This window comes from Actinoplanes sp. NPDC026670, assembly GCF_040638175.1.
In the GTDB taxonomy this organism is placed as follows: Bacteria; Actinomycetota; Actinomycetes; order Mycobacteriales; family Micromonosporaceae; genus Actinoplanes.
The window spans coordinates 1-57,671 of record NZ_JBEZXU010000045.1 but is presented as its reverse complement, the minus strand read 5'-3'; the positions used below and the strand labels follow the sequence as shown (position 1 = coordinate 57,671).

Annotated in this window: 48 protein-coding genes and 1 pseudogene (1 of these 49 running past the window's edge); 17 read left to right on the top strand and 32 right to left on the bottom strand. The window is 71.5% G+C overall.

Annotated elements, in window-relative coordinates; translation table 11 throughout:
- Both AB0E94_RS34840 and AB0E94_RS34835 read left to right on the top strand, forming a co-directional pair.
- Positions 1-1,123: the final stretch of a glycoside hydrolase family 3 C-terminal domain-containing protein gene (locus AB0E94_RS34840; RefSeq protein ID WP_360335324.1), read on the top strand. 1,283 nt of this gene lie to the left of the window's left edge; the window shows 1,123 of its 2,406 coding nt (coding positions 1,284-2,406); the start codon falls outside the window, past its left edge; its stop codon occupies positions 1,121-1,123.
- Between the two features lie 51 nt (positions 1,124-1,174).
- Positions 1,175-1,960, top strand: coding sequence for a class I SAM-dependent methyltransferase (locus AB0E94_RS34835; RefSeq protein WP_360335322.1), 786 nt, complete (start codon positions 1,175-1,177; stop codon positions 1,958-1,960).
- Between the two features lie 13 nt (positions 1,961-1,973).
- On the opposite strand, the gene AB0E94_RS34830 is transcribed toward AB0E94_RS34835, so the two are convergent.
- Complete coding sequence (locus AB0E94_RS34830) at positions 1,974-2,708, bottom strand: 16S rRNA (uracil(1498)-N(3))-methyltransferase (protein WP_360335320.1); 735 nt, start codon at positions 2,706-2,708, stop codon at positions 1,974-1,976.
- 151 nt (positions 2,709-2,859) lie between these two features.
- On the opposite strand from AB0E94_RS34830, the gene AB0E94_RS34825 reads away from it, so the two are divergent.
- On the top strand, positions 2,860-3,420 hold the full coding sequence (locus AB0E94_RS34825; protein WP_360335318.1) for a PASTA domain-containing protein: 561 nt from the start codon (positions 2,860-2,862) through the stop codon (positions 3,418-3,420).
- 54 nt (positions 3,421-3,474) lie between these two features.
- On the opposite strand, the gene dnaJ is transcribed toward AB0E94_RS34825, so the two are convergent.
- The 3 genes from dnaJ to hemW all read right to left on the bottom strand — a co-directional run bounded on the left by dnaJ (position 3,475) and on the right by hemW (position 6,994).
- Positions 3,475-4,611 carry a molecular chaperone DnaJ gene (gene dnaJ, locus AB0E94_RS34820; protein ID WP_360290941.1) on the bottom strand — a complete coding sequence of 379 codons (1,137 nt, stop codon included), beginning with the start codon at positions 4,609-4,611 and terminating at the stop codon, positions 3,475-3,477.
- Positions 4,612-4,645: 34 nt separating this feature from the next.
- Positions 4,646-5,668 (bottom strand): heat-inducible transcriptional repressor HrcA, encoded by a 1,023-nt coding sequence (gene hrcA, locus AB0E94_RS34815; RefSeq protein ID WP_360335316.1) that lies wholly within the window; start codon positions 5,666-5,668, stop codon positions 4,646-4,648.
- 126 nt (positions 5,669-5,794) lie between these two features.
- Positions 5,795-6,994: a radical SAM family heme chaperone HemW gene (hemW, locus tag AB0E94_RS34810; RefSeq protein ID WP_360335314.1), complete on the bottom strand. Its 1,200-nt coding sequence runs from the start codon at positions 6,992-6,994 to the stop codon at positions 5,795-5,797.
- Between the two features lie 31 nt (positions 6,995-7,025).
- On the opposite strand from hemW, the gene AB0E94_RS34805 reads away from it, so the two are divergent.
- The 3 genes from AB0E94_RS34805 (at position 7,026) to AB0E94_RS34795 (ending at position 10,636) form a co-directional block, all read left to right on the top strand.
- Positions 7,026-7,790 carry an enoyl-CoA hydratase-related protein gene (locus AB0E94_RS34805; protein WP_360335312.1) on the top strand — a complete coding sequence of 255 codons (765 nt, stop codon included), beginning with the start codon at positions 7,026-7,028 and terminating at the stop codon, positions 7,788-7,790.
- A gap of 84 nt (positions 7,791-7,874) precedes the next feature.
- The gene (locus AB0E94_RS34800) at positions 7,875-8,741 is read left to right on the top strand and encodes a hypothetical protein (RefSeq protein ID WP_360335310.1); all 867 of its coding nucleotides are present in this window, start codon (positions 7,875-7,877) and stop codon (positions 8,739-8,741) included.
- 113 nt (positions 8,742-8,854) lie between these two features.
- Positions 8,855-10,636 carry a PAS domain-containing protein gene (locus tag AB0E94_RS34795; RefSeq protein ID WP_360335308.1) on the top strand — a complete coding sequence of 594 codons (1,782 nt, stop codon included), beginning with the start codon at positions 8,855-8,857 and terminating at the stop codon, positions 10,634-10,636.
- 318 nt (positions 10,637-10,954) lie between these two features.
- Here AB0E94_RS34795 and AB0E94_RS34790 read toward each other — a convergent pair whose 3' ends face one another.
- The 3 genes from AB0E94_RS34790 to AB0E94_RS34780 form a co-directional block, all read right to left on the bottom strand.
- The gene (locus tag AB0E94_RS34790) at positions 10,955-11,236 is read right to left on the bottom strand and encodes a GlsB/YeaQ/YmgE family stress response membrane protein (RefSeq protein WP_360335306.1); all 282 of its coding nucleotides are present in this window, start codon (positions 11,234-11,236) and stop codon (positions 10,955-10,957) included.
- A gap of 81 nt (positions 11,237-11,317) precedes the next feature.
- Positions 11,318-13,198: a translation elongation factor 4 gene (gene lepA, locus AB0E94_RS34785; RefSeq protein WP_360335304.1), complete on the bottom strand. Its 1,881-nt coding sequence runs from the start codon at positions 13,196-13,198 to the stop codon at positions 11,318-11,320.
- Between the two features lie 245 nt (positions 13,199-13,443).
- Positions 13,444-13,977 (bottom strand): DUF4240 domain-containing protein, encoded by a 534-nt coding sequence (locus AB0E94_RS34780; RefSeq protein WP_360335302.1) that lies wholly within the window; start codon positions 13,975-13,977, stop codon positions 13,444-13,446.
- A gap of 53 nt (positions 13,978-14,030) precedes the next feature.
- Between AB0E94_RS34780 and AB0E94_RS34775 the strand changes: the two genes are divergently transcribed.
- Positions 14,031-15,035, top strand: coding sequence for a phosphotransferase (locus AB0E94_RS34775; RefSeq protein ID WP_360335299.1), 1,005 nt, complete (start codon positions 14,031-14,033; stop codon positions 15,033-15,035).
- A 194-nt stretch (positions 15,036-15,229) separates the two neighbouring features.
- A complete protein-coding gene (gene rpsT, locus AB0E94_RS34770) occupies positions 15,230-15,496 on the top strand; it encodes a 30S ribosomal protein S20 (RefSeq protein WP_093621541.1) in 267 nt (88 codons plus the stop codon).
- Between the two features lie 1,339 nt (positions 15,497-16,835).
- On the opposite strand, the pseudogene AB0E94_RS34765 reads toward rpsT, so the two are convergent.
- The 4 genes and pseudogenes from AB0E94_RS34765 to AB0E94_RS34750 all read right to left on the bottom strand — a co-directional run.
- Positions 16,836-17,039: pseudogene (locus tag AB0E94_RS34765) on the bottom strand (hypothetical protein); the annotation flags it as partial.
- Complete coding sequence (gene holA / locus AB0E94_RS34760) at positions 17,036-18,019, bottom strand: DNA polymerase III subunit delta (protein ID WP_360335297.1); 984 nt, start codon at positions 18,017-18,019, stop codon at positions 17,036-17,038. The pseudogene AB0E94_RS34765 and the gene holA, both read right to left, overlap by 4 nt.
- A gap of 261 nt (positions 18,020-18,280) precedes the next feature.
- Positions 18,281-20,791 (bottom strand): ComEC/Rec2 family competence protein, encoded by a 2,511-nt coding sequence (locus AB0E94_RS34755; protein WP_360335295.1) that lies wholly within the window; start codon positions 20,789-20,791, stop codon positions 18,281-18,283.
- Positions 20,791-21,630 (bottom strand): ComEA family DNA-binding protein, encoded by an 840-nt coding sequence (locus tag AB0E94_RS34750; RefSeq protein ID WP_360335293.1) that lies wholly within the window; start codon positions 21,628-21,630, stop codon positions 20,791-20,793. Before AB0E94_RS34750 ends, AB0E94_RS34755 begins: the two co-directional genes overlap by 1 nt.
- A 115-nt stretch (positions 21,631-21,745) precedes the next feature.
- Between AB0E94_RS34750 and AB0E94_RS34745 the strand changes: the two genes are divergently transcribed.
- Together AB0E94_RS34745 and AB0E94_RS34740 are read left to right on the top strand one after the other, a co-directional pair.
- Positions 21,746-22,507, top strand: a complete 762-nt coding sequence (locus AB0E94_RS34745) for a putative protein N(5)-glutamine methyltransferase (RefSeq protein WP_360335291.1) — start codon at positions 21,746-21,748, stop codon at positions 22,505-22,507.
- 27 nt (positions 22,508-22,534) lie between these two features.
- Complete coding sequence (locus AB0E94_RS34740; protein ID WP_360335289.1) at positions 22,535-23,566, top strand: hypothetical protein; 1,032 nt, start codon at positions 22,535-22,537, stop codon at positions 23,564-23,566.
- A 280-nt stretch (positions 23,567-23,846) separates the two neighbouring features.
- Here AB0E94_RS34740 and AB0E94_RS34735 read toward each other — a convergent pair whose 3' ends face one another.
- From AB0E94_RS34735 to pepN, 7 genes are all read right to left on the bottom strand, one after another.
- Entirely contained in the window at positions 23,847-24,692 is an 846-nt protein-coding gene (locus tag AB0E94_RS34735) for a DegV family protein (protein WP_360335287.1), read from the bottom strand.
- 29 nt (positions 24,693-24,721) lie between these two features.
- Positions 24,722-25,114 (bottom strand): hypothetical protein, encoded by a 393-nt coding sequence (locus AB0E94_RS34730; RefSeq protein ID WP_360335285.1) that lies wholly within the window; start codon positions 25,112-25,114, stop codon positions 24,722-24,724.
- Between the two features lie 34 nt (positions 25,115-25,148).
- Positions 25,149-25,781 carry a histidine phosphatase family protein gene (locus AB0E94_RS34725; protein ID WP_360335283.1) on the bottom strand — a complete coding sequence of 211 codons (633 nt, stop codon included), beginning with the start codon at positions 25,779-25,781 and terminating at the stop codon, positions 25,149-25,151.
- Positions 25,778-26,173, bottom strand: a complete 396-nt coding sequence (gene rsfS / locus AB0E94_RS34720; protein WP_360335281.1) for a ribosome silencing factor — start codon at positions 26,171-26,173, stop codon at positions 25,778-25,780. Before rsfS ends, AB0E94_RS34725 begins: the two co-directional genes overlap by 4 nt.
- 40 nt (positions 26,174-26,213) lie before the next feature.
- Positions 26,214-26,819: a nicotinate-nucleotide adenylyltransferase gene (gene nadD / locus AB0E94_RS34715; RefSeq protein ID WP_360335279.1), complete on the bottom strand. Its 606-nt coding sequence runs from the start codon at positions 26,817-26,819 to the stop codon at positions 26,214-26,216.
- Positions 26,820-26,844: 25 nt separating this feature from the next.
- A complete protein-coding gene (locus AB0E94_RS34710; protein ID WP_360335277.1) occupies positions 26,845-28,347 on the bottom strand; it encodes an ATP-binding protein in 1,503 nt (500 codons plus the stop codon).
- A gap of 68 nt (positions 28,348-28,415) precedes the next feature.
- The gene (gene pepN, locus AB0E94_RS34705) at positions 28,416-30,911 is read right to left on the bottom strand and encodes an aminopeptidase N (RefSeq protein WP_360335275.1); all 2,496 of its coding nucleotides are present in this window, start codon (positions 30,909-30,911) and stop codon (positions 28,416-28,418) included.
- Positions 30,912-31,127: 216 nt separating this feature from the next.
- Between pepN and trpS the strand changes: the two genes are divergently transcribed.
- The gene (trpS, locus tag AB0E94_RS34700) at positions 31,128-32,093 is read left to right on the top strand and encodes a tryptophan--tRNA ligase (RefSeq protein WP_360335273.1); all 966 of its coding nucleotides are present in this window, start codon (positions 31,128-31,130) and stop codon (positions 32,091-32,093) included.
- On the opposite strand, the gene AB0E94_RS34695 is transcribed toward trpS, so the two are convergent.
- The 11 genes from AB0E94_RS34695 to AB0E94_RS34645 all read right to left on the bottom strand — a co-directional run bounded on the left by AB0E94_RS34695 (position 32,082) and on the right by AB0E94_RS34645 (position 45,452).
- Complete coding sequence (locus AB0E94_RS34695) at positions 32,082-32,516, bottom strand: GNAT family N-acetyltransferase (protein ID WP_360335271.1); 435 nt, start codon at positions 32,514-32,516, stop codon at positions 32,082-32,084. The two genes, trpS and AB0E94_RS34695, sit on opposite strands and share 12 nt — an antisense overlap.
- Positions 32,517-32,573: 57 nt before the next feature.
- Positions 32,574-34,082, bottom strand: a complete 1,509-nt coding sequence (gene obgE, locus AB0E94_RS34690; protein ID WP_360335269.1) for a GTPase ObgE — start codon at positions 34,080-34,082, stop codon at positions 32,574-32,576.
- A gap of 77 nt (positions 34,083-34,159) precedes the next feature.
- A complete protein-coding gene (rpmA, locus tag AB0E94_RS34685) occupies positions 34,160-34,417 on the bottom strand; it encodes a 50S ribosomal protein L27 (RefSeq protein ID WP_109591577.1) in 258 nt (85 codons plus the stop codon).
- An 8-nt stretch (positions 34,418-34,425) separates the two neighbouring features.
- On the bottom strand, positions 34,426-34,740 hold the full coding sequence (gene rplU / locus AB0E94_RS34680; protein WP_106316506.1) for a 50S ribosomal protein L21: 315 nt from the start codon (positions 34,738-34,740) through the stop codon (positions 34,426-34,428).
- 176 nt (positions 34,741-34,916) lie between these two features.
- Complete coding sequence (locus AB0E94_RS34675) at positions 34,917-35,399, bottom strand: hypothetical protein (protein ID WP_360335266.1); 483 nt, start codon at positions 35,397-35,399, stop codon at positions 34,917-34,919.
- Between the two features lie 110 nt (positions 35,400-35,509).
- Positions 35,510-38,860, bottom strand: a complete 3,351-nt coding sequence (locus AB0E94_RS34670) for an Rne/Rng family ribonuclease (RefSeq protein WP_360335264.1) — start codon at positions 38,858-38,860, stop codon at positions 35,510-35,512.
- 229 nt (positions 38,861-39,089) lie between these two features.
- Positions 39,090-39,815: a TIGR03936 family radical SAM-associated protein gene (locus AB0E94_RS34665; RefSeq protein WP_360335395.1), complete on the bottom strand. Its 726-nt coding sequence runs from the start codon at positions 39,813-39,815 to the stop codon at positions 39,090-39,092.
- Between the two features lie 60 nt (positions 39,816-39,875).
- Positions 39,876-41,819, bottom strand: coding sequence for a TIGR03960 family B12-binding radical SAM protein (locus tag AB0E94_RS34660; RefSeq protein WP_360335262.1), 1,944 nt, complete (start codon positions 41,817-41,819; stop codon positions 39,876-39,878).
- Positions 41,820-41,839: 20 nt separating this feature from the next.
- Positions 41,840-42,184: an STAS domain-containing protein gene (locus AB0E94_RS34655; RefSeq protein ID WP_317788106.1), complete on the bottom strand. Its 345-nt coding sequence runs from the start codon at positions 42,182-42,184 to the stop codon at positions 41,840-41,842.
- Positions 42,181-44,682 carry a SpoIIE family protein phosphatase gene (locus tag AB0E94_RS34650; RefSeq protein ID WP_360335259.1) on the bottom strand — a complete coding sequence of 834 codons (2,502 nt, stop codon included), beginning with the start codon at positions 44,680-44,682 and terminating at the stop codon, positions 42,181-42,183. Before AB0E94_RS34650 ends, AB0E94_RS34655 begins: the two co-directional genes overlap by 4 nt.
- A gap of 29 nt (positions 44,683-44,711) precedes the next feature.
- On the bottom strand, positions 44,712-45,452 hold the full coding sequence (locus AB0E94_RS34645) for an alpha/beta hydrolase (RefSeq protein ID WP_360335257.1): 741 nt from the start codon (positions 45,450-45,452) through the stop codon (positions 44,712-44,714).
- Between the two features lie 332 nt (positions 45,453-45,784).
- Between AB0E94_RS34645 and AB0E94_RS34640 the strand changes: the two genes are divergently transcribed.
- Positions 45,785-47,116 (top strand): hypothetical protein, encoded by a 1,332-nt coding sequence (locus tag AB0E94_RS34640; RefSeq protein WP_360335255.1) that lies wholly within the window; start codon positions 45,785-45,787, stop codon positions 47,114-47,116.
- Between the two features lie 455 nt (positions 47,117-47,571).
- On the opposite strand, the gene AB0E94_RS34635 is transcribed toward AB0E94_RS34640, so the two are convergent.
- A complete protein-coding gene (locus tag AB0E94_RS34635; RefSeq protein WP_360335253.1) occupies positions 47,572-48,246 on the bottom strand; it encodes a lysophospholipid acyltransferase family protein in 675 nt (224 codons plus the stop codon).
- Positions 48,247-48,381: 135 nt separating this feature from the next.
- Positions 48,382-51,495, bottom strand: a complete 3,114-nt coding sequence (gene ileS / locus AB0E94_RS34630) for an isoleucine--tRNA ligase (RefSeq protein WP_360335251.1) — start codon at positions 51,493-51,495, stop codon at positions 48,382-48,384.
- A gap of 282 nt (positions 51,496-51,777) precedes the next feature.
- Between ileS and AB0E94_RS34625 the strand changes: the two genes are divergently transcribed.
- From AB0E94_RS34625 to AB0E94_RS34610, 4 genes are all read left to right on the top strand, one after another.
- Positions 51,778-52,776, top strand: coding sequence for an ArsR family transcriptional regulator (locus AB0E94_RS34625; RefSeq protein ID WP_360335249.1), 999 nt, complete (start codon positions 51,778-51,780; stop codon positions 52,774-52,776).
- A 28-nt stretch (positions 52,777-52,804) separates the two neighbouring features.
- A complete protein-coding gene (locus tag AB0E94_RS34620) occupies positions 52,805-53,782 on the top strand; it encodes an ABC transporter ATP-binding protein (protein WP_360335247.1) in 978 nt (325 codons plus the stop codon).
- Positions 53,779-54,549 (top strand): ABC transporter permease, encoded by a 771-nt coding sequence (locus tag AB0E94_RS34615; protein ID WP_360335245.1) that lies wholly within the window; start codon positions 53,779-53,781, stop codon positions 54,547-54,549. The genes AB0E94_RS34620 and AB0E94_RS34615 overlap by 4 nt, the downstream gene beginning before the upstream one ends.
- Before the next feature lie 73 nt (positions 54,550-54,622).
- Entirely contained in the window at positions 54,623-55,408 is a 786-nt protein-coding gene (locus AB0E94_RS34610; RefSeq protein WP_360335243.1) for an ABC transporter permease, read from the top strand.
- Between the two features lie 16 nt (positions 55,409-55,424).
- Here the strand turns inward: AB0E94_RS34610 and ndk are convergent, their stop codons facing one another.
- Positions 55,425-55,841 carry a nucleoside-diphosphate kinase gene (gene ndk / locus AB0E94_RS34605; RefSeq protein WP_360335241.1) on the bottom strand — a complete coding sequence of 139 codons (417 nt, stop codon included), beginning with the start codon at positions 55,839-55,841 and terminating at the stop codon, positions 55,425-55,427.
- A 145-nt stretch (positions 55,842-55,986) separates the two neighbouring features.
- Here ndk and AB0E94_RS34600 point away from each other — a divergent pair.
- A partial coding sequence (locus AB0E94_RS34600) for a hypothetical protein (protein WP_360335239.1) occupies positions 55,987-57,671 on the top strand: 1,685 nt, incomplete at its 3' end.

The window sequence follows — 57,671 nt, the reverse complement described above, 5'->3', positions numbered from 1 at the left end:
GTTGCACGCCGAGCTCACCCCCGAGACCGGCGGCGAGCACGTCCTGGCGGTCTCCGGGTTCGGCGCGTTCGAGCTGTTTGTCGGCGGGGAGAAGCTCTACGAGGGCTCGCTGCACCCGCCCGGCACCGGCCGCGCCGACCTGCTGCTGCACCCGAAGGAGCAGCGATTCGCGGTCACGCTGGAAGCTGGGACGCCGGTTCCGGTGCTGCTCCGGCAGACCTTCGTGCCCGGGGCCGCGCACTCGGTCTCGACCACGCTCGGTCACCGGGCGCCGGGCCCGGACGAGGAGGGGCTGATCGCCGAGGCGGTCGAGCTGGCCGCCCGGTCGGATGTCGCGGTGATCGTGGTCGGCACCACCGAGCAGGTCGAGTCGGAGGGCTTCGACCGCACCTCGCTGGCCCTCCCCGGCCGCCAGGACGAGCTGGTGTCCCGGGTCGCGGCGGCCAATCCGCGGACGATCGTCGTGGTCAACGCCGGTTCGCCGGTGCTGCTGCCGTGGTCCGGGGAGGTGGCGGCGGTGCTGCTCACCTGGTTCCCCGGGCAGGAGGCGGGCGCCGCGCTGGCCGACGTCCTGCTCGGGGTCGCCGAGCCCGGCGGCCGGCTGCCGACCACCTGGCCGCGCAGCGAGAAGGACTGCCCGGTGCTCGACGTCAAGCCGTCGGACGGCACGCTCGGTTACGACGAGGGGATCTTCATCGGCTACCGCGGATGGTTGCGGCAGGCGACCGAGCCACTGTTCGCTTTCGGTCACGGCCTGGGATACACCGATTGGTCGTACGACCACATGGCGCACTCCGGATCGGAGGTCCGGGTGACGGTCACCAACACCGGCTGGCGCGCCGGCCGTGAGGTCGTGCAGGTGTACCTGTCCCCCGGCGCCGACACCCTGGTCACCACCCCCGTCCCGGACAGCGGCTCGCCGGTGGAACGGCCGGAACGCTGGCTGGCCGGATTCGCGACGGCGGACGCCGAGCCCGGCGAGTCGGTCACCGTCACGATCCAGCTTCCCGAACGGGCCTTCCAGGTGTGGAACGACGGCTGGCAGACGGTCCCCGGCACCTACACGGTGATCGCCGCGCACGCCCTCGACGATCCGCGCCGGTCGGTCGAGATCGCCGTCTGACCGTGTCTCCGGGGCGGGCCGGCCGGTCCCGCCCCGGATAGGTTGACGGTCATGACGACGCGCGAACGTGGACAGGTCTTCGGCGAACTGGCCGAGGAGTACGACCGGATCCGCCCGAGCTACCCGGCCGGCCTGGTGACCGACGTCCTGGAGCTGGCCGGCCCCGGCCCGGTGCTGGAGGTGGGCGCCGGCACCGGCAAGGCGACCGCCCTGTTCGCCGCCCACGACATCGATCTGACCTGCCTGGAACCGGACCCCCGGATGGCCGCCGTGCTGCGCCGTGCCGTCCCCGGCGTGCCGGTGATCGAGTCCACGTTCGAGGGCTGGGCGCCGGATCGCGGTTACGGTCTGGTGATCAGCGCCCAGGCCTGGCACTGGGTCGACCGGGACCGCCGCAACACGCTGGCCTTCGAGGCGCTCGCCCCGGGCGGTCTGCTCGCCCCGTTCTGGAACGTCTTCCTGGTCCCGGACCGCGAGCTGCACACCGCCCTGGCCGAGGTGGACGCCCGGCACGGCCTGGACGGTGACCACTCCCCGCACTCACTGCACCCCCGCGACGTGCCGGACGTCCCCCGCCCGTTCGCCGAGGACTGGCCGGACCTGGCCGGCATCGAGAGCCTCTTCACCGACCTGCGGACCCTGCGCTACCGGGCCACCCGCTCATACACCCCCGCCGAGTACCGGGCCCACCTGCACTCGATCTCGCTGTACCGGATGCTCGACGAGTCCCGCCGGGAGACCGTCATCGACGACACCATCGCGGTGATCGAGGCCCACGGCGACCGGATCGACTTCGCCGTACACACGCTGGTAGCCCTGGCCCGCCGCCCAGCCTGAACCCGGCCGGCTGTCACCAGCGGCCCAGCCGGGTGGAGAGGACGGCGAGCGACGCGACGCCGGCGGTCGAGGTGCGCAGCACCTCGGACCCGAGGCGCACCGGCACCGCGCCGGCTTCGCGGAAGACCTCCAGCTCCGGGTCGCTGATGCCCCCCTCGGGGCCGACCACCAGCACCACCTCACCGGAGTCCGGCAGCTTCGCCGCGGTCAGCCGCTCGGTGGCCTCCTCGTGCAGCACGAACGCCGCGGCGGCCGCCGTCAGCCGGGCCGCGACCTGTTTCGTCGAGCAGTCCGGCTCACCGCCGACGACCGGAAGCCACGACCGTCGCGCCTGCTTGGCGGCCTCCCGCGCGGTCGCCGCCCACTTGTCGCGCGCCTTGAACCCGCGGTCGCCCCGCCACTGCGCCACCGACCGGGACGCCGCCCACGGCAGAATCTCGTCCACGCCGACCTCGGTCATCGCCTGCACGGCCAGCTCGCCCCGGTCGCCCTTGGCGACGCCCTGCACGACGACCAGGCGCGGGTCGGCGGCCGGCTCCGCGGCGACACTGAGGATCGTCAGGTCGACGCTGCCCCGGCCGACGCCGGTGACCTCGGCGCGGGCGGTGCCGCCGCGTCCGTCGGCGAGGATCAGGGACTCACCGGCGCGCAGCCGCTGCACGGTGGCGGCATGGTGCCCTTCCGGCCCGTCCAGGGTGAACGACGATCCGGCGGGCAGGCTCTCGACCAGGAACAGCGGCGCGGACATGCCCGAACGCTACCGAACGCCGTCCGGCCGGCGGCTGCGGGGAGATGCCGGCTTCGACGCCGTTTCAGCGCCGCATCAGCGCCCGGTGACAGCGTAGGCGCGACCCGCGGCCGAGAGATGAGCCGCGAAGCCTTCGTCACGAAAGGGCGCCATGAGGACCACCCTGCTCAAGAGAATCGGCGTGCTCAGCGCCGTGCTGGCGTTCGCCGGTTCGATGCTGTTCGCCAGTCCCGCCGCCGCGGCGATCACCACGATCTTCGATCTGAACGGCGCCTACTACTACTCCGACACGGTCAAACCGGTGATCACCCGGACCGGTGACCTGCTCAGCATCGACATGTCATCGCAGGGACGACCGCCGGCGCAGGGAACCGTCATCGACGCCGACACCATCATGGTCACCTTCGCGAACCCGGCCGAGACGGTGTACGGCCAGTTGTACCGGCCCGGCAAGATCATCTGGTCGAACGGATCCAGCTGGGTGAAGATGACGGCGGTGCCGAACGTGCGGTGGATCACCCCGGAGGAGGCCACCACCGTGCTGGTCCGTGCGGGTTTCACTCGCGGCACGGTGACCACGTTCCCCGACCTCAGCTGCGACTTCATCGGCCTCGTCGGATTCCAGAATCCGCGCGCCGGGACGCTGGCGGCCCCGGGCAGCCGTGTGAACCTCACGATCGGGGCGGTTCCGCCGCAGCAGCCCTGCCCCTGATCCGGGCACGGAAGACGCCGGGTGCGCAAGGGGGCACACCCGGCGTTTCGGCCGTCAGTGGCCGTTGAACGCGTCCCGCATCCGGCTGAAGAAGCCACCCTGCTTGCTCAGCTCGGCGACGTCCTCCCCGCGGGTCTTGGCGAAGTCGCGGAGCATCCGCTCCTGGTCGGCGGTGAGCTTGGTCGGCGTCTTGACGTCGAGGTGCACGAACAACTCGCCACGGCCCTGACCACGCAGGTGCGGCACGCCCTTGCCGCGGATACGCAACGTGCTGGCCGGCTGGGTGCCCGGCTTGACCTCGATGTTCTCCTCGCCGTCGAGGGTCTTGATGGTCATCCGGGTGCCGAGGGCGGCCGCCGTCATCGGCAGGGTGACCCGGCAGTGCAGGTCGTCGCCCTTGCGGGAGTAGACGTCGTGCGGCCGCTCGTGGATCTCCACATACAGGTCGCCGGCGGTGCCGCCGCCGGGGCCGACCTCGCCCTGCTGGGCCAGCCGGATCCGCATGCCGTCCTCGACGCCCGCCGGGATCTTGACGGTGAGCGAGCGGCGTGTCCTTATCCGGCCGTCGCCCGCGCAGGTCGGGCAGGGGCTGGGGATGACCGTGCCGTGGCCCTGGCAGTTCTGGCAGGGGCGGGACGAGACGACCTGGCCGAGGAAGGTGCGCTGCACCGACTGGACCTCGCCGCGGCCGGAGCAGACCTCGCACGTCGACAGGTGGGTGCCGGGCGCGGTGCCGGCGCCGGAGCACTGGGTGCAGAGGACCGCGGTGTCGACGGTGATCGGGGCTTCCACGCCGAAGGCGGTCTCGACCAGGTCGAGCTCGAGCCGGAGGATCGCGTCGGCGCCGGGCCGGGTGCGCGGGCGCGGGCCACGGGAGCCACCACCGGCGGCCGTGCCGAAGAACGCGTCCATGATGTCCTGGAAACCGACGAACGGGCCGGCGCCACCGGCTCCGCCGGGCATGCCTCCACCCGGCGCCAGCGGGTCGCCACCGAGGTCGACGATCTGCCGCTTCTGGTCGTCGGAGAGAACCTCGTACGCCGCGTTGATCTCTTTGAACTTGTCGTGCGCCTCCGGATCCGGATTGACGTCCGGGTGGTACTGCCGTGCCAGTTTGCGGTAGGCGCGCTTGATCTCGTCGTCGGTTGCCTCCCGGCTCACACCGAGAATTCCGTAATAGTCCTTGGCCACGGGGTTTGGAGTCCTCAATGTCTGCGCGAATCCGTCAATTCTGTGCCAACAGGTCGCCAACGTAGCGTGCCACTGCACGAACGGTAGCGATAGTGCCGGGGTAGTCCATCCGGGTGGGCCCCAGCACGCCGAGCCCACCAACGATCGTGGTACCCGGTCCGTAACCACTGCTCACCACGGACGCCGACCGGAGGTTGTCGATCTGGTTCTCGTCGCCGATCAGGACCCGGGTGGTCCGGGGCTCCAGATCGCCGATGAGCTTCAGAAGGATCACCTCCTCCTCGAGAGCCTCGAGGACGGGCCGCAGCGTGCCCTGGAAGTCCAGCACACCCCCGCGTGTCAAGTTGGCCGTACCCGCGAGCGCGAGGCGCTCCTCACTCCGCTCGACCAGAGTCTCCAGCAGGATCGACGCCAGGCACGTCATCGACGCGCGGCGCTCGATGGCGCACTCCTCGACGAGTTTCTGCACCAGGGGCGGGGTGTCGGCGAGCCGCTGCCCGGCCAGTTTCTCGTTTACCCGGAGCCGCAGCTCCCACACCTCGCCGTCGGCGAGCGGGCCGGGCATCTCCACGAGCCGCTGCTCGACCCGGCCGGTGTCGGTGATCATCACCAGCATCAGGCGGGTGGTGGAGATCGGCACCAGCTCCAGGTGGCGGACCGCGGAGCGGGACAGGCTGGGATACTGCACGACGGCGACCTGGCGGGTGAGCTGGGCCAGGAGCCGGACGGTGCGGTGCACCACGTCGTCGAGGTCGACGGCGCCGACCATGAACCGCTCGATGGCGCGGCGCTCGGCCGGGCTGAGCGGCTTGATCTTGGTGAGCCGGTCGACGAAGAGCCGGTAACCGGCGTCGGTGGGCACCCGGCCGGCACTGGTGTGCGGCTGCCGGATGTAACCCTCCTCCTCCAGCACGGCCATGTCGTTGCGGACGGTGGCCGGGGAGACGCCGAGCTTGTGCCGGTCGACCAGTGCCTTGCTGCCCACCGGCTCCTGAGTCTCGACGTAGTCCTCGACGATCGCCCGGAGCACCTCGAGCTTGCGGTCATCAAGACTCATATGACCCCTCCCCCTGTTGGCACTCCCGCTAATAGAGTGCCAGTCTACGTCGCGGGCGGTCACAACGCGATGATCGAAAGTACGTACCGGGCTCGGATTTCGGGGCCGGACGGGTCAGAACGGTCTTTACAGCACGTCGCGGACGACCGCGTCGGCCAGCAGCCGGCCCCGCAGGGTGAGCGCGAGCCTCCCCTGTTCGTAGGCGCCCGGGTCGAGCAGGCCGTCGGCCAGGGCCTGCGCGGCGCCGGCGGCGTCGACCCGGTCGAGCGGGATGCCCTCGCGCAGCCGCACCCGGAGCATCACGTCCTCCATGTGCCGGTCGGCGTCGGTCAGCAGCTCCCGCGCGTGTCCCGGCGAAACCCCCTCGGCCAGGCGTTTCGCGTACGCCGACGGGTGTTTGACGTTCCACCAGCGCACCCCGCCGACGTGGCTGTGCGCGCCCGGCCCCAGACCCCACCAGTCGGCGCCGGTCCAGTAGAGCAGGTTGTGCCGGCACTCCCCGCCGGTCCGGGCCCAGTTGGACACCTCGTACCACTGGAATCCGGCCGCGCTCAGCGCCGCCTCGGCGGCCAGGTAGCGGTCGGCCGCCACATCGTCCGACGGGTACGGCAGCTCGCCCCGCCGCATCCGCCCGGCCATCCGGGTGCCGTCCTCGACGATCAGCGCGTAGGCGCTCACATGATCCACACCGGCGTCGACGACGGTCTGGAGGGAACGCGCGAAGTCGTCCGGGCTCTCTCCCGGCGTCCCGTAGATCAGATCCAGGTTGACGTGCTCGAAGCCGGCCTCGCGGGCCTCGATCGCGGCCTGCGGGGCGCGCCCGGCGGTGTGTCTGCGGTCGAGCACCCGCAGCACGTTCGTGGCCGCGGACTGCATGCCGAGCGAGATCCGGGTGAAACCGGCCCCACGCAGCTGCCGCAGATAGGCCGGGTCCACCGACTCCGGGTTGGCCTCGGTGGTCACCTCGGCGCCGGGGGCCAGCCCCCAGGTCCGGTCGATGCCCTCCAGGATCCGGCCCAGGTCACCGGCGCTGAGCAGGGTGGGAGTGCCGCCGCCGACGAAGACCGTGCCGACCGGGCCGGGCTCGATCACCCGGGCCGCGAGGGCCAGCTCGGCCAGGACGGTCTCCGCGTACTCGTCGCGGCTCGCCCCGCCGCCCAGCTCGCTCGCCGTGTAGGTGTTGAAGTCGCAGTACCCGCAGCGGCTGGCGCAGAACGGGACGTGCACGTAGACGGCGAACCCGTTCTTGCCCACCTCACGGGTGGCTTCGTCGGGGAGCGACCCGTCGGAGGGTACGGGTTCGCCATCGGGGAGTGCGCCGGCCATCCGTCAAGTGTGCACGTCTTACAGTTCCGGGATGGATCTGGTCCGTACCGTCACCGCCGCCGGCGTGACCACGATGACAATCGACAACCCGGCCAACCGCAACGCGCTCTCCACCGCGCTGCTCGGGCAGCTGCTGGACGCGCTCGCCGCGTCGGCCGCCGACCCGGACAGCCGTGTGGTGGTTCTCACCCACGAGGGCCCGGTCTTCTCCTCCGGCGTCGACCTGAAGGAGACCGCCGCGGCCGGCCCCGGCGACCGGCTGCCCGCCGAGATGCTGGCCGACGTGCTGGCGGTGCTCTGGGAGTTCGGAAAGCCGGTGATCGCCCGGATCGCCGGTCCGGCCCGCGCCGGCGGCCTCGGCCTGATCGGCGCGGCCGACATCGCGGTCTGCGTCCGCTCGGCCACCTTCGCCTTCACCGAGGTCCGGCTCGGCGTGATCCCCGCGGTGATCAGCTCGACCGTGCTGCCCCGGCTGTCGCCGCGGGCCGCCGCCGACCTCTATCTGACCGGCGACGTCTTCGACGGCGCCCGGGCGGCCGAGATCGGCCTGGTCACCGCGGCCGTCGCGGAGGACGACCTGGACGACGCGGTGCGGCGTTACTGCTCCTCACTCGTCCGCGGCGGTCCGCTCGCCCTGGCCGGCACCAAACAACTTCTGCGCCGTACGAGAGCCGACTCGATCCGGGCCGACCTGGCCGATCTCGCGCACCGCTCAGCCGGATACTTCAAGTCGGCCGAGGGCCGGGAGGGGGTGGCCGCCGCACGCGAGAAACGCGACCCGGACTGGATCCGCTGACCGCCCCGGTCGGGTGCCGCGGGCCACAGTGACGCCGGGCCGCAAGCGCTCGTTGTCTAGGCTTGGCGTCCGGCGTCAGAGGAGGTGTGGGTGCGCGCGAAACCGATCGTGGGCGTGATCGCCCTGCTGTCCGTCGCCGTGGTGGCCGGTGTGGTCGTCCTGATCAACAACCTGGCCGGCACCATCAAGCTGCCACAGCTCGGTCCCGAGTGCACGGTTCGCGCCGACGGTCAGGTCACTCTCGACACCGCCCAGATGGCCAACGCGGCGACCATCGCCGCGATCGGGGTCCGGCGCAACATGCCGGAGCAGGCGATCGTGGTCGCGCTGGCCACCGCCTTCCAGGAGTCGAAACTGGAGAATCTGGAGAGTGGCGACCGCGACTCGGTCGGCCTCTTCCAGCAGCGGCCCAGCCAGGGGTGGGGCACGGTCGAGCAGATCAGCGACCCCCGCTATTCGGCCGGCAAGTTCTACGCCGCCCTCAAGAAGGTCAAGGGCTGGGAGGAGATGCGGGTCACCGACGCCGCGCAGCGGGTGCAGCGGTCGGCGTATCCGGAGGCCTACGAGAAGTGGGCCGACGAGTCGAAGGTGCTGGCCGCCGCGCTGACCGGCCGGGCCACCGGCGCCGTCGAGTGTGTCGTGCCGGACATCCCGGCGGTGCGCGGCGCGGAGGCGGCCGCCGCGCTGCTGAGCAGTCTCCAGCTGGACTGGGGCAAGAAACTGGCCGGTCAGGCCCGCAGCGCCGAGGCGGCCGGTCTCACGGTCGCGGTGACCGACCCGAGTGTCGGCTGGCGGTTCGCGCACTGGCTGGTCTCGCACGCCTCGGCCACCGGCCTCGAACGGGTACGTTTCGGCGATCTGGAGTGGCACGCGCCGGAGGGAAAGTGGCAGCCGGTAACCGGCGACGGCGGGGCCGGTACGGCTCAGGTGGTAGCGGAGGTCTTCCATTGAGGGACCTCCGGAATTATCGGTGACTAGTCGTAATGTCTCGCTTGCCCAAGACTGGTAGCGCTGCGTATACATCCACATGGACAGTGCGCAACCACCCTGGTACTAAGTAGGTCGTGCTGAGGGCGATCGAGTGGATCCTGCTGGGAGCGGGCAGCGCCGGCGCCATTCTCTGGGGCGTTCACCGGCACCGCCCGGCCCGTCGTGCGCCGTGGCTGCTGCTGGCCGGCGCGGTGGCCACCCTCGCGATCGGGGACATCTTCTACGCGTACGACCGGATGGCCTTCGCCGACACCTCGTACCTGCTGATGTTCGTCCTGGTGGCGCTGAGCCTGCTCCAGTTCACCCGGGGCGGCGCGCTGCTGGTCGACCGGGCCCGCCTCATCGACCTGGTGGCGTTCGCCTGCTCCGGCATGCTCGTGGTCTGGGTGTTCGTGATCAGCGTGGACGGCCGGTTCGGCACGGTCTCCCCGGCCGACGTGATCGGTGACCTGCTGCTGATCGGTGTCGCCGTGCGCCTGGTGATCGCCGACCATCGCAACGTCGCCGCGATCCTGCTGGTCACCGGGTCGACCGGCATGCTCACCGGCGACATCTTCTATCCGCTGACCGGCGAGAGCCCGGCCGCCGAGTCCGCCTACGTGCTGCTATACCTCGCGTGGGGACTGTCCGCGCTGCACCCGTCGATGACCCGGCTCACCGAGCCACGGCCCGCGCGGATGGCGCCGTGGCGGTTCCGCGACACCATCCTGCTCGCCATGTCGGCCGCCACCCCGCCCATCGTGCTGATCATCGAGTCCGTCTCCGGACCGGTCCGCAACGGGGTGGTGATCGCGGTCACCGGGGCGATCACCCTGCTGCTCATGATCACCCGGCTCGCCGACGCCGTGCACCAGCACAGCCAGGCCCTGACCCGGGAACGCGGCCTGCGCTCGGCGAACACCGCCCTGGTCGCGGCGGCCGACGTCCCCGCCGTCGAGGAGGCGGTCCGCGTCGCCGTCAGCCGCCTGCTGCCACCCGGCAGCGTCCGCCGCGTGATCCTCGCCACCGACGGCGAGCGCCTGCCCCGGCCTCTCCCCACCGACGGCAAGCGCCTGCCCCGGCCTCTCCCCACCGACGGCAAGCGCCTGCCCCAGCCTCGTCCCAGCGCCGACGCGCGGCAGCCTCGAGAGGGCCGGTCGGTCGAGCCCGCCGACGCGCGGCAGTCCCGGGAGAGCCAGTCGGTCGAGCCCGCCGACGCCGGTTCCCACAGCTGGTGGACCAGTGCCGCCGATCCGGACGAGCGCACCCTGATCTGCCCGCTGCGCCTGGAGCCGCTGGCGGTGGCCCGGCCCAGCGGCGGCGCCCTGATCATCACCGGGCGCCGGGATGCGCTGGTCGCCGGCCGCGACGCGCTCGAGGTGCTGGCCGGGGAGACCGCGCTGGCCCTGGACCGGATCACGCTCGTCGAGGCGATCGGCCGCCGGGACAGCGATCTCTACCTGCGGGCCGTCACCGGCAACACCGCGGAGATCATGGCGGTCGTCGATTCCGACCACCGGATCCGCTACGCGAGTCCGGGCCTGCGACGTCTGACCGGCGGCGGCGACCTGCCGCCACTCACCGTCCTCGACGATCTGGTTCATGCCGACGACCGCGAGACGGTACGCCGTGCGCTGCGCGCCGAGGGCGACGGCACGGTGTACTGCGCCCTGAACCAGACGGACGGCACCCAGGTGCTGGTCGCCATGGCGTACCGCGATCTGCGCCACGACCGCCTCGTCCAGGGCCTGGTCGTCACGCTCCGGCCGGTCGGCAACACCGGCGACGTGGCCGACCCCGCCCCGCACCACGAGCACCAGGGCGAACTCCCGGCCTGGGTGAACCGTCGCAGCGCTCGCCACAAGTTCCGCTACTGATCCCGGCGCCCGCTCAGTCCGGCCCCTTCCACGACCCGCCTCGCGGTCACCTGCACCACCGCCGCCGGCTCTGATCCACCGCTGGCCCCGCTCTGCCGCCCGCCCTGCTCTGCCGCCCGCCCTGCTCTGCCGCCCGCCCTGCTCTGCCGCCCGCCCTGCTCTGCCGCCCGCCCTGCTCTGCCGCCTGCCCCGCTCTGCCGCCTGCCCCGCTTCGCCGCCCGCCCCCGCTTCGCCGCCCGCCCCGCTTCGCCGCCGGAGACGCGAGAAGCCGGCCCCAACGGTGGGGCCGGCTTCTCGCGTCTGGTTTCGGACCGTGCGTCAGCGGGTCAGGCCACGACGGCCACTCGTGCCGGCGACCAGGGCGACACCGATGGCGGCCAGGACGACCTGGAAGAAGAACTCGATCCAGTCGAAGCCGCGGGTGTCCGCCACACCGAGCGCCCGCGCCAGCACGGTGCCCAGCAGAGCGGCGACGACACCGACGACCATGGTCAGCCAGATCGGGATGTTCTGCTTGCCCGGCACCACGAGCCGGCCAAGCGCACCAATGATCAGACCGACGATCAGGGCGACGATGATGCCGATGAGCGTGAATTCCATCGGGTCCTCCTCGGGGGTGGAGCTTGTTGGTTGCGTCCGTCGAGCCCCTGTGTTCCCGACCCCCCGAGGAATCAAACCGCCCTATTTTTTAGCCGTCCCCTTGGTGTCAGTGCTGTCGGATGTGGACAGCGCGGCGATGAAGGCCTCCTGCGGAACCTCCACCCGACCGACCATCTTCATCCGCTTCTTGCCTTCCTTCTGCTTCTCCAGCAGCTTCCGCTTCCGGCTGATGTCACCGCCGTAGCACTTCGCGAGCACGTCCTTGCGGATGGCGCGAATCGTCTCGCGGGCGATGATCCGGCTGCCGATGGCCGCCTGGATCGGCACCTCGAACTGCTGCCGCGGAATGAGTTTCTGCAGCTTGGCGGCGATCGTCGTGCCATAGGTGTACGCCTTGTCCTTGTGCACGATCGCACTGAAGGCGTCGACCGGCTCGCCGTGCAGCAGGATGTCGACCTTCACCAGGTCGGCCACCTGCTCGCCGGAGGGCTCGTAGTCGAGTGACGCGTACCCCTTGGTCTTGCTCTTGAGCTGGTCGAAGAAGTCGAAGATGATCTCCGCGAGGGGGAGCGTGTAACGCAGCTCCACCCGTTCGGAGGACAGGTACTCCATGCCGAGCAGGCTGCCCCGGCGGCTCTGGCACAGCTCCATGACGGCGCCCACGTACTCGTTCGGCACCAGCACCGTCGCGCGGACCACCGGCTCGTGGATCTCGGCGATCTTCCCGTTCGGGAACTCGCTCGGGTTGGTGACCACCGAGTCCTTACCGTCCTCGGTGAACACCTGGTAGACCACGTTCGGCGCGGTGGAGATCAGGTCCAGGCCGAACTCGCGCTCCAGCCGCTCACCGATGATCTCCAGGTGCAGCAGGCCCAGGTAGCCGACGCGGAACCCGAACCCGAGCGCCGCCGACGTCTCCGGCTCGTAGGTGAGCGCCGCGTCGTTCAGCTTCAGCTTGTCGAGCGCGTCGCGCAGCGCCGGATAGTCCGAGCCGTCGATCGGGTAGAGGCCCGAGTAGACCATCGGCTTCGGGTCCTTGTAGCCGCCGAGCGCCTCCTTGGCCGGCCGGTTGTTGCCGGTGACGGTGTCGCCGACCTTCGACTGGCGGACGTCCTTCACACCGGTGATCAGGTAGCCGACCTCGCCGACACCGAGCGCCGTCGCCTTCTCCATCTCGGGCGAGACGACACCGATCTCCAGCAGCTCGTGCACCGCGCCGGTGGACATCATCTTGATCTTGTCGCGCGCCTCGATGCGGCCGTCGATCACCCGGACGTAGGTGACCACGCCGCGATACACGTCATACACCGAGTCGAAGATCATCGCGCGGGCCGGCGCCACCGCGTCGCCCACCGGCGCCACGAACTGGCGAACGATCTCGTCCAGCAGATGGTCCACACCGACACCGGTCTTGCCGGACACCCGCAGCACGTCCGACGGCTCGCAGCCGATCAGCTTCGCGAGCTCCTCGGCATACTTCTCCGGCTGTGCGGCCGGCAGGTCGATCTTGTTGAGCACCGGGATGATGTGGAGGTCGTTCTCCATCGCCAGATACAGGTTGGCGAGGGTCTGCGCCTCGATGCCCTGCGCCGCGTCGACCAGCAGAACCGCGCCCTCACAGGCGGCCAGGCTCCGCGACACCTCATAGGTGAAGTCGACGTGCCCCGGGGTGTCGATCATGTTGAGGACGACCGACTCGCCCTGCCTGTCACCCTCCCGGACCGTCCAGGGCATGCGCACGGCCTGCGACTTGATGGTGATGCCGCGCTCGCGTTCGATGTCCATCCGGTCGAGGTACTGCGCGCGCATCTGGCGCGGGTCGACCACCCCGGTGATCTGCAACATCCGGTCGGCCAGCGTCGACTTGCCGTGGTCGATGTGGGCGATGATGCAGAAGTTGCGGATGCGGCTGGGATCGGTCGATCCGATCACGTTAACGCCGGGGTCGAGCGGTCCAGGCACGGTCTTCCGTTCTTCTCGGGCTTGGCTGCGGGCGCCGGCTCAATCCACCGGCGCTCCCTATCGTCCCACGCCCGGAAGGGCAGGTCCGATCACACCCGTTCCACCGGCCCACCCGAACCTGCCGGCCGTCGAACACCAACCGGATCCCCCGGACGAATCCCCACGCCCGCACCCGGCATCACCCACGTCGGCGGGACCGCCCGAGGCGCCCGCGTCTCCCGCCCTCTCGGTGGGCCGCCGAGGGATCAGTCCGGGGGTTCCAGGAACAGGGCGGCCAGCCGGGGCAGGCGGCGGCGCATCTCGTCCTCGTTGTCGAAATCCCACAGGTCGGCCACCTTGGGACGGGTACGTGGCCGCTCCTCGGCGGGCAGCGGGCCGCCTGTCGCCTCCTCGTAGGCGCGGGCCGCGATGCCGAGCACCTCCTCCGCCTCGAACACCGCGCCGGTGTCCGCCGCCTCCTTGATCACCACCACATTGGCCAGGACATCCGGTTTCTGAACAGCGGCCGCCACGGCCTTGCGCCCGTGCGCGATGAGCCAGCCCCGGAACGCGTCGAACCCGGCCTCGTCGGCGCCGCTGTTGATCAGATAGGCCGCCGCCCACAGATCCTCGGTGCCGGAGGCGGCCATCACCTTGTCGAGATGGCGGCCCCACGCGACGATCTCCTCCGGATCGCGCGCGGCCAGGTCGGCGACGGCACGCTCGGCCACCTGGGCGGGCGAGGCCGGCCGGTCGGCGGTGGCACGGTCGATGACCGCCCAGAAATCGTCGGTTCGCATGCCGCGATCCTGCCAGTGCGGTACGACATTTCCGCGGGCGGCAGGATGAGGTCATGCGGCCGATCACTCTGCCCGACGTTCCTTACGACGCGACCGCCGTACGGCCGCAGTGGTCTGACCTGCCGGACGACCTGCGGAAAGCGATCAGCCGGCGTCTCGGATCGCCGGTGTCCGCCGCGCGTAGCGCAGGTGGCGGTTTCACCAGGGCCCTCGCCAGTGTGCTCGACACCGAGACCGGGACCAGCGTGTTCGTGAAGGCCGCGCCGTTGAGCGACCCGGTGTCCCAGTGGTACGCCCGGGAAGCCGCCCTGACCGCGGCCCTCCCGCCGGAGGTGACCGCCGCCCGCCCGCTCTGGACCATGACCGATTCCGATTGGTACGTCCTGTGCCTGCCGGCGATCGACGGCCGGATCCCGGAGTTGCCCTGGTCACAGCCGGACCTGGACACCACCCTGCGCACCTGGTCGGCCGCCGCGACCGCGCTCGCTTACCCGTCGCCGCAACTCGCCGGGATCGGCCTGCCGGCGCTCCCGGAGATCCTGCGCGACGAGATGTCCTGGTGGTCGCTGATCGCCGCCCGCCGTGCGCCGATGCCCGAACCGGCCCTCGCCACGATCGCCCCGCACCGGCTGGCCGAGCTGGCGAAACTCGAGCGCGCGCTGCCCGCTCTGGCGGCCGGCGACGGGATGTGCCACGGCGATCTGCGGATCGACAACGTGCTGATCGACCGGGACGGCCGGGCCTGGCTGTGCGACTGGACCTGGCCGTGCCTCGGCGCGCCCTGGTTCGACACGGTGACGTTGCTGGTCAGCGCGTACGCCAGCGGCCTGGACACGGACACCGTGCTGCGCGCGTGGGGCGCTCCCGACGAGGGGGTGGACGGGGCGCTGGCCGCGCTCGCCGGATACTGGCTGACGCGAGCCGGGGACGGTCCGAGCAGCGCGTCGCCGCACAGCCGGCAGCACCAGCGGTTCAGCGGCGAGCAGGCGCTCGCCTGGCTGGCCGAGCGCCGAGGGTGGGACGCGGAGCCCAGCCGACGCCGCTGGTTCCGCCGGTGAGAGCCGGTGGGAGACGGTGAAAGCCGCCGAATCCGGAGCCGTTTTGGCGGCCCGTTGGCGTGCTGGTAACCTGGTACCTCGCGTGTGGTGACACGCTGTTGTTTCCTGCACCGGCCTCGCCGGATCGAGACGGCCGCGCGGTGAACACTCGTTTTAGACCATTGTTTCCGAACTAGTCAGGACAAGGCTGTCGCGTGGCGAACATCAAGTCCCAGATCAAGCGCAACCGGCAGAACGAGAAGGCCCGTCTGCGCAACAAGTCGGTCAAGTCTTCGCTGAAGACCGTGATCCGCAAGCTGCACGAGGCGAGTGACTCGGGCAACGTCGAGTCGGCCACCGCGCTGCTGCGTGACGCTTCGCGCCAGCTGGACAAGGCCGTCAGCAAGGGCGTCATTCACAAGAACCAGGCGGCCAACCGCAAGTCGGCCATCGCCAAGAAGATCGCCTCGCTGTCCGCCTGATCCGCTCGTTCTGGATCAGAGCACAGCCGCATGGACGCGGCTGATAGCCCGTGCCCGCCCTTGAGGCGGGCCGGCACGGACAAACCCGGGCACCGCCGAACCTCACGGTTCGTGTCGGTGCCCGGTTTCGTTTAGCAGTGCGGCAACCCGCGGCGCGCATCGGACCACACCTCACCACACAACCACCGGCACCCATCCGCGTGGCAACCCGCGGCGCGCATCGAACCGCACCTCACCACACAACCGCCAGCGCCCATCCGCGTGGCAACCCGCGGCGCGCATCGGACCACACCTCACCACACAACCACCGGCACCCATCCGCGTGGCTACCCGCGGCTCGCATCGAACCGCACCTGACCACACAACCGTGTGGCGACCGGCGACACCGCTCGAACCGCACTCCGAAGCCCGAAAGGCAACGGGCTCATTCGTAGCGACGCGAAGCGGCCTGCCGGGCCATCTGCTGCCGGATGTCGAGCTCGTCAGCCCAGGCACGGCGAACCGGAGCGTTGTGCGCACGCGGCTCCTCCACCGCCGGCTCCACGGTCGACCGCACCTGATGCTGCCCATCCTCGCCGTATCCCCCGGCACCAGACGAGCTGTACCCCCCTGAACCAGGCGAGACGTGCCCACCGGGACCAGACGAGACGTGCCCACCGGGGCCAGAGGATCCGTAACCCCCTGGACCAGACGAGCCGTATGTCCCAGGGACAGACGAGCCGGCCCCAGGACTGGACGAGCTGTGCCCACCCGGACCGGACGAGCCGTGGCCACCGGCGCCAGACGGGTACCCCCCGCTGGAGACTCCCCGCGAATACGACCCCGGATACCCGACAGCCGGCGCCTCCGGCATCACGTCACCAGGAACCGCCGGGTCATACCCGAGCGGCCCCGGCGCTGCCGAGACGATAGGCGCATACCCACCCGCAAGCGGCATGGCCGCCGGCGTGAACCCACCGGCGACCGGCGCTGCGGCAGGCGTAAACCCAGGCTCCTGATCGCCGGCCGGAAAAGCCGGCCGATGGTTTCCGGGGGAACCCGACCCATAAACCCCGGGCCGCCCACCGGAAGCCGACCCGTAGACGCCCCCGGCCCGCTCACCCGAGGCACTGCTGTAGACCCCGGTCCACTCGGCCGCCGGAGCCGACCCCCCGGTGGCCCGGGTGAATGCCGCCCCGGCAGGCCCGAACCCGCTCCCCCGCTCGGTGGCGGCCCCCACCGGCCGCATCACCCCGGTGGCCGCCACCTGCTCGGACGGCGTGGCCATCACGGCCGGCCGCAGCACAGCGGTGCGGGACGAGGCACCCTCGGTGGCGACCGCCTGCGGAGCGAACGCCCCCGCGACCAGGTCGTTGAACTTGACCATCAGCGCGACGGTGACCGGCAGCACGACCACGCCCCACCAGCTGACCAGCTCAGCGAGGGCGAGCAGGATGCCGAGCACGACGGCGCCCTCGAGGAAGACGAAGCACAGCAGCCCACTGGGCGCCAGGTGGCGCAGCCGAAGCACGCGGGCGTAGAGGGGCTGGCTGGTCCGGGTCATCGGGCGCCTCCGTCACGACGCGCGGCAGCGATGGCGAAGACCGTCTGCTCCAGGGCGTAGCCACGGTCCTCAGCGCCGCCCTTGACGGCGGCATTGCAGTCGGCGGCCGCCCGCATCGCGTCGACCAGGCCCTCCGGCGTCCAGCCGCGGCTGCGCTGCTGCGCCTTCTCGATCTTCCAGGCGGGCATGCCCAGACTGCTGGCCAGCTGGTACGGACTACCGCGCCCCGCCGAGGCGACCCGGGCCACCGTCCGCACCCCGTCGGCCAGGGCGTCCGCGATCGGCACCGGATCGACACCGACGTGCAGGGCCCAGCGCAACGCTTCGAGCGCGCCGGGCAGATCACCGACCATGGCCGCGTCGGCGACCGCGAAACCGGTGACCTCGGCACGCCCCTTGTAATACCGCGCGACGACCGCCTCGGTGATCTTGCCGTCGGTGTCGGCGAGCAGCTGGGAGCAGGCGGCGGCGATCTCACGGAGGTCGGTGCCGACGGCCTGGAGCAGGGCGGCCGCGGCGGAGTCGTCACACCGGGCGCCGTTGCGCCGGAACTCGTTGCGGACGAACCCGATCCGCTCGGAGTCCTTCTTCAGCTTCATCACCGGCACCACGGTGGCCCCGGCGGCGCGCAGGCCGTCGGCGAACGCCTTGCCCTTGGCCCCGCCGACGTGCGTGACGACCAGGGTGACCTCGGGATCCGGGCTCTTCGCATAGGCGAGCAGCGCAGTGGTCAAATCCTTACGCGCATCCTGACCGCTTCTGATCACCAGGACGCGACGACCGCCGAAGAGTGACGGGCTCAGCATCTCGGCGACCTCGCCGGCGGCGAGCGAGCCACCCTCATACTCCCGGACGTCCGCCCCTGGGTCGGCGGCTCGCGCAGCCTCGACCGCCTCGGCGACGGCACGGGCGGCGAGCAGCTCCTCGTCGCCTTGGACGAGCAGCAACGAGGGGGGTGGCGCGGCATTCACGTGCAACATCGTCGCACGGGCCACCGACAGTTCCGCGAGCCTCACTCGTTAGCGCAGGCCGCTGATCACCGAACGCGAAACCAGACATATCAACGACCGGATATGCCCTCCCCACCGTACAGTCGCTGAACTCAGGCGCGATCCGCCGTACATCCGATTTGCCTGTTTCGCAGCTCATTGAAGTAATACGGCATAAAATCTTCCGGCGCGCATCCCTCACCCGGGCGTGTCACACATCGGCACCTTCCGCCGACCCCTCAGGTAGGGCGGTCACCCCTCGACGCCACGTGCCGCGACACCGAGTCCGTTACCGACCACGACCGCCGCCACGTCCCCCGACTCGTCGGTTCGCAGCACCCGTGCCCCGCCCCGGGCGATCCGCGCGAGCAGCACCTGATTCGGATGCCCGTAGTCGTTGTCCGGCCCGACCGACACGAGCGCCACCGCCGGCCGTACCGCATCGAGAAGTGACGTCGCCTGAAGCGCGCTCCCGTGATGCGCGACCTTCAGCACGTCCGCGCGCAGCGCGGGCGCCCCGAGCACGGTGACCAGGTCCTCCTGCTCCTCGGTCTCGGCGTCGCCGAGCAGCAGCACCGCCCGCCCGCCCGAGACCGCCCGCAGGATCAGCGAGTTGTTGTTGGGATCCGAGTTGGTGCCGCGCATCGGTGTGATCGGCCCGAGAACCTCCAGGATCAACCCCCCGCTCCGGTACGCCCACCCGCGCCCCACCGACTGCACCGCGATCCCGGCCGCGGCCGCCGCTTCCTCGACGGCGGTCCGCCCACTCGCCGGTTCCGGCCAGTCCGGCCCGATCACCGCACCCACCTCACGACCGCGGAACACGCCGGCCACCCCACCGATGTGGTCGGCGTGGAAGTGGCTGACCACCAGCACCGCGACCTGCTCGACACCGAGCCGCCGCAGGCACCTGTCGACCGCGTTCGGCTCCGGTCCGGCATCGACGACCACCGCCCGTCCTGGCCCGGCGGCCAGCACCACGGCGTCGCCCTGGCCGACCTCGCACGCCACCACGAGCCAGCCCGGCGGCGGCCAGCCGGACGCGAGCAGGCGCACCGGCAGGGCGCCGAGGATCGCACCGAGGGCGATCACGGTGGCCAGCCGGCGCACCACCACCCGCCGCGCCGCCACCAGGAACATGACGGTCAGCACCGCGAGCAGCACCCCGCCGAACGCGCCGCCCGGCCACGGCAGTGCTCCGGCCGGCACCCGCGCCCCGGTGCGCGCGACCAGCACCAGCCACTCGGTCGGCCAGTGCCCGGCCCAGGCGACGAACTCGGCGCCGGCCGGCCACAACGGCGACAGCACGGCGGCCAGCACCCCGCACAGGGTGGCCGGGGCGATCGCCGGGACCGCGACCAGGTTGGCCGGCACCGCGACCAGGCTGACCGTGCCGGAGATGGCCGCGACCACCGGCCCGCAGGCGACCTGGGCGGCCGCCGGCACGGCCAGCGCCTCGGCCACCCCGGCCGGGAATCCGCGCCGGCGCAGCCCGTCCCGCCAGGCCGGGGCGATCAGCAGCAGGCCGGCCGTGGCCATCACGGACAGCGCGAACCCGGCGTCGGCGGCGAGTTCCGGGTCGGCGATCAGGAGCACCGCCGCGCCCGCCGCCAGCGCCGGAACCGCCGCCCGGCTGCGCCCGGTGGCCAGCCCGAGCAGCCCGATGGCCCCCATCGCCCCGGCCCGGATCACGCTGGGCGACGGCCGGGCCAGAATGACGAACCCGGCCAGCGCGATCGCGCACAGCACCGCACAGACCACCGGCCCGGCCCGGGCCCGCCGCACCACGAAGAGCACCACACCCAGGACAATCGCCACATTGGTACCGGAAACCGCCGTCAAATGCGTGAGCCCGGTGGTCCGGAAGTCCTCCTCCAGCGCCGGATCGAGGCGGCTCGTGTCGCCCACGACGAGGCCCGGCAGCAGCCCGCCGGAGGCGTCCGGCAGTGGCTCGCAGGCCAGCTGCAAGCCGGCCCGCAGCACGCCCGCGCCGCGCTGCGCCCAGGACGGCTTCCCGAGCAGGCGGGGTGGGGTCCGCGCCGACACGACCGCGGCTCGCAGATCACCCGGCCGCGGCGGCATGAGCCGTCCGGACGCCGCCACCCGCTGCCCGGGAAGCAGCCCCCGCCAGCCCGGATCCGCACCGAGCACCAGCGCCCGTGCCGACAGCCGGACCGGAGCGGAGTCCTCGGCGGTGACCGTCTCCAGATCGACGGCGACCAGATAGGTGGGCGGCCCCGACGACGTGGCCAGCGGCCGTGGATCGTCCCGGACGACCAGTTCCACCTGCACGGTCGCGCCCGCCCCGACCAGACCGGCCAGCGCCGGAGCCTCCCGGACCGAGACCCGGGCCGCCGTGGCGACCGCCCCGCACCCGGCCCCGAGCGCGACCGCCACCCCGATCCACCGAACCGCCCCGACCCACCACCGACCGCCGTCTCCAGTCCCGGCCAACGGCCCGGCCGGAAGACCGGCCGAAAGACCGGCCGAAAGACCAGCCGACGGACCTGCCGGAAGACCGGCCGGAAGACCGGCCGTCCGACTGGCCAGACCGGCCGACGGACCGGCCGACGGACCGGCCGACGGACCGGTCCACCGCCGCCCGACGAGCCCGCCGGCGAGACCCAGCCCGATGACGCCGACCACCAGCCCCCAGCCGGCCGACAGGTGGAGCGCGCCCAGCGCGGCCAGCCAGAGACCGACGGTGAACCCGGCCAGCCGCAGATCCGGAATCCGCCGTGACTCCGGAGACGCCCCGCCCATCAGACCGTCACCAGGTCTTTCAGCTGCTCGTAGCGGGACTCCCCGATCCCGTCGACCTTGCGGAGATCGGTGACCGCCCGGAACCCGCCCTGAGCGTCCCGGGCGTCCAGGATCCGCTGCGCGAGCACCGGCCCCACCCCGGGCAGCGTGTCCAGCTGGCCGAGAGTCGCGGTGTTGAGGTTGATCAGCCCGCCAGCCGCACCGGGAGTGCCCCCGGCGATGGCCGGACCCGGCGGCGGCGACGCCCCCACCATGATCAGCTCGCCGTCGACGACCTTCCGGGCGAGGTTGAGCGGCGCCACGTCCACCCCGGGCTGGGCGCCGCCGGCCGCCTCCAGCGCGTCCGCCACGCGGGCCCCGGCCGCGAGCCGCACCAGCCCGGGCTCACGAACCTTCCCGCCGACGGCGACGACGAGCTCACCCCCGGCGGCGGCCGAGCCGGCCGGCGCCGGCCCGGGGGTGGTGGCCGCCGGCTCGGAGACCACCTCGTCCACCTGCGGCCGCGACTTCCAGGCCAGAAACCCCGCCACGAGCACGACGACGACCGCCACCGCGGCCATCGCCCGCACTCCGGGACGCCCCGGGTCGAAGGCGTGCAGCCACTGCCGCCGCCCATCCCCGAACGCCCCCTCCCCGGTGACCCCGCCCACGGCCGAAGACTCCCGCGAACCGCCGCCGTGCCGGGCCCCGCGCCCACCGCCGGTTACCTCTAAAGGGGAGACATCGTCCTCCTCGACCGACCAGGCCGGAACGATGTCCGCCCAGTCCAGCGGCCCGTCCGCGGGCAGCTGACGGCCGGCCGCGCCCCCGTCGAGCACCGCCCGGAGCCGCGCTCCCACGACGTCACCGCTATCCTTCGCCTCTCGCACGGCCCGACCGTAGGAACTCCACCGCTCCCCCGCTCGCGGCCCTGTGGACGAACCGGTGTTGTGGACAACTCCCCGAGGACTGGGTGTGACACGAGAGCAGGCGATTTCCCGGCTACGGGCGGCGGGTTGTGTCTTCGCCGAGGACGAGGCGGACGTCCTGATCGAGGCCGCGGCGGCCGGCCCGTCGCTGGCCGGGATGGTCGAGCGCCGGGCCGCGGGCGAGCCCCTGGAACAGGTGGTCGGTCATGCCGACTTCGCCGGGGTCCGCGTCCGGCTGCGGCCTGGTGTCTTCGTGCCCCGGGTCCGCAGTGAGCTGCTGGTCCGCCTGGCCGCCGCCGAGATCCGCCCGGACGCCCTGGTGGTGGATCTGTGCTGCGGTTCCGGCGCGCTGGGCCTGGCACTGCGGAACCGGGTCCCCGGGATCACCCTGCACGCGGCCGACGTGGAGCCGGCGGCGGTGGAGTGCGCCGTCGGCAACCTGACCACGAACGTCCACCAGGGCGACCTGTTCGATGCCCTCCCGGAGAGGTTGCGCGGCCGGATCGACCTGCTCCTGGCCAACGTCCCGTACGTGGCGACCGGCCACCTCCCGTTCCTCCCGGCCGAGGCCCGCGACCACGAGCCCCGCACCGCGCTGGACGGCGGCGACGACGGCCTGACCGTGTTCCGGGCGGTCGCCGCCGGCGCCCGGGAGTGGCTGGCCCCCGGCGGCCTGCTGATCTCCGAGATCACCGAGGCACAGACCCCGATCGCGTCGACGATCGCCGATGGGAACGGATTGACGGCCACCGTCGCCACCGACGATGATCTCGACGCCCGCGCGATCCTGGCGCGCCGCCCCCGATGACCCCTGACGAGAATCCCCGAGGACCCCGTGGGCCTGCTGCGTAGGATCGCCCGCGCCCGCCTGGCCGGGCGGATGCTCAGGCGCCTGCGGCGGGCCGGTGTCCGGGATGCCCGCTATCACGCGAAGCGCTTCGAGATCAGGTTCACCGTGCCGGGCGAGGACGAGCCCACCATCGTCCCGCTGGCGCCCCTGCTGGGCCGCCGCAGAGCCGTGAACGACCTGGTCACCGAGCTGCTGCGGGTGCCGCCCGGCTGGGATGAGGCGGCCCCGATGCTCCGCCCGGTGCTGCGCGGCGCGGCACCAGGCGCTCCGATCCGCCGCCCGGTTCTGCCGTTCCTGTCGGAGTTCGCGGTGATCGACCAGCCGGACACCATGACCTACGTCACCGAGGCCCAGGTCACCGCATGGAAGCGGCCGGTCGACGAGATCTTCACGACCGCCCGGTCGAACCTGACCGGCGCGGTTCTGCACGGTTCGGCCGGCGGCCCGACGATCGTGCGGTTCGTCGACGACGGCAACGCCTACTGGACGTCCCACCTGCTGCTGCCCGGCTGGCTGGCACGTCTCGCCGGCCAGGTGGGCGGGGTCCCGATAGCGTTCGCCCCGGAACGCGGAACCCTCCTGGTCACCGCCGACGACACCGCCCTGCTGGCGGCGTTGTTCGCCGAGGCCGAGACGATCTTCGTGACCGCGCCGCATCCGCTGACCCCGATGGCCTACCGCAGCGACGCCGACGGCTGCACGATCCCCTACACAGCCACCGAGGGCCATCCGCTGCACCAGACGGTCCGCCGGGCCGAACGCCTGCTGGCCATGCACGAATACCACCAGCAGCCGCCGGACCCGTCCCTGCCGTCCGCGGAGCTCCACCTGCTCGGCAACACCACCGAGGGCTGGCGGACCAGGGCCGTCTGGCCGAAGGACACCCCGACCCTGCTCCCGGAGGCCGACGAGGTCCAGGCCGGCCCGGTCACCATCGCCTGGCACGACCTGACCCCACACCTGACCCCCACCGATCACGTTCCGTCCCGGTGGCTGGCGACGTCCTGGCCGCATTGAGACCCCTATTCGGTACGGCCACGAAGAGCACCGTGGCTACCCCGCGAGGTGGCTGCCCGCTCCCGGCCGCCGGCGCGACCGCCGGGCTGATCGGCCGGTACCGGCAAGATCAAGATCAGCCGGCGCTCAGCGCTGCCTCAAGCCGCCGAACACAGCGCTGAGCGCCAGCCGAACCCGAGACGCACGCACGCCCGACCCGAGACCCGCGGACGCCGGCCCCGCGGGCGCACTCACGGGGCACCCGGGATGCGGTCGGGGACGGCGCTTACTCCGTACCGAATCAGCGTTTGTGAACGACGACCCCGGCCAGACCCGGACCGGTATGTGCCGCGACCACCGCGCCCACCTCGGTGAGGTAACAATCGCGCAAGCGATTGCCGAGTCGCGCGCTCAGATCGTCGACCAGCGCGGACGCCCGGTCCGGTGTGCCCAGGTGATGGACCGCGACGTCCGCCTCGCCGTCCCCGGCGGCCTCGACCGCGAGATCGACGAGCCGGGTGAGGGCCCGCCCGGCCGTGCGGACCTTGTCGCGGACGACGACCGCGCCGTCCTGGACGTGCAGGATCGGCTTGACCGACAGGGCCGTCCCGAGCAGCGCCTCAGCCGCGCCGATGCGCCCGCCCCGGCGCAGGAACTCGAGCGTGTCGACGTAGAAGAGGGTGGTCACCGCGGCGGCGTGCTCGACCGCGGCGCGGGTGACGGTGTCCAGGTCGTGGCCCCGGCGGGCGGACGCCGCGGCGGCCAGCGCGGGGAACCCGAGGCCCATCGCGGCGGTCCCGCTGTCGACCACCCGGACCTGGGGGCCGACCTCGGCCGCGGCGAGCTGGGCGGCCTCGTAGGTGCCGGACAGCTTGGCCGACAGATGAACCGAGACGACACCGTCGGCGCCCGCCGCGAGCAGGCGACGGTACTCGTCGGCGAACTGGGAGGGCGCGGGCCGTGAGGTGCTGACGGCGGCCCGGCGCGCGGTGAGCGCCCGGGCCACCTCGGCCGGGGCGACCTCGAGGCCCTCCAGCCCGGCCCAGCCGTTGATCACGACGGTGAGCGGCACGATGGTCAGCTCATACGTGCCGTTCAGCTCGGCCGGCAGGTACGCGGTGGAGTCGGTGACGACCGCGATGGTCATGCAGGCAAGGTACTTGATTCAGATGTACGTCAGCTGGCGGCCACCGAGGAGACCACGAACGGCTGGCCCTGCATGCACGTGGTCATCAGCCCCGGCTCGGACTTTCCGACCACTGTCACCTCAGCCCCGGGCTGGAGCGCGGACTTCAGCTTGACGTCCTCGGTGATCAGCAGATGGTCGCCGGTGCCGTCCTTGAGGAGCAGGCAGTTCGGCTCGACACCGGCGGACACGGTGCCGGTGAGGGTGGTCTCGCCGGGGGCGGCGGAGACCGTGGGGGCGGAGACCGTGGGGGCGGCCGGGGACGCGACGGCGGACTCGGGAATCGCGCCGCCGGCGTCGATGGGGGTCTGGGTGTTGTTCGCGCAGCCGGCGGAGAGCGCCAGAAGCAGCGCGGCGGGGACGACGGTTCTACGGATCAGCATGATGTTCTGACGTTACCGGACATATCCGGGTTCCCTACACCGGCGGGGGGACCGGGCGCTCGGCCAGGACCCCGACGTTGTACGCCGACATCTGCCAGCCACGGGACTCGTCGTGGGTGAGCTCCACCCAGTGACAGTTCTGCAGCGCGCGCAGGGTGCGCAACTGCTCGCGCCCCCAGCCGAGCAGGTGGCCGACACCCGACCGGGCCGCGGCGCCGTGGGTGGCGACGACGACGGTGCCGCCCGGCGGGGCCAGGCGGGCCGCGTCCTGCAGGGCGTCGCAGACCCGCTTGCCCAGGTCTTCCAGGGTCTCGACACCGCCGCCGATGACGTCCGCCCCGGCTGTCCAGCGGGCGTGCTCCTCGGGGCGCTCGGCGGCGACCTCGGCCATGGTGTGGCCCTGCCACTCGCCGAAGTGCCGCTCGCGGAGCCGCTCGTCGGTGCCGACCGGCAGCCCGGTCAGCGCGGCGAGAGCGGCCGCGGTGTCGGCGGCCCGGCTCAGATCGCTGGCGACGATCGCGGCCGGGCGGAGGCGGACGAGCAGCTCGGCCGCGTCGACGGCCTGCCGGCGGCCGAGGTCGTTGAGCGGCACGTCGGTCTGCCCCTGCACGCGGGAGGCGGCGTTCCAGTCGGTGTTGCCGTGCCGCCAGACGATGAGGCGCGTCACGGCGCCTCGGCGCCGGCCTCGGCCAGATCGCGGTCGACGAACGGGATGATCGGGCAGTCCTTCCACAGCTTGTCGAGGGCGTAGAACTCGCGCTCCTCGTCGTGCTGGACGTGCACCACGATGTCGACGAAGTCGAGGAGCACCCAGCGGCCCTGCTGGTGGCCCTCACGGCGCTCCGGCTTGGCTTTCTCGGGGAGGTTGAGCAGCGCCTCCTCGATGGCGTCGACGACGGACATGACCTGGCGCTCGTTGGAGGCCGAGACGACGACGAAGGCGTCGGTGATGTAGAGCTGCTCGCCGACGTCGATGATGGAGATGTCGTGCGCCTTCTTGTCGGCGGCGGCCTGAGCGGCCGTCAGAGCAAGTTCGAGAGCGCGTTCGGTGACGGGCAAAAGAGGGTCCCCTCGGTCGGGTTACAGGACATCAAGCGTCTCACACCGGCCCGGCAATACCCGAGTCCCGATACAGGCCCCGCTTGTTGATGTACTGCACGACACCGTCCGGTACCAAGTACCAGACCGGAAGACCGGCGGCCACCCGTTTTCGGCAGTCGCTCGAGGATATGGCCATGGCCGGAACCTCGACGAGGGTCACGCTGTCGGCCGGCAGATGCTCGTTGCTGAGCTCGAAACCGGGCCGGGTGACGCCGATGAAGTGGGCCAGGCCGAGCATCGTCATGGCGTCCTTCCACGACATGATGCGGGCCAGCGCGTCCGCCCCGGTGATGAAGTAGAGCTCGGCCGACTGCCCGTAGACGGCACGCATGTCACGCAGCGTGTCGACGGTGTAGGTGGGGCCGTCCCGGTCCATGTCGGCGCGGCTCACGTGGAACCTCGGGTTCGAGGCGGTGGCGACGACCGTCATCAGGTAGCGGTCCTCGGCGGGTGAGACGCGGCCCTTCTCGTACGGCTGGCCGGTCGGGACGAACATCACCTCGTCCAGATCGAAGCGGGCCTGCACCTCGCTCGCCGCGACCAGGTGACCGTGATGGATGGGGTCGAACGTCCCACCCATGATCCCTACACGCTTACCGGACATTCGAGAAGAATAATCGGCGCGAAGATCAACCGTCGAGACGGCGGCGAACCGCGGTGAGCAGGTCGCCCGCGGTGAACGGCTTCTCCAACAGGGCCACTCCGGGATCCAGGGTGCCCTGGGAGGCGAGGACCGGCTGGGCGTAGCCGGACATGTAGAGCACCCGCGTCCCCGGGCGGGCCACCACCAGCCGCTCGGCCAGCTCCTTGCCCAGCATCCCGGGCATCACCACATCGCTGACCAGCAGGTCGATGTCACCGTCGTGGCGGGCGGCCAGTTCCAGCGCCTGCGCCCCGCCGTCGGCCAGCAGCACCCGGTAGCCGGCCCCGGTGAGGATCCGGCCGGCCACGTCACGCAGCGCGTCCTCGTCCTCGGCGACCAGCAGGGTCTCGCCGCGTCCCACGGTTCCGGCCGGTTCGCCGACGGCGTCCGGATCGCTCGGCGCGGTCCCGGCCGGCAGCAGCACGGTGATCGTGGTGCCGAGCCCGACCTCGCTGCTCAGGGTGACCTCGCCGCCGGCCTGGGTGACGATGCCGTAGACGGTGGCCAGGCCCAGTCCGGTCCCCTCGCCGCTGCCCTTGGTGGTGTAGAACGGCTCGAACGCCCGCTCGGCCACCTCGGCGGTCATGCCCCGGCCGGAGTCACAGACCCGCAGCCGGACCCGGGAGTCGAGCAGCCCGGTGTCGATCACCAGCTGGCCACCGGACGGCATCGCGTCGCGGGCGTTCAGGGCCAGGTTGACCAGCATCTGCTCGATCTGGTTGGGGTCGCAGGTGACCGTCGGCAGGTCCGGGCCGGGCCGCAGGATCAGGCTGATGTGCTCGCCGAGAGTGCGGCGCAGCAGCTCCTGGGCGCCGGTGATCAGCGTGTTCAGGTCGACCGGCTGGGGGCGGACCACCTCGCGCCGGGCGAAGGCGAGCAGCTGGTGGGTGAGGTCGGTGCCGCGTTTGCCGGCCCGCACCACCTGCTTGGCGTCGGAGGCGATCATCGCGATGTCCGGCTGGTCGGCCTCCGCCTCCTCGATGACGAAGTTCGCGTAGTTGAGGATCACCCCGAGCATGTTGTTGAAGTCGTGGGCGATGCCGCCGGCCAGTTGCCCGAGACTCTCCAGGCGCTGGTCACGGTGGGCCTGGGCCTCGGCCCGGAGCCGTTCCTTCTCCTCCTCGGCCTGCACCCGCTCGGTGATGTCGCGGACCACGGCGACGGCCACCCGGCCCCGGTCGGTCTCGACCAGGGCGGTGGACGACTCGCACGGGAACTCGGTGCCGTCCCGGCGGCGGGCGGTGGTGACGATCCGGCCGATCGAACCGGACTCGGCCTCGGCGATCAGCCGCCGGCGCTCCGGCATGAGGGCCCGGGAGGCGTCGGTGAGCAGGACCTCCACGGGCTGTCCGACGAGTTCGGCGGTGGGCCAGCCGTACATCTGCCCGGCCCGGTCGTTGGCCAGCACGATCAGGCCACTGTCCAGGACCAGGATCGCGTCCGGCGCGGCCTGCAGCAGACCGCTGGACAGCTCCTCGGACCACTCCACGCATCCACCCCCGTAGCCACAGGCTACGAGGAGCGTGCGGGCACGGGGGTGGAGTCGGGCGAATCGGGTCAGCCGCGCGTGAGCAGCGCCCGGCGCATGTCGTCGTCGGCGTCCTGGATCACCCGGTGCAGGATCTGGTTGAGGCCGGGGGCGGCCAGCAGCCCGGCGGCGAACTGCCTGGTCCGCTCGGCGACGGCCACCGACGGGTAGGCCATCGTGGCGATGTGCTCGGCGCTCATCCCGCCCCGGATCCGCATCATCTCCGGCATGTCGGCGAAGTAGCGCTTCACATACGGCTCCAGCAGGTCCAGCTGTTCGGGCTGCCAGAAGCCGGCCGCGGTGCGCTCGGCCAGCCGGTTGGACAGCGTCGCGTCGCCGACGATCGCGGCCCAGGCGGCCTCCTTGGCGTCGGCGTCCGGGAGGGCGGCCCGGCAGGTGGCGGCCCACTGCTCGCCGGAGGCGCTGCGGTCGGAGTCCAGTTCGGCGTCGATCTCGGCGGCGCCGGCCGCGCCCAGCACGGACAGCCGGTAGAGGATCAGCCAGCGCAGGTCGGCGTCGACGGCCAGGCCGTCCGGCACGTTCTCGCCGGCCAGCCAGCCGCGTAGCCGGGCGGTGTCGACGGTGGCGCTGATCAGCCCGCGGGCGGCGGCGAGCTGCCGGGAGTCGCCGGGGCCGGTGACCGCGAGCAGCCGGTCGGCGGCCTGGGCGAGCAGTTCCAGCCCGGCCGGGCGGGTGGCCGGGCCGGAGTACCTGTCGACCAGCCCACGGGCGGCCCGCAGCACGTCCTCGACGACCACCACCTCGCTCTCCACCGGCAGCGCGGCGAGGACCAGGGTGACCAGCTCGGCGACCGGGCGCTCGCCGTCGACCACGGCGTCCAGCGTGGCGGCCCAGATCACCGCGCGGGCCAGCGGGTCGCCCAGGCGGGGCAGCAGTTGCGGCACGGCGGCGGCCGAGTCGTCGTCGAGACGGATCTTGGCGTACGTCAGGTCGCCGTCGTTGAGCAGCAGCAGGTCGGCGGCGGGTTTCCCGGCGAGGCCGACCAGCACGGTACGCCCGGACGCGTCCACCTCCACGTCGAGGTGTTCCCGCAGCACCACGCCACCGTCCGGCGCCCGGTCGTAGAGGCCCACGCCGATCCGGTGCGGCCGCAGGGTGGGGTATCCGTCCGGGGCGGTCTGCACCACGGCCACCTCGGCGTAGTCCGCGCCGTCCCGGGTGATCTCGGCGCGCAGCGTGTTGACCTGGGCGTGGCGCAGCCAGACGTCGGCCCAGCCGGACAGGTCGCGGCCGCTCGACCCGGACAGGGCGCCGAGCAGGTCGGCGAGGGTGGCGTTGCCGTAGGCGTGCGTCTCGAAGTGGGCGTTCAGCCCGGTCAGGAACGCCTCGTCGCCGAGCCAGGCGACCAGTTGCTTGAGGACGGCGGCGCCCTTGGCGTACGAGATGCCGTCGAAGTTGAGAAGTGCCTGCTCGGTGTCGTTCACCTCGGACGGCGCGACCGGGTGGGTGGAGGGCCGCTGGTCGGCGCGCAGCCCCCAGGCCTTGCGCTGCATCGCGAACGTGGTCCACGCGTCGGCGAAGCGGGTGGCCTCGGCGGTGACCCGGGAGCCCAGGTACTCGGCGAACGACTCGTTCAGCCACAGGTCGTCCCACCAGGCCATGGTGACCAGGTCGCCGAACCACATGTGGGCCATCTCGTGGGCGATGATGTTGGCCCGGCGCTCCCGGTCGGCGTCGGTGACCGCCGAGCGCGGGATCAGCTCGTCCCGGAAGACGACGATGCCCGGGTACTCCATGGCGCCGAAGTTGAACTCGGGCGCGAACGCCTGCTGGTAGTGCCCGAACGGGTAGCGGATCCGGAACATCTCGTGGAACCGGTCCAGCGACTGCCGGGTCAGCTCGAAGATCTCCGCCGCCTGCTCGTCCAGGTGGGTGGCGAGCGCGGCCCGGGCGTACAGCGCCAGCGGGATGCCGTCGTGCTCGCTGGTGACCGCGTGGTACGGCCCGGCGATCAGCGAGGCCAGGTAGGTGGAGATGCGCTTCGTGGGCGCGAACTCCCACCGGCCGCCGTCCCGGGAGACCAGCTCGCCGTTGGTCGCGACCAGCCACTCCGCGGGCGCGGTGACGCTGACCCGGAAGACCGCTTTCAGGTCGGGCTGGTCGAAGCTGGGCAGCACCCGCCCGGCGTTGTTGATGAACAGGTGCTGGTAGAGGTACGTGTTGCCGTCACCCGGGTCGGTGTAGCGGTGCAGGCCCTCGCCGTCGTTCGAATACCGCATCAGAGCATCGACGACCAGCGTGTTCGCCTCGGCCAGGCCGGTCAGCTCCAGCCGGGCACCGGTGGCGGCGGCCGGGTCGAGCGGCGAGCCGTTCAGCGTCATCGAGGCGACCTCGGCCGGCTCGAACTCGAGGAAGGTGGCGGCGCCGGCCCGGGCGTGGAAACGCACTGTGACACGGGAGCGGAAGGTGTCGCCGGAACCGGTCAGGTCCAGGTCGACATGGTATTCCTCGACGTCGACGAGTGATGCTCGTTCGACCGCCTCGGCACGGGTCAGGGTCGGCATGACGACAATCATGCCGTTACAGGTGCGCAGCCCGCTCGACGGGCAGGCTAGTCTTCAGTGCATGCGCGTCTCTCGTAGCGAGTGGTGGCTGCCCTGACGGGGCGGCACACCCACACGCGCGTTCATCATTCCGCGGCCGCCCTCACCGGGCGGCCGTTTTCGTGATCCTGGTCTCCCGGAGCGGACGGTCACCCGTACCTGCAAAAGGAGATCGACATGACAGCGACCCGCCGCCTGACCGGCTTCAAGCCCACCGGCCACCTGCATCTCGGCAATCTGCTGGGCGCTCTGCGCCCGCTGCTCGCGGTGCAGGGACACACCGATTCCATCGCGCTCATCGCGGACCTGCATGCGATGACCGTCGAGCACGACCCCGAGCGGGTACGCGCCCTCACGCTCGAACAGGCGACGGTGATGCTGGCCGCCGGCGTCGATCCGGAACGCACCCCGATCGTCGTGCAGTCGCACGTGCCCGAGCACACCGAGCTGCACTACCTGCTGGAGTGTGTGACCGGGTTCGGTGAGGCAGCCCGCATGATCCAGTTCAAGGAGAAGTCGGCCGGCGGCGGTCACGTCCGGTTGAGCCTGCTCACCTACCCGGTGCTGATGGCCGCCGACATCCTGCTGCACGACACGCTCCAGGTGCCCGTCGGTGAGGACCAGAACCAGCATCTGGAGCTCGCCCGCACCCTCGCGACCAGGTTCAACAGCCGTTACGGGCCGACCTTCACGGTGCCCGAGGGAGTGCGCCCGGAGGCCGCCGCCCGGGTGATGGATCTCGCCGACCCGACCACCAAGATGGGCAAGAGCACCGGAACCGGGCGGATCGGGCTGCTCGACCCGCCCGAAGTGGTGCGCCGCACGATCGCGCGGGCGGTCACCGACGAGATCGGCGTGGTCCGCCGGGACCCGGAGAACCAGCCCGGCGTCACCAACCTGATCGGCATCCTGGCCGCCTGCGCGGGCCGGCCGCCGGCCGACCAGCACTCCTACGGAAAGCTGAAACGCGAGGTCACCGACGCGGTAGAGGCGCTTCTGGTGCCCATCCGGGCGCGGCACGCCGAGCTGGCCGACGACCCGGCACACGTTCGGAAGATCTTGGCGGAGGGCGCCGCGCGGGTCCGGCCACGAGCCTCCGAGACGGTACGCCGTACGCGTACCGCCCTGGGCCTACTGGACTAACGCCGGCAGCCGCTTCTCGAACCGCACCCGGCCGCGGGCGATCGGCTCGACCTGCCGGTACCCGGACGACTGGTAGAGGGCGATCGCCGCGGCCAGCCCGGACTCCAGCTCCACCCGGAGCAGGGGCCGGTCGGCGGCGAGCGCCTCCTCCTCGATCGCCACGATCATCTGGCGGGCCAGGCCGCGGCCGCGGAAGGCCGGGCGCACGTACATCCGCCGCAGCTCGGCCGCGCCCGGCCCGAGCGCCTGCCAGGCGCCACACGCCACACCCCGGCCGTTCACCACACCGACCAGATACTCGACGTCATCGTCCGGTTCGAATATCCGCCCCGCCGAGGCGCCGGACTCGGCCAGTTCGCGCTGCTGAGCAGTGACGAGGGCGGCGAGTTCCGGGTCCAGGGAGGGGCGGATTTCGATCAGCACGGACGTGACTCTAGGTGACGACCGTTTCCGGCGGGTTGCGCTGATCTGGCCGGATGCCTATTCGTCGGTGTCGCCCTCGATGTCATCCTCGTCACTCACCAGCACGGGGAGCTTCGAGTTGGTGACCGTGCTGATCGTGCCGTCGGCCGCCATGTGGACCATCTCGTCCTCGTTACGGACACGCCGGGCCTTGCGGGCCGCGAGCCGCTGCGCCGCCGAGGGACGGGTGTCCAGCTCCTCGAGACGGGAGTCGGTGCCGCGGGGGCCGGAGACGTACTCGCCGGCGTTCGGGTGCCAGTCGAACTCCCGGGCGCCGATCCGCACCGGGTCGCCGGCCTGCGCGCCCTTCTTGCCGAGCTCGGCCTCGACGCCGATCCGCTCGAGGCGGTCACCGAGGTAACCGACGGCTTCGTCGTTGTCGAAGTTGGTCTGCTTGATCCAGCGCTCCACCTGGGTGCCACGGATCACGAAGACGCCGTCCTCGTCCTGCTCGATCGTGAAGCCGGTGTCGTCGACCGCGCGCGGGCGGATCACGATCCGGGTGGCCTCCTCGACCGGCTTGGCCGCACGGTACTCGGCGACCAGCTTGGCCAGGGCGAACCCGAACTCACGCAGGCCCTCCCGGGTCATCGCGCTGACCTCGAACACCTGGAAGCCACGGGCCTCCAGGTCGGGGCGGACCATCTCGGCCAGGTCGCGGCCGTCCGGGATGTCGACCTTGTTCAGCACCACGATCCGGGGCCGGTCCTCCAGGCCGCCGTACGCGGACAGCTCGGCCTCGATCGCGTCCAGGTCGGCCAGCGGGTCACGCTCGATCTCCGGCGCGGCCGCGTCCAGCACGTGCACCAGCACCGAGGTCCGCTCGATGTGCCGCAGGAACTGCATGCCCAGGCCCTTGCCGGTGGCCGCGCCGGGGATCAGGCCCGGCACGTCGGCGATGGTGTAGGTCTGCTCGCCGGCCTGCACCACACCGAGGTTGGGCACCAGCGTGGTGAACGGGTAGTCGGCGATCTTCGGCTTGGCCGCGGACATCACCGAGATCAGCGACGACTTGCCCGCCGACGGGAAGCCCACCAGGCCGACGTCGGCGACGCTCTTCAGCTCCAGCACCACGTCCAGCTGGTCGCCGGGCTCACCCAGCTCGGCGAAACCGGGAACCTTGCGGCGGGCGTTCGCCAGCGACGCGTTGCCCCGGCCGCCACGGCCGCCCCGGGCCACGGTGAACTCGGTGCCGGCCCCGACCATGTCGGCCAGCACCTCGCCGTCCTCGGTCTGCACGACCGTGCCGTCCGGCACCTTGAGGACCAGGTCACGGCCGGTCGCGCCGTCCCGGTTCGAGCCGGCGCCGCCACCACCGTTGTTGGCCTTGATGTGCGGGTGGAAGTGGAAGTCCAGCAGGGTGTGCTGCTGCGGGTCCACCACCAGGGTGATGCTTCCGCCGTGCCCGCCGTTGCCGCCGTCCGGCCCGCCGAGCGGCTTGAACTTCTCCCGGTGCACGGAGGCACAGCCGTGGCCGCCGTCACCCGCCTGCAGGTGCAGCACTACCCGGTCGACGAACGTGGTCACTTGCGACTCCTACTGCTTGCCGAGAAAAACGACAGCGGGCCGCGGACCCGAGGGTCCACGGCCCGCTGTAGAGAAAACTACTGCGCGACCGGCACGATGCTGACGGTCTTGCGACCGCGCGCGGTGCCGAACTGCACGTTGCCGGCGGCGAGCGCGAACAGCGTGTCGTCGCCGCCACGGCCGACCAGGTCGCCGGGGTGGAACTTCGTGCCCCGCTGGCGGATCAGGATCTCGCCGGCGTTGACCAGCTGACCACCGAACCGCTTGACGCCCAGCCGCTGGGCAGCGGACTCACGGCCGTTACGCGAGCTGGATGCACCCTTTTTATGAGCCATGTCCGCGCCTACTTCCCGCTCTTGATGCCGGTGACCTTGACGCGGGTCAGCGGCTGACGGTGCCCCTGGCGCTTGTGGTATCCGGTCTTGTTCTTGAACTTGTGGATCCGGATCTTCGGACCCTTGGTGTGCTCGGCGATCTCGCCGGACACCGTAACGTTGGCAAGCTTGGCCGCTTCGGTCACCAGGTTGTCACCGTCGACGAGGAGGACCGCGGCGAGGGTCAGGGCGTCGCCGGGCTGACCCGCGAGCTTCTCGACCTCGATCACGTCGCCCTCGGCAACCTTGTACTGCTTGCCGCCGGTCTTGACGATCGCGTACATGGGACGCGGACTCCCTGAGACTTACGCAGCCGGAGGCTGCTGGCGGATGGTGCTGAGATTCCGGCAGGCGCTCAAGTGACCCATTCTTGCGATCCTGGAGCGCGCACGGAGCTAGCGCCGAAAAGGCGCCGTCGGAAAGACTACTTCATCGCAGGGCCGAGACCCAAACCGGGCTGTCACCCGCGGCCGCAGGCCTTGTCCAGCACGGCGTGCAGCTCGGCCAGCTTCTTCTCGTCGACCTTGGTGACGTCGCCCTTGAGCGCCGTGACCTGAGCCCCCATCGAGCCCAGCGCCTTCTTCACCGCCGGGTCGGCGGCCAGTTTCGACATGTCGAGCAGGGCGAAGGAGAAGTTCTGCAGGTCACGTGTGACCTTCTCCTGTGCCTTGGCCTTCGCCTCCTTGCTCTCCGCGGCCGCGCGGACGAGCAGCTGGTAGTCCTCAGCGAAGGTCTTGCCGAACTCGTTGCTGGTCCGGCTCGCCTGGGCGCAGATCGCCTCGGTGTCCTCGGAGAGCGCGGCGTCGGTCGGCGGCTCGGTCTGCTGGGCCGCGGGCGCGCTGCCGTTCGCCGCGGCGGACGGGGCCGACGGCTCGTCGCCACCGGTGCAGCCGGCCAGAAGGACCGCGGAGATCGTCACTACGGCGAGGGCGGGGATACGCATGGGACTCGGTCTCCTCGGGGGGACAGGGATCGATCCGCCGAGGGTAACGGAAAACCCGGCCGGGTAGTTAACTTTCTTTACAGGTAACTATCCGGCCGGGTTCACACAGGTCAGGGACGCGTTCGCCGCCTCGCGCCACCACGCCGCGACCGCCGGCGGGTGCCCGTGCCGGCGCCCACCACGTCGTCGTCCTCGTCCTCGTCGTCGTCCGCCGCGTCCGGGTCGTCCGCGCCGGCGAGCCGCAACGGCTCCTCCGCGGACTCCCCGTGCGTGCCGTTCTGCTCGGCCGGAGCGTCGTAACGGGACAGGTCGTACCCGCTGATGTCGTACTCGTCGTCACCGTCCGAGGTGGTCAGCGCCACCTTCGGCGCCCGCCGGACGATGCCCGAACCCACGACCGGGGCCGACGGCACCTCGGCCACCTCAGCGACCGGGCCCGGCTCCACGACCACGGCCGGCGCCACGACCACCTCGACGACCGGCTCGACGGCCTCGGCGACCTCAGCCACCTCGGTGACCGTCTCCACGGCCTCGGCCGGCTGCTCCACCGGAGCGCTGTCGCCGCCACGGCGCCGCCGCTGACGGGCCGCCGGCTGCTGCTGTTGCTGCACCGGCGCCTCGGTACGGGCCGGCGCCGCAGCGACCGTCTTCACCTGGGTGCTCGCCGCCCCGCCGTTCGACCGCTTCTCCGGCACCGGCTCCGGGTGGATCACCACACCACGGCCCTTGCAGTGGTCACAGGTCTCGCTGAACGCCTCGAGCAGCCCCGCGCCGATCCGCTTCCGGGTCATCTGCACCAGGCCCAGCGAGGTGATCTCGGTGACCTGGTGCTTCGTCCGGTCCCGGCCCAGGCACTCGGTGAGCCGGCGCAGAACCAGCTCACGGTTGCTCTCCAGCACCATGTCGATGAAGTCGATCACCACGATGCCACCGAGGTCGCGCAGCCGCAGCTGGCGCACGATCTCCTCGGCCGCCTCCAGGTTGTTGCGGGTGACCGTCTCCTCCAGGTTGCCGCCGGCGCCGGTGTACTTACCGGTGTTGACGTCGACGACGGTCATCGCCTCGGTCCGGTCGATCACCAGGTGGCCGCCGGACGGCAGGAACACCTTGCGGTCCAGGCCCTTGAGGATCTGCTCGTCGATCCGCCACTCGGCGAACACGTCGGCCATGCCGGTGTGCCGCCGCAGCCGCTCCACCAGGTCCGGGGAGACCGAGTCGAGGTAGTTCTCCACCTCGGCGTACGCCTGCTCGCCCTGCACGACCAGCTCGCGGAAGTCCTCGTTGAAGAGGTCCCGGACCACCCGGATGACCAGGTCGGGCTCCTCGGAGAGCGCGCGCGGCGCGTTGCCCTCGGTGGCCCGGGCCTGGATGTCCTCCCACTGCGCCTGGAGCCGCTTGACGTCGCGGGCCAGCTCGTCCTCGCTCGCGCCCTCGGCCGCGGTCCGGACGATCACCCCGGCGCCGTCCGGCACCAGCTTTTTCAGGATGTCGCGCAGCCGCTTGCGCTCGGTGTCCGGCAGCTTCCGGCTGATGCCCGAGGCGTTGCCGTTCGGCACGTAGACCAGGTGCCGGCCGGAGAGCGCGATGTGGCTGGTCAGCCGGGCGCCCTTGTGGCCGATCGGGTCCTTGGTGACCTGCACCAGCACCGAGTCGCCGGAGCGCAGCGCCTGCTCGATCGAGCGGGCGCGCCCCTCCAGGCCGGTGGCGTCCCAGTTGACCTCACCGGCGTAGAGCACGGCGTTACGGCCACGGCCCACGTCGACGAACGCGGCCTCCATGCTCGGCAGCACGTTCTGCACCTTGCCCAGGTACACGTTGCCGACCATGGTGCCGGACGTCGCCCGGGCCACGTAGTGCTCGACCAGGATCCCGTCCTCCAGGACCGCGATCTGGGTACGGTCCTGCTTCTGCCGCACCACCATGACGCGGTCGACCGCCTCGCGGCGGGCCAGGAACTCCGACTCGCTCAGGATCGGCGGGCGGGTGCGGCGCTGTTCACGGCCGTCCCGGCGGCGCTGGCGCTTGGCCTCCAGCCGGGTCGAGCCGGAGACACCCTGCACCTCGTCGGAGGTACGGCGGGGCTCACGAACACGGACGACGGTGTGCACGCCGTCCTCGATGCCACCGGTCTCGGCGTCACCGGAGCCCTTGCGGCGGCGGCGACGCCGGCGGCGGGTGACCCCGTCGCCCTCGCTCTCGCCGTCCTCCGGCTCCTCCTCGTCCTCACCCTCGTCGGCGGACGCCTCGGCGCCCTCCTCCGCATCGGACTCGGCGTCGGCGTCGCCGTCCTCGGCGTCGTCGGACGGGCCCTTGCCCCGGCCCCGGCCACGACGGCCCCGGCGACGGCGGCGGCGGCCCAGGGCGCCGTCCTCGTCGTCGTCACCCTCGTCGCCGTCCTCGACGTCGTCGGCGCTCTCGTCGGCCTCGTCCACGGCGGGCTCGGCCTCGGTGACCGCGACCTCGGCGGGCTCCTCGGCCGCCCCACGGCGGCGGCGACGGCTGCGGCGGGCGCCCTCGGCGGGCTCCTCCGCGATGGTCTCGGGCTCGGCGGTCACCCCGGCGGCGACCGGCTCGGCGACGACCTCCGGCACGGCGGCCGTACGGCGGCGACGGGTCGCCGGAGCGGCCGGCTCGGCCTGGGTGGCCTCCGGGGGCATGAACAGCACAGCAGGCGGCAGGGCGGCGCGGCGGCCGCGTGCGGGCTCGGCCGGCTGCTCCTCCACGAAGTCGTCGTCGAGCGGGAGGATGCCGACCACCGGGACACCGGCGGCGCGGGCCGCGGAGGCGGCTTCCACGGCGGCGTCCTCGATGAGGGCGGCCTCGTCCTCGGTGAGCTCCTCCTCGGCGGCCGGGTCGGTGACCTCGGCCACGACGGGCGGCGCTGCGGCCGGGATCTCGACCAGGGCGGGCTGTTCGGCGGCCGGCTCGGCCTTCTTACGGCGGGCCCGGGTCGCCTTCTTCACCGGCGGGGCCTCGGCGACCTCGGCGGCGGGACCAGCCGTCGTCGTCTCGATAGCCGGCGTCACGCCGGCCGGCGTCGTCTCGATAGCCGGTGACGCCGCGGCAGGCGTCGTTTCGGTAGCCGGCGACGCGGCGGCCGGCGTTGCGAGGGCCGGCTTCTCCGCGACCGGAGTCTCCGGGTCCGACGTCTCAGAGGCCGGCGTCTCGGCGGCCGGCTCGACCTTCTTACGGCGGGCCCGGGTGGCCTTCTTCACCGGCGCGGCAGGCGTCTCCGGCGTGGCGGCCGCGTCCCCCGCGACTGCCGCCTCGATCGCCGTGCCGGGATCGGCGGCGTCGTCGGTCCCCGGGGTCTCCGCGGGCGGCGCTGCTGCCTTTCGGCGCGGGGCGCGTGCCCGGCGGGCCGGGGTCGTGCTTGCGGCGGTATCACCGGAGGGAGCGGTGGCTCCACCCGGTTCGCCGCCCTGATCACCCAGGTTGACTGGGGGCTCGTTATCGAGCATGGGGCGCTCTCCAGTTCTCGGCGACCCCGGGCGCGGGTGAGCGCTGCCACGCAGGGTCGCTGCAAAGTTTTTCGGGCCCGGCCTTCACAAGTCGGGCTTGCCGAAGTCTGCCAGCGAACACTTTCAACCTGGCATCAGCCGAAGACCACCGGTCCGATGTACGGCTCCGGGTGTTGCCCGCCTAACCACGTTGAAAAACGTTCTCGTCGAACGCCGGCCGGCCTCCCGGCTAGCGTTCTCCGATGCCGACGTCCACGCGATCCGCGTCCAACGGATCAGCGATCTCCCCCTGCGCGGTGAGTGTGCCCTGGGCCAGCCGGGTCACCCGTGGGGGCGCCGGCGGCTCCAGGCCGGCCACCACGCGCAGGCCGGAGAGGACGTCATCGGGCCGCACGGCGGGAGTCACCTGCCGTACGACAAGGTCGATTATCGCACACGGTACCGCAACGGCCTCGGAAGGTAGGTCCGGCTCACCGGCCACCTCGCACCGCGTGACGGCCGCGCGCGCGTCGAAACTGCGGCGGCCCTGCTTGGTCATGCGCTCCACCAGGACTTCCGAGGAGCCCAGGAACGCCTCCACGGCCTTCTCCGCCTCGGCGGCGCCGACACCCGGCAGCTCCAGGCGCCACCGGGAGGCGTCGATCCGGTCGGCCAGGCTGCCCGGGCCGGCGATCACCGCTTCCAGCACGTCCAGGCCCGGGGAGAGCGCGGCGTCCAGCGCGACGAGCAGCTCCGCCGGGTCGACCGGGGCCTGGAGGCCGATCTCCAGGTACTCCGCCTCACTGCCGACTCCGGTCGGGGCGGCGCTGGCGTACGAGATCTTCGGGTGTGGGGTGAAGCCCTGCGAGAAGGCGATCGGCACGTTCGCACGGCGCAGCGCCCGCTCGAAGGCACGGGCGAAGTCACGGTGCGAGGTGAAGCGCAGTGGGCCACGCTTCGCGTACCGGAGGCGGATCCGCTGGACGACCGGGGCCTGGCCGCCGACGGGCTGGTTCTTCGGGGGAATGTCTATCTCCTAAGCGGAAACCCGCAGGTTGTTAACGGGTGTCAGGGGCAGCAGCTTCTTGCCGGTCGGGCCGATCTGGATCTCGGTGTCCATCGACGGGCAGACGCCACAGTCGAAGCACGGGGTCCAGCGGCAGTCGTCCTGCTCGTACTCGCTCTTCGAGTCCTGCCAGTCCTGCCAGAGCCAGTCCTTGTCGAGGCCGGAGTCCAGGTGGTCCCAGGGCAGGACCTCCAGCTCCTCGCGCTCGCGGGTGGTGTACCAGTCCAGGTCGACGCCGAACTCCGGCAGCACCTCGGCGGCCGCCTCGACCCACCGGGCATACGAGAAGTGCTCGGACCAGCCGTCGAACCGGCCGCCCTTCTCCCAGGTCCGGAGGATGACCTTGCCGACCCGGCGATCGCCGCGCGACAGCAGGCCCTCGATCAGCGAGGGCTCGCCGTCGTGGTAGCGGAATCCGATCGCGCGGCCGAGCGAGCGGTCGCTGTTGATCGCGTTCTTGAGCATCTTGAGCCGGCCGTCGATGGTCTCCGGCGTGTCCATCGGCGCCCACTGGAACGGGGTGTGCGGCTTGGGCACGAACCCGCCGATCGACACCGTGCAGCGGATGTCCTTGGTGCCGGCGGCCTCCCGGCCGGCCCGGATCACCTCGTGCGCCATCTCGGCGATCTCCAGCACGTCCTCATCGGTCTCGCTGGGCAGGCCGCACATGAAGTACAGCTTGACCTGCCGCCAGCCGTTCGAATACGCGGTGACGACCGTCCGGATCAGATCCTCCTTGGTCACCATCTTGTTGATGACCTTGCGGATCCGTTCCGAGCCGCCCTCCGGCGCGAACGTGAGACCGGTCCGCCGCCCGTTGCGGGACAGCTCCTGGGCCAGGTCGATGTTGAACGCGTCGACCCGGGTGGACGGCAGCGACAGCGAGACGTTGGTGTCCGCATACTGCTCGGCCAGGCCGGAGCACATGTCACCGATCTCGGAGTGGTCGGCGCTGGAGAGCGAGAGCAGGCCGACCTCGCTGTAACCGGAGAACTCCAGGCCCTCCTTGACCATCTGGCCGACCGTGGTGATCGACCGCTCCCGCACCGGGCGGGTGATCATGCCGGCCTGGCAGAACCGGCAACCCCGGGTGCAGCCGCGGAAGATCTCCACCGCATACCGCTCGTGGACGGTCTCGGCCAGCGGGACCAAGGGCTTCTTCGGGTACGGCCACGCGTCCAGATCCATCGTGGTCCGCTTGGCCACCCGGAACGGAACGTCCGGCCGGTTCGGCACGACCCGCTGAATACGGCCGTCGGGCAGGTAGTCGACGTCGTAGAACCGGGGCACGTAGATGCTCTCGGTCCGGGCCAGGCGCAGCAGCAGCTCGTCGCGGCCGCCGGGGCAGCCCTCCGCCTTCCACTCCCGGATGATCCCGGTGATCTCCAGGACCGCCTCCTCGCCGTCACCGAGCACGGCGGCGTCGATGAAGTCGGCGATCGGCTCCGGGTTGAAGCTGGCGTGCCCACCGGCCAGGACGATCGGGTGGGACTCGTCACGGTCGGCGCTGTCCAGCGGGATGCCGGCCAGGTCGAGCGCGCTGAGCATGTTGGTGTAGCCCAGCTCGGTGGCGAACGACAGCCCGAACACGTCGAACGCCGTCACCGGCCGGTGCGCGTCGACGGTGAACTGGGGGACGCCGTGCTCCTTCATGAGCGCCTCGAGGTCCGGCCAGACCGAGTAGGTGCGCTCGGCGAGCACGTCCTCCTGCTCGTTGAGCACCTCGTAGAGGATCTGCACACCCTGGTTGGGCAGGCCGACCTCGTAGGCGTCCGGGTACATCAGAGCCCACCGGACGGTGGTGGTGTCCCAGTCCTTGACGACGGCGCCGAGCTCGCCGCCCACATACTGGATCGGTTTGCTGACCCGGGGCAGCAGCTGCTCCAGCTGCGGGAAGACGGAACTCACGCTCATGGGTGTCCAGGGTACGCGGACTACCCGCCCAGTTCCGTCGCGGCCCGGTCCAGGTCGGTGGCGAGCAGGTCGGCCCGGAACGCGCAGAGCTGCAACGTCATCCGTGCGGCCCCGCGCTCGCCGACGACCAGGCGGATCGGTTTCCCCCGGTCGTCCAGGTCCCCGACGATGAAGTCGAGCAGCCGCACCCCGGCGCTGTCCAGGAACGAGACGGCGGTCAGGTCGATCAGCACGGCGCTGGCCGACGTCGTCCGGGCCACGATGACCCGGCCGATGTCGTTGGCGTTGGCCAGGTCGATCTCACCCTTGAGATGGACGAGATCGGCGACACCCCGGCGGGAGAAACTCACCCACTGATCCGTCATGAATCGCCTCTGTGCCGGCGCATGATCACTGTCGTACCCTCCCCGGCCCGGTCGAAGGCCACCTCGTCCATCGACTCGTACATCAGTTGCAGCCCGCGCCCACGGGCCTCGTCGTTGCCCGGCCCGCGCCAGCGGCCCCGGTCGCTGACCCGGATCTCCACCGTGCCCGAGCTGATCGTGGCGGCCACGTCGACCACACCGAACGGGTCGTCCTGGTAGCCGTGCTCGATCGAGTTGGCCACCGCCTCGGAACAGGCCAGCAGCACCGCGTTCAGACAGTCCGGGTCGACGCTGTGCCCGGCCAGCCAGCCGCGCATGTCGGCGCGGAGCAGCGCTATCTGGAGCGGGTCGGCGCCGATCGAGCGTTCCAGCCGCTCCTCGGTGCCGAGCGTCAGGCAGAGCAGACAGACGTCGTCGGCGTGGTCCCGGCCGACGAGCGTGTCGGCCAGCCCGGCGGTCAGGCCCTTGAGCGGGGCGTCGCGCACCCGGGCGTACTCCCGGGCCAGGATCTCGAAACCGCGGTCGATGCCCCGGCCGCGGCGCTCGATCAGGCCGTCGGTGTAGAGCAGCAGGCGGCTCCCGGCGGCCAGCCGCATCCGGTGCTCGACCCGGCGGACGTCACCGGCCCGGGAGCCGAGCGGCGCCGACCGCGCCTGCATCAGGTACTCGGGGGAACCGGCCGGCTCGTGCAGCAACGGCGGCAGGTGCCCGGCGCAGGCGAACGCCATCTCGCTGCTGAGCAGGTCCACCTCGGCGTAGACCAGGGTGGCCATCCGGGCCGAGTCGACCCGGTCACAGAACCGGTCCAGGCCCTCCAGCAGCCGGGCCGGCCCGTTCTCGGCCGAGGCCAGCGCCCGGATCGCGCTGCGCAGCTGCCCCATCGTGGTGGCCGCCTCGATGCCCCGGCCGACCACGTCGCCGACCACCACGGCCAGCTTGTTCGCGGTGATCAGGAAGGCGTCGTACCAGTCCCCGCCGACCTCCATGTCCTGTGCCGCGGCCTGATAGTGGGTCTCCACCACGAATCTCGGGTCGGTGCCCGGCACGTCGGCGGCGAGCAGGCTGCGCTGGAGGGTCCGGGCGATCGCGCGTTCCTGCTCGTAGAGGCGGGCGTTCTCACAGGCGAGAGCGGCCCGGTCGGCCAGGTCGATCAGGAACCGCCGCTCCGCCTCGGCGCCACGGCGGTCGGCCGCCATCCGCAGCGCCAGCGTGCCGAGCACCCGGCCACGGACGATCAGCGGCAGGACCGTACAGCCCAGGCCGTCGCCGTCGGTGGCGAAGACCGGAGCCGCGGTCTCGATCGCCTCGGCCGTCCGGGCCTCGATCCGGGCCGGGTCCGGCGCCGGGCCGCCGTGGTGCTCGACCAGGCCGGCCGGGCCCACCTGGAGCCGGACCAGCGCCCAGTCGGCGATCTCCGGCACCACCCGCTCGACCAGCCGGCGGGCCCGCTGGAGCAGGCGGTGCTCCTCGTCGAGCGCGCGGGTGGTCCGGGCCAGGAAGGAGGCCCGCTCCTCACGATGGCGGGCGTCGTCGTAGAGGCGGGCCCGGTCCAGCGCCTGACCGGCCTGCTGGCCGAGCAGCCGGATGACCCGCAGTTCACCGTCAGTGAGCACACGCTCGTCACGGAAACTGAACGCGAGCACCCCGAGGACCGCCGGACCGCCATGGTCCTCGGCCGGGCCGGTGGTCAACGGCAGCAGCACCACGGTGCCCCGGCCGGACTTGCGCATCGACTCGGCCAGATCCGGGAAGTGCGCCTCGGCCTCGGCCAGGGTGCCGATCACGTGCAGGTCGCCGCGCCGGGCCACCTCGGCCACCGCGCGGGTCGACGAGCGCGGCATGTCGTCCCAGTTGCCGGTGGTCGGGTCGGTCGACGCCACCGCGACCAGCTGATCCCGTTCCGCGTCGATCAGGTAGATGCTGGTGCTGGTGGCCTGGAAGGCGGGCTCCGGGGCGCGTACCACCGCCTCCGCGACCTCGGCCTCGGTCGGGGCCGCCGCCAGGTCGGCCACTATCTGCTGGAGGACCTGGACCCGCTGCTCGGACGCCTCGGCGGCCCGGCGGTGGGCCAGCAGCTCCCGCTCGTAGCTGCGCCGCTCGGTGGCGTTGAAGACCATCGTGCGGATGATCCGGGGCGACCCGGTCGCGCCGCGCTCCAGCACCGAGTTGACCAGGGTCGGCAGCCGGCGTTTGTCGGCGCCGACCACCTCCAGGGCGATCTCGTGCACCTCGCCCTGCATCGCCAGCAACGGCGCGTAGTGGGTCTCGTGATAGATCTGGTCACCCGGAGTGAGCAGGTCACGGAACCGTTTGTGACCGATCAGGTCGGTCCGGGAGTACCCGGTCCACGTCAGGAACGTCTCGTTGACCCGGACGATGGTTCCGTCCGGAAGCGTCGTCAGGTAACCACACGGCGCATGTTCGTACAGGTCCTCGGGATCGTCGTCCCAGGGCAGTCGTAACTCCTGTGTCACGTCCGGCCCACCAGATTCACTCACGCCAATGCTCCGCCGATCATGCCCGCTGTCTACAACCAGGACTTGATGGCGTCAACCGTTTCCTCCGGCGCGCTCAGATTCGGACAGTGACCTGTCGCGTTGAGCGCCATGAACTTGCTGTCAGGTGTGTTCTGGTGGACGTACTCACCGACCACGGTGGGCGCGATGACGTCGTCCGAGCACTGCAGGATCAGCGACGGGACCCGCAGCGCCGGCAGGTCGGCCCGGTTGTCGGAGAGGAACGTGACCCGGGCGAACTTCTTGGCGATCTCCGGGTCGGTCGCGCAGAAGCTGTTGGTCAGTTCCTCGCCCAGCTCGGGGCGCTCCGGGTTGCCCATGATGACCGGGGCCATCGCGCTCGACCAGCCCAGGTAGTTGCTGTCCAGCGACTCCAGCAGCCCGTCGATGTCCTCAGCGGTGAAGCCGCCCACATATCCGGCCGCCTCGTCGTCGATGTACCGCGGGGACGGGCCGACCATCACGATCCCGGCGAACCGCTCCGGCTCCCGGTTGGCGGCCAGCACGCCGATCATCGAGCTCACCGAGTGGCCGACGAGGATCACCTCGTGCAGGTCGTGCTCCCGGACGATGTCCAGGACGTCCTCGGCGTACCCGTCCAGGGAGCCGTGTCGTTCGTCGCGGTAGGCCGACAGGTCCGACCGCCCGTTGCCGACGTGATCGAACAGGACGATCCGGTGGGTGTCCTGGAACGCCGGCGTGACGAACCGCCACATGTTCTGGTCGCAGCCGTACCCGTGAGCGAACAGCATCGGCCGGCCGGACTCGGCGCCCGTGATCGTTACCGCGTTTCTCTCCGTCGTACCCATGCGATTCCGGCGCACCGCTGGAGACCGGCGCGCCCCTCCCTCCCGCAGCGAATGAGGTGTCGCGTGCCCGAGTGACCCCGGGCACTATCCGGCCCGGCAGGCCGGGTCGAAGCCAAGTCCGGGTAACCATACGACTCCGGAGCGTTTCGCACATCGCCCTCGTTGTCCGCCATTCATGTCCGGAGTCCGGATCCCGACCTCGCGTCCCACTGGCACACCGTGCCTAACCTGGGATGGGAGTGCCGCCTTCAGGCGCGCGGGAGGAGATCGAATCCATGGCCGACCAGCAGCCGGGTGACACCACCCCGGCCGCCGGAATGCCCGACCCCACCCGGTTCGCCGGACCCGGCGGACCACCGACGGCTGATGCGCCCGGTTGGTGGAGCGGCGCCGCTCCGGTTCCCGAGACGGCCCCACGCCGTTCCCTGTGGACTCGCATGGTGGATCGGATCAACGGCGCCGAGCCGGCCGACCCGGACGACGACCGCACCACGATCCCGGCCGTCGACCCGTGGGCCGATCAGGACACTCCGGTCTGGCCGGACGCGTACACGACGCCGGCGGCGCCGCTGCCTCCGACCCGCATCGAGAACCCGACGCTGCGGGAGAACCCGGCGCCCCAGCCGAACCCGGTGCCCCAGCCGAACCCGGCGCCGCAAGAAGACCCGATCCAGGCGAAAGCGCCGGGAATCACGCCGTCACCGCTCCCCGCTCCCGGCACCTATCCCCCGCCGGCGGGCGGCACCGGTCTGCCTCCGCTCATCCCGCCGAAGGTCCGCGCCTGGGGCCGCCGGGCCGCCGCGAAGAGCCAGCAGGCGGCGGCCGACGCCCCGGACCGGCTGCGGTCCCTGGGCCGGCAGGCCGCGGCGAAGGGCCAGCAGGTGGCCGCCGACGCCCCGGACCGGCTGCGGTCGCTGCGCCGGCAGGCGGCGGCCACGGGCCAGCGGGTCGCCCCCGGACGACTGCTGAGTCGTCGTCCGGCCGCGCCGCGGATCCCGGTTCAGCCCCGCACTCCGGTCCAGCCCCGCACCCCGGTCGCCGCACCGTGGGCTCCCCCGAGGCCGCGCCGCCGGCGCCGGTTCCGCCGGCTGGGCCTGCTGCTGGTGGTGATCCTGGCCCTGGCCGGCGCCTACTGGTATGTGCCGGGCCTACGCCAGTACCCGGTGGCCGCCGTCCTGCCGGACTCCTTCTCCGACCTCAACCTGCGCGACAACGAGGCCGGTCGGCGCGCCGCGCAACGGCTGGCCGACGAGTTGCAGGGCGCCGACGGGAACACGTTCGCCGGCATCTACACCGACACCCGCGGCAAACGGGTCACCGTCTTCGGCGTCACCGGCCTCCGCCTGACTCCCGGGACCGACGTGGACGCCCAGCTCAGCCGCCTGGCCGACGCCCTGAAACTGAAGGACATCGAATCCTTCGACCTCGGCGAGTTCGGCGCACACCAGCGCTGCGGGACCGGCCGCCTCGACGACACCTCGGTCGTGGCCTGCGCCTGGGCCGATCACGGCAGCCTGGCCACGGTCCTGCTGACCCGCCGCAACCTGACCGAAAGCGCCGAACTGGTGGCCAGCCTCCGCAAGTCGGTCCTGGTCCCGGCCACATAAACCCTTATCCGGTACGGCTACGTGAACCCTTATCCGGTACGGCTACGTGCCCCGCTTCGTGCCGACCCGCGACGCAGGCCACCCGTCCGGCCCGACAGCGCGCCGCACGGGCGTATGCGTCCGTCACCACCGCCAGCCGTCGCTGAACACGGAAATACGCACGGCATTACCGCCGTGAGCGACGGCCGACGGTCCGGACCCCCGCCGCAAAACCGCCAGCCGTCGCTGAGCGCGGGAAACCGCACGGCATAACCGCCGTGAGCGACGGCCGACGGTCCGGACCCCCGCCGCAAAACCGCCAGCCGTCGCTGAACACGGGAATGCGTACGGCATAACCGCGGTGAGCGACGGCTGGCGGTTGGTGACCAGACGCCTCAGCCCGAAAGGCGCGCTGGGGCCGTTCGTGTCGCCTGCGTCGCGGGCCGGCACGAGGCGGGGCGGGTAGCCGTACGAGATTATTCTGTTTCGTCGCGTTTGGGGGCGTATCGCGGGATGTATTCCTGGCCCGTCAGTTTCTGGATCTCGGTCATCACGTAGTCGGTGAGCTCGCGCAGAGCGGTCCGGTCGTCGGAGCGGCCGATCGTCTCGATCGGCTTGCCGAACTTGACCGAGATCACGCCTCGTTCCAGCTTGGGCACCAGGCGGCCGATCGGCTGGACCTTGTCGGTGCCGGCCACGCCGACCGGGATGATCGGGACGCCGGCGGCGACGGCGAGGCGGGCGACACCGGTGCGGCCGCGGTAGAGGCGTCCGTCGGGAGAGCGCGTTCCCTCCGGGTAGACGGCGATCAGGTCGCCGCCCTGGAGCGCCGGGATCGCGGCGTCGAAAGCGGTCAGCGCGGCCCGGCCGCCTTCGCGCTCGACCCGGATGGCGCCCAGGCCCTCCATCAGTTTGCGGTTGAGGAAGCCCTTGACGCCGGTGCCGGTGAAGTAGTCGGACTTGGCCCAGAAGGCCAGGTGACGGGGAACCACGGTGCCCAGGAGGAGTTCGTCGGCGACGGAGAGGTGGTTGCCCGCGAAGATCGCGCCGCCGGTGGCCGGGATGTGCTCGATGCCTTCGACGTGCGGGCGCCACCCGAGGCTCAGGGTCGTGCCGACCGTGGCTTTGGCGATCGAGTAGAGCAGGGGCACTTCCGTCCTCCGGGACGCATGGGGGGTGTGTGGTGCTGTGAGGTTAGCTGACAGTGGCCGGGAAGTACCTAGTGATCTTGGCCGGGCCCGGACGCTCGCCCACTTGAAGGCGAACATCCGGGCCAATCGGCTGAATCAGACGGCGGTGACCGTCACCACGACCTGGTCGCCGTCGCCCACCTCGCCGGCGAACCCGCCGGTCAGCTCGGCGAAGTCCACCGTGGTGGCGAGCGTCTCACCGGCGACGAAGTCCCGGAACGTCTCGACCGCGGCCCGGACCGCCGGCGAGGCCGACAGCACGAGCGTGATCCGGTCGCTGACGTCCAGGTCGGCGTCCCGGCGGGCCTGCTGCACGACGCGGATCACGTCGCGGGCCAGGCCCTCGGTGGCCAGTTCGTCGGTGACGACCGTGTCGAGGACCACGACACCACCGCCGGCCGGCAGCGGCGCGGAGTTCTCCACATCGGCGGCGACCAGCTTCAGCTCGTACTCCCCTTCGGCCAGGGTGACGCCGGCCGCGACCGGCGCACCGTCGACGAGCTCCCACTCGCCGGCCTTGACCGCCTTGATCACCTGCTGGACCTGCTTGCCGACCCGGGGGCCGAGCGCCCGCGGAACGACGGTCAGGACCTGCTGGCAGTACGCGGCGACATCGTCGGTGAAGACCACTTCCTTGACGTTGACCTCGTCCTTGAGCAGATCACCGAGCCCGTTCAAAGAGGAGCCGTCCGGAACCGCGACGGTGAGCGAGGCCAGCGGCAGCCGGACCCGGAGGCCCTTCGCCTTGCGCAGCGACAGGGCCGCCGAGGCGACGTCCCGGATCGCGTCCATCGAGGCGACCAGTTCGTGGTCGGCCGGGAACACGTCCGCCGAGGGCCAGTCGGTCAGGTGCACCGAACGGCCACCGGTCAGGCCGCGCCAGATCTCTTCGGTGGTCAGCGGCGCGAGCGGCGCCACCACCCGGGTGACCGTCTCCAGCACGGTGGCGAGAGTGTCGAAGGCGTCCTCGTCCCCCTCCCAGAAGCGGTCCCGCGAGCGGCGCACGTACCAGTTGGTCAGCGCGTCGAGGTAGGACCGGACGCTCGCGGCCGCGCCGGAGATGTCGTAGTCGTCCATCTGCTTTTCGGTTTGCGACACCAGCTCGCCGGTCTTGGCGAGGATGTAGCGGTCCAGCAAGTGCTCCGAATCTGTCCGGAGTTTCGCCTCATAGCCTGAAGCATTGGCATAAAGGCTGAAGAAGTACCAGACGTTCCAGAGCGGCAGCAGGACCTGGCGCACCGAATCGCGGATGGCCGGCTCGGTGACCGGCATGTCCCCGCCCCGCAGCACCGGCGAGGACATCAGCATCCAGCGCATGGCGTCCGAGCCGTACGTGTCGAACACCCGATACACGTCCGGGTAGTTCCGCAGCGACTTGGACATCTTGCGCCCGTCCTCGCCCAGCAGGATGCCGTGGCTCAGGCAGTTACGGAACGCGGGCCTGTCGAACAGCGCCGTGGCCAGCACGTGCATGGTGTAGAACCAGCCGCGGGTCTGCCCGATGTACTCGACGATGAAGTCGCCCGGGTAGTGGTGCTCGAACCAGTCCTTGTTCTCGAACGGGTAGTGCACCTGGGCGAACGGCATCGACCCGGACTCGAACCAGCAGTCCAGCACCTCGGGGACCCGGCGCATGACCGACTTCCCGGTGGGGTCGTCCGGGTTGGGCCGGGTCAGCTCGTCCACGTACGGCCGGTGCAGATCGGTGACCCGCACCCCGAAGTCGCGCTCCAGCTCCTCGTAGGAGCCGTAGACGTCGACGCGCGGGTACTGCGGGTCGTCCGACTTCCACACCGGGATCGGCGAGCCCCAGAACCGGTTCCGGGAGATCGACCAGTCGCGGGCGTTGGCCAGCCACTTGCCGAACGAGCCGTCCTTGATGTGCGCCGGGGTCCAGTTGATCTGCTGGTTGAGCTCGACCATCCGGTCCCGGAACGTCGACACCGCGACGAACCACGACGACACCGCCTTGTAGACGAGCGGGGTGTCGCAGCGCCAGCAGTGCGGGTACGAGTGGACGTACGCGTCGTGGCGCAGCACCACTCCGCGCTCCTTCAGCACGGCGATCACCGGCTTGTTCGCGTCGAAGACCTGCAGGCCCTGGAAGTCCGGGACCAGCGAGGTGAAGCGGGTGTGCTCGTCGACGGTCACCACGGTCGGGATGCCGGCCGCGTTGCAGGCGTTCTGGTCGTCCTCACCGAAGGCCGGGGCCATGTGGACGACACCGGTGCCGTCCTCGGTGGTGACGAAATCGGCGCCGAGCACCTGGAAGGCGTTCTCGCCGGCCGGCTCCACGAGGAAGTCGAACAGCGGCGTGTACCGGCGGCCGACCAGTTCCTCCCCTCGCACGACGCCGACCTGCTCGTACCCCTCCAGCTCCTTGGCGTACGCGCCGACACGGCCCGCGCCCACGAGAAGCTTCTGCCCGTCCTTCTCGAGCACCGCGTACTCGATGTCCGGCCCGACGGCGAGCGCCAGGTTCGACGGAAGCGTCCACGGCGTCGTGGTCCAGACCGCGATGTCCTCGCCCGTCGAGAGGCGGAACTTGACGGTCAGGGCCGGGTCGGTCCGGTCCCGGTAGACGTCGTCCATCCGGGTCTCGGTGTTCGACAGCGGGGTCTCACAGCGCCAGCAGTACGCCAGCACCCGGAAACCCTCGTACACCAGGCCCTTGTCATGCAGCGTCTTGAACGCCCACATGACCGATTCCATGTACGCCGGGTCGAGCGTCTTGTAGTCGTTCTCGAAGTCCACCCACCGGGCCTGCCGGGTGACGTACTTCTCCCAGTCCTTGGTGTAGGCGAGCACCGACGCCCGGCAGGCCTCGTTGAACTTCTCGATGCCCAGGTCGACGATCTGCGCCTTGCTGGTGATGCCGAGCTGCTTCTCGGTCTCCACCTCGGCGGGCATGCCGTGGGTGTCCCAGCCGAACCGGCGCTCGACGTGCTTGCCTCGCATCGTCTGGTAGCGCGGGACCAGGTCCTTCACGTACCCGGTGAAGAGGTGCCCGTAGTGCGGCAGGCCGTTGGCGAACGGCGGGCCGTCGTAGAAGACGTACTCGTTGGCGCCGTTCTCCCCGGCCGGGTTCCGGTCGACGGATGCCTCGAACGTCTTGTCCGCCGCCCAGTGGTCGAGGACGGCACGCTCGACCGCGGGCAGATCCGGGCTCGCCGGAACGCCCGTGGCGTCGGTGTGTTTCGGGTAGGCCATTCTGGTGTTCCCCTCAAGCAGTTCACATGTCGTGACTGCGAGGACGAGCCCGGGGGCCCGCGGTACCACCTCGCTTGACGGGATGACCCCGCCCGCTCATTCGCCGGATTGCCTGCGCGGTCCGGTGTCCGCCCGGTTCTACTGGGGCTGTCTGGTGAAAGACATCCCGTTCTTCCGGAGGCTCCCCGGTGATGGCCGGTTCAAAGCCTGCGTACCGTCAACGATACCGGCCGCTCCCTCATTCCCTCATCCGCATTACCACCTCGCGCCTACACTGCACCCGTGATCCGGATCGAGCTGGACGACCCGACGCTGTCGCGTACCCGGATCGCGATCAGCCCGCTGCTGGAGACGGTGTGCAGTCTCTGGCTGGTGGCCCGCGATCCGGCCGGTCTGCCGTGGCCGTTCGCCGACTGGGTGCGCAAGGCCCGCGACATCCCGCTGCCGGCGCCCGCCCAGCTCTACCTCCACCTGCCGAAACGGATGCCGGATTTCGTCGCGCCGATGCCGCTCACTCCGGCGCCGGCCATCGAGGAGCAGCTGGAGCTGCTTCGCCGCACCCCGGCCGAGGTGGTCGACGCCCAGCTCGCGACCCATTACCGGGACGGCCGGCTGCCGGAGCACCTGCACCAGTTCCGCGACGATCCGGCGACCGCGCTGGACCGGCTGGCCGACGGCCTGGCCACCTGGTGGGACGCCGCGCTGGCGGCACGCTGGCCGGCCATGCGGGCCGCGCTGGACGAGGAGGTGCTGCTCCGGGCCCGGGCGCTGGCCGCCGACGGCCCGGACGCGCTGCTCTCCCGGCTGCACGAACGGATCATCTGGGAGCGGCCGGTGCTCACCCTGATCAAGCGGCTGGACGCCGGGTTCACGGTCACCGGCAGCCGGGTCCTGCTGGTGCCGCTGATCTTCTCCCGCGGCGGGATGCTGTGCTCGACCGACGACCCCGGCACCCAGATGATCACCTACCAGTCCCGCGGCGCGGCGCTGCTGGCCGACACTCCCGCCCCGGCGCCCGGCGACCGGCTGGCCCTGCTGATCGGCCGGGGCCGGTCCGCCGTGCTGCGCGCCCTGGTCACCCCGTCCACCACCACCGGGCTGGCGGCCGTGCTGGGCCTGGCGATGAGCACCGTCTCCGAGCACCTGGCCCATCTCCAGGCGGCCGGGGTGGTGCACCGGCGACGGGCCGGGCGGCGGGTTCTCTACGGCCTGGAACCGGCCGGGCTGGCTCTGGTGAAGCTGCTGGGCGAGGATTCGGCCTCCGCCGAATTCGTTTCCTGACATCGGCAAAGTTCTCTAGTTTGCGGGCATGGAAAGCGACTACGCCATCGAGGCGGAGGGTCTGCGCCGCTCCTACCGGTCCCGTACCGGCTGGCTGCGGCCACGCCTGACCACGGTCGACGCGGTCCGCGGCGTGGACTTCACGGTTCGCCGCGGTGAGCTGTTCGGCCTGCTCGGGCCGAACGGCGCCGGCAAGACCACCACCATCAAAATGCTCAACACCCTGCTCATCCCGACCGGCGGAACGGCCCGGATCTGCGGTTTCGACGTCGAAAGACAGACCCGGGAGGTTCGACGGCGGATCGGGTACGTGTTCGGCGGCGACCGTGGCCTCTACGACCGCCTCTCCGCGCTGGACAACCTGCGTTACTTCGCCGAGTTGTACGGGGTGCCCGCCCGCGACCAGAAGCGCCGCATCGCCGAGCTGCTCGACCTGGTCCGCCTGACCGGCCGGGAGCAGGAACGGGTCGAGGGCTATTCGCGGGGCATGCGGCAGCGCCTGCACATCGCCCGTGGGCTGCTGCACTCGCCGGAGGTGCTGTTCCTCGACGAGCCGTCGATCGGGGTGGACCCGGTCGCCGCCCGTGAGCTGCGCCAGACCGTGGCCAACCTGGCCGCCACCGGCACCACGGTGCTGCTGACCACCCACTACATGGCCGAGGCGGACGAGCTCTGCGACCGGATCGCGGTGATCGCCGACGGGCGGATCCAGGCTCTCGGGACACCTGCCGAGCTGCGCAGCCGGGCCGACGGGCGCCGGGTCGTCGAGGTGGAGGCGTACGGCGTGCCGGACACCGCCCTGGCCGCGCTGCGGGACCTGCCCGGGGTGCGGGAGACCGCGGTGGAGACCCGCGGCTCGCTCCAGGTGCTGACCGTGCAGTCGGACGCGCACGTGGACGTGCAGGGCGATGTGCTGCGTGAGCTGGCCGGGATCCGGCTGGGCCGGGTGGACAGCCGGGAGCCCACGCTGGAGGACGCGTACGTGACGATCGTGAACGCGTCATGAGGACCCTGAGAATGCTGCTCGTCGGCACGCTGATGCACGCCAAGCACCTCAGCCGGTCCCCGTTCGAGATCGCGATCTCGCTCGTGGTGCCGGTGGTGCAGGCGGTGCTCGCGGTCTACCTGTTCCGGTCCGGCGGCGAGCAGGACCGGCTGTTGCAGGCCGCGGTCGGCGCCGGCCTGATGGGCGTGTGGTCGTCGGTGCTCTTCGGCTCCGGCGGCGCCATCCAGAACCAGCGCTGGCAGGGCACCCTCGAAATGATCATGATGGCGCCGCGGCGGCCGGTCGTGGTGATCCTGCCGCTGACCATCGCCACCGGCATCACCGGCACCTACTCGCTGCTGGCCACCCTGATCTGGGGACGGCTGCTGTTCGGCATCCGGCTCGACTTCGCGCACCCGGTCGCGTTCCCGGTCGCCGCGGTCGTCTGCATCGTCGCGCTCGGCATGTTCGGGCTGCTGCTGGCGTCCACGTTCGTGCTGATGCGCAACGCCAACGCGCTGGCCAACGTCCTCGAATACCCGGTGTGGCTGGTCTCCGGCATGCTCGTGCCACTGACCGTGCTGCCGGTCTGGACCGGTCCGATCGCCGCGGTGCTGCCGACCACCTGGGGCGCCCGCGCCCTGCACGAGGCCACCACCGGCGGACCGGTCTGGCCGTCGGTCGCGATGTGCCTGCTGATCAGCGGGATCTGCCTGGCCCTCGGCGCGGCATCGCTGACCGTGGTCGAACGCCGGGCCCGCGCCACCGCCACCCTGGCTCTGGCATGAGCGAGCTCGCGAGCGAATCATCAGAAAACGTCAAAAGCTCATGGCGATGCCGGAGCGAAGCGGAGGTGGCGACATGAGCGGGCTGAGGCTGGTGACGGTGGGCGGCATGATCGCCTACCGAGCCCTGTTCAACTGGACCCGCCCGGCGCTCTTCGTCGGCACGCTCTTCATCGGGCCGCTGTTCCAGCTGCTCTTCTTCGCCTACCTGGGCCGGCAGCTGCGGGTCGGCGACGACCAGTTCTTCCTGGTCGGCAACGCGGTGCTGACCGCCTCACTGGCCTGCGTGTTCGGCGGGACCATGGCGGTCGCCAACGAACGCCGCTTCGGCACTCTGGGACACGTGCTCCTGTCGCCGCGCAGCCGCACCGCGATCTTCTGGGGGCGCGTTCTGCCGTACGCCGGAAACGGGCTCTTGATCTCGGTCTTCACCCTGACCGTGGCGTCGCTGATGCTCGGCCTGCGGATCCCGCCCGCCGCGCTGCCCGGTCTCGCGCTGGCGATGGCGGCCGGCTCGCTGGCCTGCGGCTTCTTCGGGCTGACGCTCGGCGCGCTGGGGCTGCGGTTCCGTGACGTCTTCGTCATCTCGAACGTCGCGGTGGCCCTGCTCCTGCTGCTCACCGGAGTGAACGTGCCGCCCGGCAACCTGCCGCAGTGGATGGTCACCGTCGGGCAGGGCCTGCCGATCACCCACGCGGCCGAAGCGGCCCGGATGCTCGCCGCCGGGCGCGGCCTCGATGCGGCCGCGCCCGTGATCGGCCAGGAAGTGCTGGTCGGAGCGGTCTACGCGGTGGTGGCCGCGATCCTGCTCAAGTTCTTCGAGGCCGAATCCCGGCGACGGGCCAGCCTCGACACGCTCTGACTCAGAGCTTGCTGACTCAGAGCTTGGGGAACCAGAGAGCCAGCTCGCGCTCGGCGCTCTCCGGCGAGTCGGAGGCGTGCACCAGGTTCTCCCGGTTGGAGAGAGACAGGTCACCACGGATCGTGCCGGCGGCCGCCTTGCGGCCGTCGGTCGCGCCGATCATCGCGCGGACCACCTCGATCACCGAGTCGCCGGTGAGGACCAGAGCGGCCAGCGGGCCACTGGTCATGAACTCCTTGAGCGGCGGGTAGAACGCCTTGTCCACATGCTCGGCGTAGTGCGCGTCGGCAAGCGACTCGTCCATCGTGCGCAACTCCAGCGCCTCGACGATCAGCCCCTTACCCTCGAAACGGGACAGAATCTCGCCGAGCAGTCCGCGGCGCACCGCGTCCGGCTTGATCAGGACGAGCGAACGCTCGGTGGTGCTGGACACGCAGTTCCTCCGTTACAAGGGCAGACACGCGAGGGGTTCAGCCTATCGGTACCGGGAACCAGGCGAGCGGCCATGTCCGGACTGGCGCACTTTCGCGGACGCACCGCCGGGTCATAACCTGACGGGAACTACCGGGAGGTCCACAGTGGCAAACCAGACCGGCCGACCCATCGCTCCAGCGCGCAAGCTGGTGGCGTGGATCATCGGCACGATTGCGGTCTTCGTGATCGCGCTCGGTCTCGGCATGTCCAGTTCACCGGTCGCGTTCTTCGGGGTGGCGGTCCTGGCCATAGCCATAGCGGTGGCCTTCATGCCGGCGCCGCGACGGGGTGGGCGCGCCACCGTGGCCGGCTCGGCCGAGGTCCGCTCGATCACGCCGCCCCCGGTCGCCGGCGCCTACGGCCGTGCCACCATTCAGCTGGTCGTGGTCGCCCCCGGGCTCGGCGCGTTCGAGAGCACGGTCCGCGAGCCGCGCATCCCGGTCGAGAAATGGCCGATGCCCGGCGACACCGTGCCGATCACCGTCGACGTCGACGACACCCGCCGGGTGCGGGTGAGCTGGCGTGACGCGCCCACCCGGGTGGAGGGCGACGACCCGCCGCCACCACCGCAGCCGGCCGGCCGCACCGAGGCCGACGACCTCGACGACGAGGTGTTCGGCAGCGTCGACGAGCCCTGGGAGGGCCGCGACGAGGACTGGACCGTCGACCCGGACGGGCCCGGCCCGTCATCCGGTCCGCGCGCCGCCACCACCTACGCCCGGCGCACCGGCACGCCCGTGGTGGTTCGCGAGACCGCGACCGGGACCATAGTCGAAGGCCAGGTCGTCGACACCGACGAGGAGCTGTCGCCGCTGCCCCGGCGGGCGCGCCCGATCCAGCCGGAGACCGCCGCGTACGCCACCGAGACCGATCCGGAGGACGAGGCCGAGTGGTCCGAGCCGGAGCCGCCCTGGCGCTCCCCCGCCGCCGACGCCGATCCTGCTCCTGACCCCGCTCCGGCGCCTGACCTGGATCCCGATCCCGCCCCGGGCCGTTCCGGTCCGGCGCCGGCCGAGACCGGTTCCGCCCGCGCGGCCTCCCCCGGGAGCGGCTCCGCACATACGGTCTCCTCCGACCCGGACCCGTCCCACCTGGCCTCGTCCGGGCCGGCCGCGTCGGAGACCCCGGCCGCGTCGTCGCCCATGTCCGCCTTCGTCTCCTCCCCGCAGGGCGATCCCCCGGCTTCCGGTCCCCGGTCCGGCTCGGCCTCCGGCCGCCCGCCGGGTTCCCGCCCGAGCCCACGCCCGCGAAGCGCCTCAGCCACAACGACGGTCTCATCCGGTACGGCCGAAGCCTCCCCGACCGCAACCACGACCACCGCCACCCAGACGCCGGGCATGGTGCCCCCGGCCCAGCGAACGGCCACCGACGACATCGACATCGACCTGGACGGCCCACCCACCAGCCCAGTCGTCGTGACGTCCACGGGCATCCCGGCGCAGGGCACCCACGGCCGCCGCCAGGAGTCCACCGAGAGCCGTGAGAAGACCACCGAGGCCCCGGTCCAGCCGGAGGCCCCGGTCTCCCCGGCCGCGCCTTCCACCAGCCCGGCTGCCTCTGCGGGCCGTGCTGCCGACCCGGTCTCCCCCGCGAGCCGCTCTGCCGACCCGGTCTCCCCCGCGAGCCGCTCCGCCGACCCGGTCTCCCCCGCGAGCCGCTCCGCCGACCCGGTCTCCCCCGCGAGCCGCTCCGCGAGCCCGGTCTCCCCCGCGAGCCGCTCCGCCGACCCGGTCTCCCCCGCGAGCCGCTCCGCGAGCCCGGTCTCTCCGGCGGGGCGCCCCGCCGGGGC

Bases quoted from the DNA above. Each gene is read 5' to 3' on its own strand.
- AB0E94_RS34780 (WP_360335302.1), bottom strand. From the start codon at position 13,977: ATGCGAACCGACGATTTCTGGGCGGTCATCGACCGTGCCACCGCCGAC.
- AB0E94_RS34660 (WP_360335262.1), bottom strand. From the start codon at position 41,819: ATGAGCGTGAGTTCCGTCTTCCCGCAGCTGGAGCAGCTGCTGCCCCGG.
- rpmA (WP_109591577.1), bottom strand. From the start codon at position 34,417: ATGGCTCATAAAAAGGGTGCATCCAGCTCGCGTAACGGCCGTGAGTCC.
- AB0E94_RS34755 (WP_360335295.1), bottom strand. From the start codon at position 20,791: ATGGGCGGGGCGTCTCCGGAGTCACGGCGGATTCCGGATCTGCGGCTG.
- AB0E94_RS34735 (WP_360335287.1), bottom strand. From the start codon at position 24,692: ATGACCATCGCGGTCGTCACCGACTCCACCGCGTACCTGCCGGCCGAG.
- pepN (WP_360335275.1), bottom strand. From the start codon at position 30,911: ATGCCGACCCTGACCCGTGCCGAGGCGGTCGAACGAGCATCACTCGTC.
- nadD (WP_360335279.1), bottom strand. From the start codon at position 26,819: ATGTCCGGTAAGCGTGTAGGGATCATGGGTGGGACGTTCGACCCCATC.
- rplU (WP_106316506.1), bottom strand. From the start codon at position 34,740: ATGTACGCGATCGTCAAGACCGGCGGCAAGCAGTACAAGGTTGCCGAG.
- AB0E94_RS34640 (WP_360335255.1), top strand. From the start codon at position 45,785: ATGGCCGACCAGCAGCCGGGTGACACCACCCCGGCCGCCGGAATGCCC.
- hrcA (WP_360335316.1), bottom strand. From the start codon at position 5,668: ATGAGTCTTGATGACCGCAAGCTCGAGGTGCTCCGGGCGATCGTCGAG.
- AB0E94_RS34805 (WP_360335312.1), top strand. From the start codon at position 7,026: ATGGATCTGGTCCGTACCGTCACCGCCGCCGGCGTGACCACGATGACA.
- holA (WP_360335297.1), bottom strand. From the start codon at position 18,019: ATGTTGCACGTGAATGCCGCGCCACCCCCCTCGTTGCTGCTCGTCCAA.
- hemW (WP_360335314.1), bottom strand. From the start codon at position 6,994: ATGGCCGGCGCACTCCCCGATGGCGAACCCGTACCCTCCGACGGGTCG.
- AB0E94_RS34835 (WP_360335322.1), top strand. From the start codon at position 1,175: ATGACGACGCGCGAACGTGGACAGGTCTTCGGCGAACTGGCCGAGGAG.
- AB0E94_RS34775 (WP_360335299.1), top strand. From the start codon at position 14,031: ATGCGGCCGATCACTCTGCCCGACGTTCCTTACGACGCGACCGCCGTA.
- AB0E94_RS34615 (WP_360335245.1), top strand. From the start codon at position 53,779: ATGAGGACCCTGAGAATGCTGCTCGTCGGCACGCTGATGCACGCCAAG.
- AB0E94_RS34645 (WP_360335257.1), bottom strand. From the start codon at position 45,452: ATGCTGTTCGCTCACGGGTACGGCTGCGACCAGAACATGTGGCGGTTC.
- AB0E94_RS34620 (WP_360335247.1), top strand. From the start codon at position 52,805: ATGGAAAGCGACTACGCCATCGAGGCGGAGGGTCTGCGCCGCTCCTAC.
- AB0E94_RS34825 (WP_360335318.1), top strand. From the start codon at position 2,860: ATGAGGACCACCCTGCTCAAGAGAATCGGCGTGCTCAGCGCCGTGCTG.
- AB0E94_RS34790 (WP_360335306.1), bottom strand. From the start codon at position 11,236: ATGGAATTCACGCTCATCGGCATCATCGTCGCCCTGATCGTCGGTCTG.
- ileS (WP_360335251.1), bottom strand. From the start codon at position 51,495: ATGGCCTACCCGAAACACACCGACGCCACGGGCGTTCCGGCGAGCCCG.
- trpS (WP_360335273.1), top strand. From the start codon at position 31,128: ATGACAGCGACCCGCCGCCTGACCGGCTTCAAGCCCACCGGCCACCTG.
- AB0E94_RS34830 (WP_360335320.1), bottom strand. From the start codon at position 2,708: ATGTCCGCGCCGCTGTTCCTGGTCGAGAGCCTGCCCGCCGGATCGTCG.
- AB0E94_RS34730 (WP_360335285.1), bottom strand. From the start codon at position 25,114: ATGCTGATCCGTAGAACCGTCGTCCCCGCCGCGCTGCTTCTGGCGCTC.
- AB0E94_RS34610 (WP_360335243.1), top strand. From the start codon at position 54,623: ATGAGCGGGCTGAGGCTGGTGACGGTGGGCGGCATGATCGCCTACCGA.
- AB0E94_RS34655 (WP_317788106.1), bottom strand. From the start codon at position 42,184: ATGACGGATCAGTGGGTGAGTTTCTCCCGCCGGGGTGTCGCCGATCTC.
- AB0E94_RS34670 (WP_360335264.1), bottom strand. From the start codon at position 38,860: ATGCTCGATAACGAGCCCCCAGTCAACCTGGGTGATCAGGGCGGCGAA.
- AB0E94_RS34675 (WP_360335266.1), bottom strand. From the start codon at position 35,399: ATGCGTATCCCCGCCCTCGCCGTAGTGACGATCTCCGCGGTCCTTCTG.